We start from the raw sequence: 55,642 nt of genomic DNA, 5'->3' as shown, positions 1-55,642 counted from the left end.
CGAAGGCAAGATCATCGGCGACTGGGTGCGGAAGAACCTGCCGAACGCCAAGGTCGGTCTGTTCGTGCAGGACGACGACTTCGGCCGCGATGGCGAGAAGGGCGCACGCCGCTTCCTGGACAAGCAGATCGTCGAGGTCGCGAAATACTCGCCGGGCAACACGGACATCGCGCCGCAGATCGCGAAACTCAAGGCCGCGGGCGTGGATCTGGTGCTGGGCTTCAACGTCCCGTCCTACACCGCGCTGTCGCAGCTGGCGTCGCTCAAGATCGGTTTCAAGCCAAAGTGGTTCTACAGCAACGTCGGTTCCGACCCCGCGCTCGTCGGCTCACTGCTCGCCCGGTTCTCCGAAGGCAAGGTGACCAACGGCGCGTCGCTCATCGACGGCGTCCTCACCACCGAGTACCTGCCGGGTGTCGACGCCCAGGACAACGCGTGGACGAAGCTCTGGCAGAAGGTCTGGAAGGCACACGGCAAGGGCGGCGACCTGACGAACTACCGGATCTACGGGATGGCGCAGGCGTACACGTTCGTCCAGGCACTGCAAGCGGCCGGGCGGGACCTGACCCGGGAGCGCATTGTCGAGGTGATCCGGCAGTCCGGCAAGACGTTCGAGGGCCCCGGCTTGGCGCCGTTCCGCTACACCGGCGACAGCCACATGGGCATCTCCGGCATGTCGGTGGTGGAGCTGCACGGCGGTGTCGGCAAGGACCTGACGCCGGTACTGGTGACCGACATCGGCGACGCGCCCATCGAGGCGAACGACTCCGCCGCCAGCGACGCGCCGCCGCCGAACGGCATTCCGGGAGCGGGCAAGTGAGGGGGTTCCCGCAGGTTGTTCAGGTGATGATGTCGGCGAGCCGGTCGACCTCGTCGATATCGAGGTCGGCGTACTCCGCGATGGCCTGTTCGATCGTCCCCCGAGTGGTGCGGAGTACCGCGTTGGCCGCGATCTCCTCGAGGGCCAACCGATAGAAGTCCGAAGCACCACATGACAGCATTCTGTCATGTCCGGTAAGCCAGTGATACGACAGCATACTGTCAAAGTCGGTGATCAAGTCTGCGACGCCTACACCGCCCTGATCGACCAGGTCGGCAGGCTCACCAAGGTCGTCGAGGCGATCGGCAACGGCATCGCCCGGCCCACCGGCCAGAGCTTGGCGCGCTGGCAGGTCCTCGCCGAGATCGACCAGGAAGCCGCGCCTGTCGGGACCATCGCCCACCGGCTCGGCCATACCCGCCAGAGCGTTCAGCGCGTCGCGGATCTTCTCGTCGACGACGAACTCGCCCGCTATCGGCCCAATCCCGCGCACCAGCGGGCCAAGCTGCTCGAAGTCACCCCGGCCGGCCGCGCCGCCTCGCACCGGATGCGGGCGGCCTCCACCCAGCTCGCGTTGCGCACCACCGAAGGCCTCGACCCGGAGAGGCTCGACCTCGCGCGCGAAACCCTCAGCGAGCTACAACGTCGCCTCGAATCCGAACTGCCCTGACCCTTCGGCAGCTTCGGGTTTGAACCGGCCGGTTTCTGGACACCCAGTAACCCGTTGGCGTGAACCTCATTGCCGCGTCAAGCAGACGGCGTCCGATGACGGAGCACCGAGCGTGAGGTGGAGATCGAGCATGGAAGCGGATTTCGGCGAAGCGGCTTTGCACGGCCTTCGACGGTATGTGCGCCGCGTGAGCGAGGAACTCGGGCTCCAAGGGGAGGCGTTCAACGCGCAGACCGAGCCGACCGCGAGCGCGTATCTCGCGCTGGACCGGCGGCTTCCCGACCGGCCCGACCGCGATGTGGCGTTACTCTGGACCGAGCGGCATGGCTGGGCGTTGACGATCGAGACGAACGCCGGTGAGGACCTCGTCGTCGCCGGCTACCTCACCGCCGAATCGCTCCCACCGCCTCAGGTCGTCGCCGAATTCGCCAGAAGCCTGCTCTCGGGCGAACGCTCGCCGAGACCGGAACCGCCGCCCCAGTTCGACGGCGAGGCCGATTTGGCGCACAGACTGGCGGCGTACCCGACTCCCGACGCCGAACCCGCCTTCCCTCGGCACGGGTGATCACCTCGCTCCGTTCTGCGACCTCGTGCCCCGGTGGGTGATGATGGGGCCGGATTCCCGAAACGGAGGTGGCGACAGTGGACGGTCGGCGCCGAAAGCGGCTGTGGCGGCTCGTCACCGAACGGGTGGCGGACCGGGACCCTGGCACCGGGTGGGTGGGTGTCGTCTGCGCGGTCGCCGTCGGGGAACTCGACGTCGACGGTTCGGCGGTCTCCCTGCGCCTGCGGGACAACGACCAGGAACTGGTGGCCGCGGACGGCCCGTGGGCCACGTCGCTGGAAGAACTGCAGTACACGGTTGGCGAAGGCCCCGGCGTCGAAGCCTTCGCCGTCGGTGATCCCGTGCTGGTCGACGAACTCGTCAGCGGCGAACAACGCTGGCCGGGGTTCGCCGACGGGGCAGCGGCGAGCGGAGTCGGCGCGGCGTTCGCGTTCCCGCTGGGAGTCGGCGCTCTGCGGCTCGGCACCCTGGACCTCTACCGCCGCGAGCCCGGAACACTGGGCCAGGAGGGGCTGGGCGACGCGCTCGCACTGGCCACCATCGCCACGACGGCGCTGCTCACCGACAGCAACGGCGGCGACCCGAACGCGCGATGGGCTCGGCACGACGTCGCGGGCCACTACGACGACGTGAACGTGGCCACGGGGATGCTGGCCACCGACCTACGGATCAGTCTGGAAAACGCCATGCTGCGGTTGCGCGCCCACGCCTTCAGTCACCGGCTTCCGGTGACCGAAGTCGCGCGAGCGGTGCTCAACCGGCAATTGCGCTTCGACGCTCCGCGGGAATGAGCCGGATTCGGCCGAGACCGCAACCAGTCACCTACTCGCGGACGGCAGCACGCGGCCCCGGACCTCGCCGAACCCGATCCGCCCGCCGCCCGCGCCCGGCGCGGTCCCGGTGATCACGACCTCGTCCCCGTCCAGCAGGAAGGTGCGCTCCTCCCCCTTCACCGTGAGCGGTTCCTTGCCACCCCAAGACAATTCGAGGAACGCGCCGCGCTGGTGCTTCTCCGGTCCGGAAATCGTTCCGGAGCCGTACAGGTCTCCCGTACGCGACGACGCGCCGTTGACCGTCAGGTGCGCGAGCATCTGGGCGGGCGACCAGTACATCTCGCGGAAGGGCGGATGGCTGACCTCCTCGCCGTTCCATTCGACGACCAGGTCGATGTCGAGGCCCCACGGGTCGCTCTCACGCAGGTACGACAGCGGCACCGGATCCGTCTGGCCCGGCAGTGGGATCCGCGCGGCCTCCAGTGCCAGGATCGGTACCACCCAAGGAGAGATCGAAGTCGCGAAGCTCTTGCCGAGGTGCGGGCCCAGCGGAACGTATTCCCATGCCTGGATGTCGCGGGCCGACCAGTCGTTGAGCAGGACCGCGCCGAAAACGTGGCGGGGGAAGTCGTCCGGGGCGATCGGGGTGTGCAGCGGGGTTCCGGTGCCGACGACGAAACCCAGTTCCGCCTCGATGTCCAGCCGCGTGCTCGGCCCGAACACCGGCACCGTGTCGACGGGGGCCTTGCGCTGACCGCTCGGGCGCACGATGTCCGTGCCGGAGACCAGGACCGTGCCGGACCGTCCGTGGTAGCCGACCGGGAGGTGCTTCCAGTTGGGCAGCAACGGTTCCGCGTCGGGGCGGAACAACCGGCCGACGTTCGACGCGTGGTGCTCGGAGGCGTAGAAGTCGACGTAGTCCGCGACCTCGATCGGCAGGTGCAGGGTCACCCGCCCGACGGGATGCACCGCACCGTCGGGGACTTCACCGGAGACCAGCTCGCGGATCCGCTCCCGGACCGCCACCCAGCGGTCGTATCCCTGCGCCATGAACGGGTTCAGCGACGGCGCGGCGAAGACGTCGTCGTCGAGCGCCGCGGCCAGGTCGAGGACCGAGTCACCGACACGCACGCCGACGCGGGCGGGATCGCCGTCGACGGAGAACACACCGTAGGGCAGGTTTTCGATCCCGAACAACGAGCCGTCGGGGATGTCGATCGTGGTCATGCCTCTCCTCGGGGCGTCTCGAGCAGGCCGAGTCCGGCCAGCTCGATCAGGGGGTCGGTGATGCTGCAGGTGCCGAACGACGTGAAGCCCGCGCGGGCGGCGGCGACCCGGTCCGCGTCCAGTGCCAGCAGGCGCGCGGCGACGACAGCACCGTCCCGCTCGGCGAGCAGGGCTTCGGGGTCGCCGTCGGCGTGGAGGACGGCGTCGGTGGCGAGCAGCAGGTTCAGGAACCCGTGCTGTTCGAAGCCGGTCTCCGGATCGGTGTTGCGGAGCGCGTGGTGCAGCCCGGCGGTGGCCTTGAACGGAACGTCCGCGCCGACGGCCGCCCGGACCGCGGCGGCGAGTTCGGCCTCGTCGGGATACAGCTCGGCCCGGACGCCTCCGGTGCGGAACTTCGCGCGGTGACCGGTTCCGGAAAGGGCGGTCAGCAACGGGACGCGCCGGTCGTCACGCGGGATTTCGACGTGAACCGGTGCGGTGGCGGCGGAAATCGCGGCGAGCACCTCGTCCGGTCCCATGCCGTCCGGCACGGCGATTTCGAGCGCGTCGAGGTTCACCGGCAGCGCGGCGACGGCCTTGAGCACGCCGTCGAGTTGCGCGGGCCCACCCGGCAGCGTTACCGAGACCGGCAAGGGGACTTCCCGCCCCGCGAGGACACCGTCGAGGTCGTCGAGTGCCGTGGCGGCGACCACCAGCGGCCCGACGAGGCCGGCGTACCAGGCGGCGACGTGCTCGTCGTGCGCGACGACGGCGTCCGGCAGTGGAGCCAGACCCGGTGGGAACACCGCGGCGTCGTCGCACAGCCCGGCGAAGAGCGCGGGAATCCGCCCGCCGTCCACCATGGTCTCCTCCTCGCCGATTTAGTTCACACTTTGACTAACTGCTGGGCAGCGTAGTCCGGTCCTCCGGGGGCATGAAAGAGGCTGAAGGGGACTTTCCCCGCATGCGACGCGGCGAAGGGCGCTTTCCCCTCGTCGCATGCGGGGAAAGTCCCCTTCAGCCCCCCGACCGCAAGTAGAGGACTACTTGCGGCTGCGGGTGCCGAACTCGGCACGGCTCGTGATCAGCTTGCCCAGCAGCATCACCAGGATGCGCTGCTCGGTCTCGGTCAAGGCGTTCGTCCAGCCGAACTCGCGCTCGTTGTGCTCACGGAAGACCGAGACCATCTCCTCGTGCCCGGCCTCGGCCAGCGAGAGCTGTACGGACCGGCCGTCCCGTTCGTCCGGGACCCGGTGGAGCATCCCCTCCGCGACCAGCGACTTCACCAGATTCGACACCGCCGCCCTGCTCATCCCGGTCAGCCGCGCCGCGCTCGTCGGTTCGAGCGGACCGGCGAGCCAGACGACGAACAGCAGCCGGAACGCCGACCAAGACCGGCCGCGCGGCCGGTGCACGGCGGCTTCGAGGTCATAAGTGACCAGGTCGGAGGCCCGATTGAGGGTCAGCAGCACCTCGGTCGCCAGCTGGTGCCGGAAGCCGTACTCCTGCGCGAGCCGCTGGTTGGCCAGCGCCACGAACGACCAGAAGTCCAGCCGGGCCGCGTCCACGTCTTCCATCGCCGAACATTAACCTCTCCTCGTGAAACTGGTCAAAGTCGAAACTAGTTTCCGCAAATAGCGATACCTCCATCAGCAAGCCATGATCATAGAGATTCCTCCATGGCACGTAGCCCGCCCGAACCGGTTTGCTGAAGACATGACCAGAACGGAAGTACCGCCGGGGACCGCCCGGGCCGTGCGAGTGGCCGCGGGTGACCTCGTGCGAGTGATCGACGTCGAAGGAGGCCAGGTCGGTGACGTGTTCGCGTTCAAGGACAGCGGACGCGAACTGGCCGAGCATCACAGCGCGGCGCACACTCGCGCGGCGATCGACCGGCTGTTCCCCACCCTCGGCGAGTCCTTCGTGACCGACCGGCGCCGCCCGATCCTGACCCTGGTCGAGGACACCTCCCCCGGCGAGCACGACATGCTCATCCCGGCCTGCGACCCGGCAAGGTACGCCGCGCTGGGGGCTCAGAAACACCGGTCCTGCGCGGAGAACCTGCGCGAGGCGCTGGCCGGAGCCGGACTGAGCTTCACCGGTCCGACCCCACAGCCGATCAACGTCTTCATGCGAATCCCGGTCGGCGAGGACGGGCGGCTGAGCTGGCTCACCGCGTCTTCCCTGCCCGGCGACGCGGTGACCCTGTGGGCCGAACTGGACTGCGTGGTCGTGGTCTCCGCCTGCCCGCAGGATCTCGTGAGCATCAGCGACGCCGGACTCTCCCCGCTCGCCATCGAAACCGTCCACAATGGAGGAACCCTGTCATGACCACCACCGTCGAACACGCCCATCCCGCGCTCGCCCCGATCACACTCGGCGGCCTGGCGCTGCGCAATCGCTACGCCGTCGCCCCCATGACCCGCGTCTCGGCGCGGCCCGACGGCACCCCGACCGGCGAGATGGCCGACTACTACGCCGAATTCGCCCGCGGCGGCTTCGGCCTGGTGTTCAGCGAGGGCACCTACCCCGACACCGCGGCCAGCCAGGGCTATCTCAACCAGCCGGGCCTCGCGGGTGACGAGCACGTCGCGGGCTGGCGCGTCGTCACCGCCGGAGTGCGCGCGGCGGGCGGCCGGATGATCGCCCAGCTCATGCACGCCGGGGCGATCACCCAGGGAAATCCGCATCAGGACCACACCGTCGGCCCGTCGGCCGTCCAGCCACGCGGGGAGAAGATGAGCGCGTACGGCGGTTCCGGGCCGTGGCCCGTACCCCGGGAGTTGTCCCCCGCCGAGATCGACGACGTCGTCGCAGGCTTCGCGGCGGCGGCCGAACGCGCCCGTCAGGCCGGGTTCGACGGCGTCGAGGTGCACGCGGCCAACGGCTACCTGCTCGACCAGTTCCTCACCGACTACACCAATCAGCGCACCGACGAATACGGTGGCCCGGTCGCCAACCGGATCCGGCTGACCGCCCGCGTCGTGACCGCCGTCGCCGAAGCCGTGCCGGATCTGCTGACCGGGGTGCGGCTGTCGCAGACGAAGGTCAACGACTTCACCTACCGCTGGCCCGGCGGCCGCGACGACGCCGAGGTGATCTTCGCGGCGGTCGCCGAGGCGGGTGCCGGCTACCTGCACATCGCCAGCGAGGGCCGGAACTGGCTGGAGACGGCGAGGCTGGCCGGCGGTGGCACGCTCACCTCCCTCGCCCGGCGGGTCACCGGTCTGCCGGTGATCGCGAACGGCGGGATGCACGACCTCACCCAGGCGCACGAGGTGCTCGCCGGCGGGCACGCCGACCTGCTTTCACTCGGCCACGGCGCGCTGGCCAACCCCGATCTGCCCGCCCGCGTCGCCGCGGCGGAACCCCTGGAAGAATTCGACCGGGCGATGGTCTCCCCGACGGTCACGGTGGCGAACGCGCGCCGCTGGAGGGAGAGTCGGCAAGCGTGACGGAAACCAGCTGGCACGGCGGCGCGGCCGCGGTGGCGACCCTGACCTTCGACGTGGACGCGGAGTCCCCGATCCTCGCGCGAGGCCGGGGCTACGCCGAGCACCTGTCGACCATGTCGCATCAGGCGTACGGGCCACGGGTCGGGGTGCCGCGCATCCTCGACCTGCTCGACGAACTGGCCGTACCGGCGACGTTCTTCGTACCGGGCTGGGTCGCCGAACAGCGGCCCGGCCTTGCCGCCGCGATCGTGGAGCGCGGCCACGAGGTGGCCCACCACTCCTACAGCCACCGGCCGCCGACCGCGATGACCGCGGCTGAGCAGCGGGCCGATTTCGAGCGCGGCATGGCGGTCTTCGCGAGCCAGGGCATCGAGATCAGCGGGCATCGCGCGGCGGGCTGGGAGTCCACCTGGGACACTCCGGGGCTGGTGGCCGAGTACGGGCTGAGCTACGACTCGTCGCTGATGGCCGACGACCGGCCGTACCTCATCGAAACCGAGGCGGGCCGGATCGCCGAGCTGCCGGTGCACTGGTCGCTCGACGACTGGGAGCAGTACGCGTTCCTTCCCGCGCCGCAGATCGGCTCGGTGATCACCTCACCGGTGCGGGTACTGGAGATGTGGCGCGCGGAACTGGACGCGATGCGCCGCTACCGCTGCCTGTTCAACCTGTGCCTGCACCCGTTCCTGTCGGGCAGGCCGGGACGGCTGGCCGCCGTACGGGCGCTCATCGAGTTCGGGCTCGGTCTCGGCGACGTCCGGTTCGCCCGGTGCCGGGACGTGGCGGCCGCGGCGCTGGCCGACCCGGCTCTGCCCGCGGAACCCTTGCGACGCCTGGAGATCGACCCGGCGGTCTACCCGGACTAGCTTGAGTTCCAACCTGCGGGCGGGTTGCAATTCAAGCTAGTCAGTCGACATCGAAGCCGCTTCCAGCGCCAGGAACAGGTCGACCCGGTCCGCGGTGCGCCCGACGTCGCGGCCGGTCAGCTCGGTGACCTTGGCCAGCCGGTTACGCAAGGTGTTGACGTGCACGAAAAGGGCGGCGGCGGTGGCCGCCCACTGGCCGTCGTGGTCGAGAAACGCCCGCAGGGTCGTCTCCAGGTCGCCGTCGCGGGCGCGGTCGTGCTCGCGCAGCGGGCCGAGCAGGGCCTCGGCGAAAGTGTGCCACCACTGCTCGTCGTGCGACTCCAGCAGCAGCCGATAGCTGCCGAGTTCGGCGAAACTCGCCGCCACCGGCCCGCCGCGCCTGCCGCGGAGCACGCGGCAGGCTTCGCGGCTGCGCGACAGCGGCGTGCGCAGTTCGGCCGCGCCGGACACGGGGTCGGCCAACCCGACCACGACGCGCCCGCCGCCGAACCGATGCGACACCGCCGCCGCCAGCCGGGGCGCGAAGGCAGCGGGCGACTGCGTTCCCGAACGCCATGGCAGCACCGCCACGACGTCCCGGCTGCCCGCCGCCACGACCGCGGGCAACCCGTCCGCCAGCAGGAAATCCGTCACGGCCTCAGCCATCCCCGGCAGGGTCGCGGTGTCGTCGTCGCCCGCGAACGCCAGCGCGAGCACCGTCAGCGGCCCGTCCGGATCGACCCCGAAAGCACGCAGCCTGCCGGGCACCTCCGCGACGCGCTGCGCGCCCGAGAGGACCATGTCCAGCAACTCGACGGCGAACCGCATCTCGATGGCCTGCACCGCCTGATGCCGGGCCACCTCCAGGCTGAGGTAGCGGGCGGTCTGCTCCAGCGCGTCCCGCTCCCCCTGCGTCAGCTCGGCCGCTGGGCGCAGGCAGAGCAGCACGGCGTCCGCGTCGCCGATCGCGCCGACCAGGAACAGCGCCGCCCGCGTCCCCGCGCCCAGCTCCGCCTCCAACGGCGGCGGATGACCGGCCAAGGCCTCCGCCGCGACGCGCAGTTGTCCGGCGTCCAGCTCGGCACCGGCCGCCGCCAGCTCGCGACCCATCCGGTCCACGACCACCAGTGGAAGCTCGTGCTCCCGGCGAAGGACCGCGAGCACCCCGGAAGCGCCGTCGCCTCTCGACAAGGCCGAGGTCAGCTCGTCCCCTCGCCGTACCAGCGACATCAGCGCGTTCTGCCTGCCCCTGGCCTGGATCGCCGCCGCCGCGCGGGTGACCGCCGTGAACGGCACCGCTATCGAGATCTCCAGCAGGGGCAGCGCGGCTTTCCGGCACGCCTCGGCGAGCGCCGCCGGAGTGTCGCGTTGTTCCACGCGCAGGCCGAAGATGATCCCCGCCGCTCCCGCGCGGACCACCCGTTCGACGAAGTCCGCCGGGCCGGTGCGGTCCAGCCACAGGCCGTTGGTCAGCACGACTTCGCGCTCGCGCACGTACGGCGCGGGGTCGGGCAGCTCGGTGTTGTGCACCCACAGCACCTGCTCGGCCAGTGCCCCGTCACGGCCGGGGACGACCACCCGCAGTTCGAGATCCGGGTCCGCGACCAGCGCCGCCAAGCTCAGCATGGCTGTGAATATATCCAGCCGAATCCGTCCATTATGGATGATCGGCCATTTCATCGGTTTTTCATGATCGCCGGTTAGCGTGCGTCGAAGACACTGCGGGATCGAGGAGACGAACTGTGACGGCAGTTTCACGCACGATCGCCGGGCGCTACACCCTGCTCGAAGAGCTGGGTCGCGACGGGACGGCCGTGCTGTGGCGAGCTGAGGACGAGTCGAATGGTCGTCAGGTCGCGCTCAGGGCGTTGCCATCGGCCGCGGCCTTCGAACAGCTCCGCCGCGAAGCTCTCGTCGCCCTGAATCATCCTTCGGCGACAACCGTCCACGACGTGGCGGAGGCGGAGGACGGGGCGGCCTTCTTAGTGACGGAACTCCCGGAGGGTCGGCCTCTGCGGGACCTCGGCACGCTGTCCCCGAGTGCGCTGGCCGGTATCGGCGGTCAGGTGCTCGGCGCGCTGGAAGCCGCGCATACGGCGGGAATCGTGCACGGTGACGTGCGGCCCGCGAACATCCTGGTGCGCCAGGACGGCACGGTGAAACTGACCGGCTTCGGGCTCGACCCGACCGGTTCACCGGCTTTCCTCGCCCCCGAAAGGATCGCGGGGCACGAAGCCACTCCTCACTCCGACCTCTGGTCGCTCGGAGTGACGCTGCTCAGCGTGAGCGAGGGCGGGAATCCCTTCCACCGGGAGAACTTCGCGGCGACGCTGTATGCGGTGATCAACGATGAGCCACGGCCGGTCCGGACCCACGGACCGCTGGCCGCGCTCATCAAGGGCCTGCTGGCGAAATCACCGCGCGCGCGGATGCTCCCGGACCAGGCGCGGCCGCTACTGGCGCGGGTCACCGATCATCCGGTGCCCGTCCTGCCCGTGCCACCGCGGCCCGCACCCGGCCTGACCATGCCTTCCGTGTTCGCGATCCTGGCGGGGGTGGCTGGGATGCTGCTCGGTTTCTTCCTGCTGGGCGACGCGATGCTGATCCACCGGGTGTACTACCTGTTCGACCTGCTGTACCCGCCGCTCCTGATCGCCCGTGTCGGCATCGTCCTTGCCGGGGTGCTTTCGGTGGCCGGCGGTGCGCTCCTGCTCGCCAGGGTCCGCCCCGGGCAGGTCATGATCAGCGTTTCCGCCGGGTTGACGCTGCTCAGCGTGCTTCTGCTGAACGCGACCGACGACGAGCAGGAGTACTTCGCCCGCGCGCTGCAACCGGGTCTCACCCTCGATCTCGTCGCCCTCGCCTCCGTCGTCGTCCTGACGCTCGCCGTCTGGTTCGTCCCGGCCCGGCGTCCTGCTGTGGGCTGATCCGCTCACAGCAGAGAAACCGGCGGACGGCGGGTCCCCGGCGGCAGGGTCGGGGCATGAGCGACTACGAGAAGCAACCACTCTTCGACCAACGCCTCCGGGAACGGTTCTTCAGCCAGCGCGTGCTGGTCCTCGACGGCGCGCTCGACGACGACAACGGGACGGTGCTCACCACCCAGCTGCTGTCGCTGGCGAGCGAGGATCCCCGCAAAGACATCGCCTTGTGGATCCACTCGCCGGGTGGTTCGGTCCCCTCGATGCTCGCCATCCGCGACGTGATGCGGCTCGTGCCGTGCGACGTCGCCACCCTCGCGCTGGGACTGGCGTGCAGTGCCGGGCAGTTCCTGCTGTCGGCGGGGGCCAAGGGTAAACGGTTCGCCCTGCCGCACGCGCGGATCCTGATGCACCAGGGTTCGGCGGGCATCGGCGGCTCGGCCGTCGAGGTGGAGGTGCAGGCGGACGACCTGCGCTACACGCGGGACACGGTGCTCGGCCTGATTTCCGACGACACCGGGCAGCCCATCGAGCGGATCTTCGCCGACTCCCTGCACGATCGCTGGTTCACCACGGACCAGGCGCGCGAATACGGGTTCATCGACCACATCGTCGAAAGCCTCGACCAGGTCGTCCCCGTGCGCACCCACAAACTCGGCCTCGGCTCGGAAAGGACTGTCGGCGCATGAGCACCTACACCATCCCCAACGTCATCTCCCGCAGTCCCGCCGGCGAGCGGATCATGGACGTCTACTCGCATCTGCTGTCGGAGCGGATCATCTACCTCGGGACCGCGATCGACTCCGGTGTGGCGAACGCGTTGATCACCCAGCTGCTCTACCTGGAGGCGGACAACCCGGAGCAGGAGATCAACCTTTACATCAACAGCGAGGGCGGCGACCCGTCCGCGATGCTCGCGCTGTACGACACCATGCGCTTCATCAAGGCGCCGGTGGCGACGACCTGTGTCGGCCAGGCCGTCGCGGCGGGCGCGATCCTGCTGGCCGCGGGCGAGGCAGGGCGCCGGTTCGTGCTGCCCCACACCCGGGTGGTGCTGCACCAGCCGGCGGCTCAGGGCCGCGGCACCATCCCGGACCTCATCCTCCAGGCCGACGAGGTGGTGCGAGTGCGGACGCAGCTCGAGGAGATCCTGTCCTCGCACACCGGCCGCGCCGTCTCGGATCTCCGGCACGACACCGACCGGGACCGCGTGTTCGACGCGGCGGGCGCCGTCGCCTACGGGCTCGCGGACAGCGTGCTCGACAGTCGGGACTAGGCGGCCATGAGCACGGGTCCCGCCGGACGACGGCCGACCGCGAGACCCGTGCTGCCGCCCCGCCGGACCGTTCCCGCGATACCGAAGAGCAGATCCGCGAAATCGATCCCGAGCGCACCAGTGACCGCGGCGATCATCTCGCTGGACGGCTCTTTGCGGCCGCGCTCGATCTCCGAGAGGTACTGCGGCGAGATGCCGGCGCGTTCCGCGATGTCGATGAGGCGGCCGCCCTGTTCCTCCCTCGCCGCGCGCAGGCTCTGGCCCAGCACGTCACGCCACAGCGGTTCCGGCTCGGGATCCGCGCGCCTCTGCTGGAAAGGGAGAATGTCGGCCATACGGCCATCCTGACAGCGGGCCGGAGCCCGCGCGGGTCGTTCCGCTCAAGGCGAAACCCGGGTGGCCGCCGGGTCTCCGCACGCAGAAAAGGGCCCGCCCGAAGGCGGACCCTTTTTGACCACGAGGTCAGTCCCGAACGCCCTTCACGGCGTCCTTGAGCTTCTCACCGGCCTGCTTGACGTTGGCCTTGCCCTGCTCAGCCTTGCCTTCGGCCTGCCACTGCTCGTTGTCCGTGGCGTTTCCGACCGCTTCCTTGGCCTTGCCCTTGACTTCTTCGACCTTGTTCTCGGCTTTGTCGTTCATCAGGCCTCCATTCGTTGTCGTCCGCTACTTCTGGGTACCCGCCGGATCGATCTCGAAACGACCTGCTCGACGTGGCAACGGACACGTTTGAGTTCGTCAAGCCACGCGGAGCTCGGCCCACACGGTCTTGCCGTCGTCGCGCGGATCCTGACCCCACGTCGCCGCGCAGGCGTCGATGAGAGCCAAGCCGCGTCCACCGTTGTCCGAGGGCGGACGCGGGACGGCGGGTGTCCTGCCGGAGTCGTCGACCTCGATGCGCAGCCGGCCGGGTTGCCGCAGCAGGCGCACCCGCCGCGACCCCTTCCCGTGCCGCAAGGCGTTGGACACCAGTTCGTCCAGAACCAGGATGGTGTCCGCAAGGTCCTCTCCGGCGAGGTCCCGCAGTTCCGCACGCGCCCAGGCCCGTACCCGCGCCAGGTCGGTCAGGTCGTCGACGACGTCCAGGGACAGGACCTTGGCGACCACGGAAGAAGCCTGATCGGTGGGCACGGGGACCTCCCTGTTCTCTGCGGACCGTCGGGGATCTCGCGAACACCTAGTACCCCGAACGCCACGGAAATTAACGATCAAGCCCTTATCGCTCGCTACCGGTGTGGCCGCACGGGTAGACCGCGTTCGCGGCGAAGGCTTCACACGCTGGACAGTTGTTCACCGGCCGCTCGCGTCGGCCCCAGTAGGGACGGGTGGCCCCGCAGAGCGCGGTGACCAGGTCACCACGGCCGGGATCCGGAGTGCACACGGGACAGTAGGCGTGCGCGGCCCGCTCGATCTCGGCGGTCATCTGTCTCCTCCCGGAAGGTCGGTCGTCCAGGTCATGGTCACCGTGGTGCCGTCGCCCCGGTACCGGTAGTCGGAGTGATCCGCCAACCGAGCGATCAGCACCAGGCCTCGGCCGCGGATCGTGTCGGCGGGGTTCGCGGGCTTCCAGTTCCCGTAGTCGGTGACGACGATCTTGATCCCGTCCCGGTTCGAGGTGGCGTGGATGTCGATGACGCCGTCCAGGCCGTCCCGGTAGGCGTGTTCGGCGGAGTTGACCAGCGCCTCGTTGCTCGCCAGGACGATGTCCTCCCGCCGCTCCCCGTCCAGGCCGAGGCCGGTGAGCCACGCCGTCAGCTGTTTCCGGAGCCCGACGAGCCGTCCGGGTTCGGCCGGCACCTGATCGCGGAACTCCTCGTCGCTCCTGGCCCCAGATTCCGTCACCTGTCCATCTTGCCGGTGGACACGGGGTGCCGCCAGGCAGACGTCCGCCCGCATAGGGCGTTATACATACCTTCGACCCTGTTCATCGGGCGGCGGTCCCGAATCCGCGCGGTACACCTGACCGACTCCACGAATTCGCATCGGAGCCCATTTCGACCACCCGGCGAAAAGGAGTAATCGAATTTCTCATGGGCGTCGTGTTCATCGCACCGCTCGCCGTGCTGATCAACAAGCTGTTCGGCGTGCCCCATCCCTGGTGACGCTCCCCCGCTCCGGTCGGCGCACCTCCTCGTCCGCTCCGTCCCGAATCGTCCGCAAGGGGTTGACGAGGACGAACACCGCGCCGCAGCAGATGATTCCGGCCGACGCCACCAGTCCTGGCAAGATCCCGAAGACCGTGCCGACGAAGCCGGCGGCCAGGCCACCGAGTGTTCCGGTGCCGTAGACCACCGAGAGCGCGGTACCGTTGACGCGGCCCATCATCTCCGGCGGCGTAATGCGCTGGACCAGGCTGAGCACGTGGATATTGAAGACCGAGTCGGCGAAACCGATGAGGAACTGACTCACGATCAACATGGTCAGCGTGGCGCCTTGCCCGCCTACGGGTAACAGCAGGAAGCCCAGGCCGGTCAGCAGGATCGAAGTCGCCAACGTCCGGCCGAGGGTAAGCCTGCCGGCGATCGCGCCGGACGACACCGCGCCCAGGATGAGGCCCACCGTGCCGATCGCGAACGCGAGGCCGACGGCACCCGGGCTCAGCTTTCCCTGGTCGTAGGCGAAGACCAGCACGAGTGCGTTCGCCGTCGCAACGCCGAGATTCACCGTCGTGCTCGCGAACATCAGATTGCGCAGCCGGGTGTCGGACAGCGACACCGCCAGCCCCTCCCTGGCCTCCGCCAGCGCCGACCGCGGTTTCTCCGGCTTGACGACGGGCGACTCGCGGTGCCGCATCAGCAGCAGTGACACCAGCGAAGCGAGGAAGGACAGGGCGTCGGCCAGGATCGTGAGCGCGGCGCCGAGGATCTGCATCAGCCCGCCCGCGGCGGCCGCGCCACCGACCTCGGCGACCGCGCGAGAGGTCTGCAGCCGTTCGTTGCCCGCCACGATCCCGTCCGGTCCGGCGAGCACCGGCAGACAGGACTGGGCGGCGACTTCGAAGAAGACCGTCAGAACGCCGACCCCGGCGACCACGAACAACTGGCCGAGTGTGAGCACGCCGAACAGGGACACGACCGGGATCGACCCCATCGCCACCAGCCTGCCGACGTCGGCCCAGATCATCGTGCCGCGGTGTGAGAGCCGGTCGACCCACACCCCGGCCACCGAACCGATCAGCACGAACGGCACGAACCGCAGCGCGGCCAGCAGTCCGACATCCCAGGCTGTCCCGCCGAGACCGAGCAGGGCGACCGTCGGCAACGCTATCCGTGAAACCTTGTCGCCGAACGCGCTGATCGTCTGACCGATCCACAGGCGCCGGAAGTCGCCGGGGAAAGCGAAAGGTGAAGGCATCGAAATCCGATCATGAGAAGGGAAAATCAGCCTAAGATCCAATAGACGTCAGAGCGGGTCGGTTATTCGAATTCGAGGAGAGCGGGAATGAGCCAGCGGTTGGTCGGTTCCGGGGGAATCGCGGGGATGACCCAGTTGCACCAGGCGGCACCGCTGGTCGAACGGCAGCACGCGATCATTGAACTGCTGCGGGTGCGGGCGCCGCGCCGGGTGGCGGGCGCGGACCTCGCGACGGCGACCGGGGTGAGCCTGCGGACCGTCGAACGCGACATCACCCGCCTGCGCGAAGCGGGCGTTCCCATCACCATCCGCCGTGGCCCTCGCGGCGGCTACGGCATCGACGCGCAGCCCGTGCTGCCGCCGCTCTCGCTGACCCCGGGCGAAGCCTCGGCGCTCATCGCCTCGCTGGTCGCCGTCGGCCCGTACACCTCGGCGGTGGCGCAGTCCGCGCTGGGCAAGATCCTCAGGGCGCTCGCCGGGAGATGATCCCGGCCGTCCCCCGATCGTGGTCCGCCGTGGCCCTGAATGGCCGATGTGCGCTAGGGCATCCGGTCCTATCGTTCGGACGCATGGCAAGCGACTTGCAGCGGCGCAAGATCTCGGGTGTCTTCGCTGCGATGGACCTCGACGGCGACGGTTTCCTGCAGGAGCAAGACTTTCAAGCCTTGGCCGAACGCTGGGCGGGAGTGCGCGGGCCCGGTGACGAGCAGCGCCTGACCGGCATCATGCTGAGCTGGTGGACGACCTTGCTCACGACGTCGGACCTGAACCGTGACAACAAGGTCACCCTCGACGAAGTCCTGCTGGTGGTGGACAAGCTGCCGGACACGCCCGAGGCCGTGACCGCGACCGCCGACGCGATGTTCGACGCGATCGACGAGAACCGGGACGGCCTGATCTCCGCGGTGGAGTACCGCCAGCTGATCGAGGTCTGGAACGGCCGCCCCACCGACACCGACGCCACGTTCCCGGTGCTGGACTCCGACGGCGACGGAATGCTGTCCCGGAACGAGTTCGCCGCGCTGTGGCTGGAATTCTGGGCGGGTGACGACGCCGAGGCGCCGGGCACCCTCGTCTTCGGACCACTCGCGGCCTGACGCCCCCCCCGGTACGGGTTTCCTTCAGTGCCCTGCTCCGGGTGACCGATGACGATCGGTGCGTCCTGTTCGACTCGCCCGCCCGGCGAATCCTCGAATCCTGGGGATTCCAGCCCGATCGGCAGGGGCGAAGGCGCCACTCGGCTGAAGGGCGATCGCGAGGTGTGGGCGGTACCTGGCACGTCACCGGAATGTCTTCTCTTCGGTACCGCGATGCGGGAGCTTCCCTGACGCCCGCGCTGCCCTTTCGGTCAGTGCCGAGGACCTTGCGGTCCGAAATCCGCCGCACCGGCGCCGAACCACGCTAGCGTCGGTGATGCGGCCGGTGACGGACCAGGGGCTCATGCCCTGCCCGGTCGCGGCGCCGGCGCGTCCGCCACCCCATGCGGCCGTGCGGCGCCGGTGCAGTCCTGGATTCGGTGCCGTCCCATCACCCTCCTGGGGCGGCGCCGCACCGGATCGCGCCCGTCCCGCGCGGCGCACATCCGGTCGCGGCTTTCGGGCGGACCCACCGTCCCTACGGGCCAGAACCCGCCGGACGGCACATCGCGGACGCTCGGTCCGCCTCAAGATGTCAGACGTGGACGAGGTGACCGAGCAGATCCTGGCGTGCCTTTCCGCCGACGCCGTGCAGGAAGCCCAGTCGAGCGTCGTCCGCGCGCTGCACGACTCCGGCGACACGGCCGAACTGGCGAGGATCGCCACGAACCCGCCGGACTGGTCGGTGGCGTCGAGCGCGATCGCGCTGAGCCTGCTCGACAGGTGGGGCGAAGCGGCGGCACTGCTGGCGGGGAACGATTCGTGGCGCACCGAATCGACGGTTTCCGCGATGCTGGGCGAACTCTTCGGTGGTCTGGCCGAACTCTGGGCGGGCCGCTCCGCGCGGTTCGGTGCGAACCTGACCGAACGCGAGCGATGGCCGTTGAGGACGGCGAGGCGGCACCGGGACGACCAGACCACCTCGTACGTCACCGCGCTGCTGGTGCTCGGCGAACGGGCGCGCGCGGAAAGGCTGCTGTCCGACGAGGACTTCCCCGAAACCGGACTGCGGGACAGCGAACGTTCGATGCTCGCGGCCATGCGCGGCGATTCCTCCCGCGCGGTCTACTTCGCCCACCGCGGCGTGGCCGACCGTTCACGGCGCGGCTACGACATCGGATCGGCCGCGATGCACCTGTCGACCGTGACGGTCCTGCTGTCGCAGGGACGATTCACCGCGGCCAGGGACCTGCTGGCCGCCGGCCGCGCCACGGAACCGACGCTGGCGCACCTGCTCGACGTCGCGGCGGCCAGGATCGACATCGCCTCGGGTGAAACCGGCCGCGCCGCCGACCGCCTGCACGCGGCCACCCGCGGACTCGCCGTCGGCACGGACATCGCCTGGGCCGACCTCGCCGAACTGGCGTTGCGGGCGAACGACCGGGCCGGGGCGAAGAAGGCACTCGACGCGCTGGAGGACCTCGCTTCCGCGATGCCGACCGGACGGGTGCTGCTGCATCGCCACCTGATCCGGGCCTGCCTCGGCGAGGAGCCCGCCGTCGAATGCCTGTGGCTGGCCCGCGAACGCGCGCAGCCGCTCGAACTGGCCGTCGCCGCCGAACGCCTGGTGCGGCACGGCGCGACGGATCCCGCGGTGCTCACCGAGGTATACGAAGTGCTCGGCTCGACGGACGCGCCCCGGTACCGTGCACGGCTGCGGAACCTGATGCGGGAGAACGGGATCGAGCCCCCCGACGGCCGTCAGGAGACGGTCGCCGAGAACGAGCGATACGTCTCGTGAACGCGCGGCACGTCCGGGTGGCCGTCTACTCGGCCGACCCGGTCACCCTGGCGGGGCTGGTCGGCATGCTGTCGCCCGCCGCGATGCTCGAGGTGGTGCCGTCCGGCGTCCGGGGCGCGGACGTACTGGTGGTCGCCGAGGACCCGGTCGAACACGAACTCCCGGTGCTCCGGCGAGCAGTGGCCGAACAAGGCGCCCTGCCCGGCGTGCTGATCGCCGGGCCGCTGCCACCGGCGGGCCACCACGCGGCCGCGACAGCCGGGGTGCGCTGTCTGCTACCGCACCGGGAGGCCGGAGCGGCGCGGCTCATCGCGGAGGTGCTGGCCGCGCGGACGGCGGTCGCGACCTCCCCGGAGGGGCTGGCCGCCGGGTACGACGTCTCGGCGGACGGGATTTCACTGTTCCACGAACGCGAGCTCCGCGTGTTGCGGCTGATCGCGGAGGGCAGGGAGACCGCGGAGATCGGCGCGGCGATGGGCTATTCCCGGCGCACCATCAAGAACATCCTGTACCGGGTCCAGCGGCGGCTGGAGCTGCGGAACCGGGCACAGGCGGTGGCCGCCGCCATCCGCGCCGGCCTGATCTGAGGCCGAACTCACGTGCTTGAAGGCGGAACTCGCGGCTGTCCGTCCAAGCACGCGAGTCCGCGTTTGAGCACGTGAGTTCGGTGTTCGGCACAGGGGCGTCGCCATTCCGACGGGCTAGTGTCGCGTGATCCTGCTTGCTTGACGTTGGGTTTCGTTCGTCGGACGGCGATCTCGCGTGATCAGACGGCGATCTCGCGTGATCAGACGGCGGTTACGCGTGATTGGACGGCGATCTCCGGAGATCGCCGTCTGATCACGGGTAAGACCTGCAGGATCACGCGACTCTAGATGACCCCGGCCCGCACCGCGTAGGCGACGGCGTGCGGCCGGTTCCGCAGGTTCAGGCGTCCGGTGATGCCCTGGATGATGTGCTTGACGCTGCGCTCCGAGTAGCTGAGTTCACCGGCGATTTCGACGGTGTCCTTCCCGTCGGCCATCAGGCGCAGCACGTCGATCTCCCGGGTGGTGAGCCCGGCGGTGTTGACGCCCATCGGGTCGAGCACCTCACGTTGCAGCCGTTCGACGTGTTTGAGCAGTTCGCCGAGCAGGCTCGGCGGGAGCACACCGCCGCCGGAGGCCGCCGCGCGGACCGCGTGTGCCAGCCGCTCGCCGGTCGTCGCGGAGCGCGGCAGTACCGCCACCACCCGGCATTCGATGGCGGGCACCAGTTCCGCCTCGCCGATCTGGCTCACCACGAGCACCACCGGCTTGCCGTCCTCGGCGGCCAGCCGCCGCAGCCACAGCACGATCTCCGGTGTCAGCCACTCGGCGGCGAACACCAGCACCTCGGTCTCGGCGCGCTGCTCCCAGTCCCGGATCTCGATCCCCAGCTGCGTGCCCAGCTGACTGGCCAGGCCGGCAGTGGTGATCGGATCGGGCGCGTGCACCGCCACGGTGATCTGTCGGGTTTCCGTGTCCACGTTCGTCCCCTCCGCTTGATCCGCCGCCCCAGTCGGATGGGACACAGTCTGCGAAGAAGCTCTTCACGAACTCTCCACGAGTTCTCAACGAGGCGTGAAGGACTTCGTGGCCTGCTGAAACGCCTCCACGTACTTGGGAAGCTCGTCCAGGATTTCACGGAGCCTGTCCTCGGGCCCGGTGTAGTCCGGGTCGGCGAGCAGGGCGTACCCGTAGGCCAGCGTCCGCCGAAGCTCGGCGACGCGTGCTTCGGCCTCGTCGGCGTCGAGCACCAACCTGCCGTTAAGGGCGAGGCCGAGCAGGACATCCCCGGCGAATCGCTCCTGATCCTGGCTCACCGACCCAGCATGCACAGCCACGCATGGCATCTACCATGGCCGGACGGCACGCTGCCCCCGAGAACGCCGGGGTCTGCCCTGTCGCCCCTCACCTGTCCGCATCCTGAAACCCATATGAACGGGCAACCAACTCGACCCCGTTCGCGGCCGGAACCGCGGTGTCCTGGCGAAACGCGGCGTGTCTCAGGACCGGCAGACGAAACCCACACGTCGGCTGCCCGATTGATTGCGAACCCCACAACGGCGCCACTAGGGTTTTCGCCGGGCGGTACGCTCTTTCGAAGTCGGACGCACAGGCGGCAGGTCATGGACGAGGTTCCCTCGCTGACGGTGCGACTGCTGGGCGGATCCCCCGCCTGGCACAGCGCCGGCGAGATCCCCCTGGGCCCCGCTCAGCGGCAAGCGGTGTTCGCCACGCTCGCCCTTCACGCCGGCCGGTTCGTCTCACGCGAGGAGATCATCGACGCCGTCTGGGGCGAGCGGCCCCCGGACAGCGCCACCGGCATCGTCTACACCTACATCTCCGCGCTGCGCCGCGCGCTGGAGCCCGTGGGCGAGCCGCTCGTCGCCACCCGTGCGGGCTACCGCCTCGACCTGCCGAGGCAGCAGGTGGACGTTTACGTCTTCGAAGCCGAATTGGAACGGGCCCGCACACACCGGCTCGCCGGTGCGCACCAGCGGGAACTGGAGTCGCTGCGCTCCGCGCTCGAGCAATGGCGGGGTTCCGCGCTGAACGGGATGCCCGGCCCGTTCGCCGAAACCCAGCGCGCCCGGCTGAACGAACTGCGGATGAGCGCGCTCGAACGCCGGGCCGAGGTCGCGCTGCACCTGGGCGGCAACCGCGAACTCGTCGGCGAGCTCGCCATGCTGGTCGAGCGCCATCCGTTGCGCGAAGGGCCGCACCGGATGCTGGTCACCGCGTTGTTCCGGTCCGGCAGGCAAGCCGAGGCTCTGGCCGCGGTCGACCGCGCCCGCGAGACGATCATCGAGCAGTCCGGCCTCGAACCCGGCCAGGAACTGCTGGCTTTACGACAGCGGGTCCTGGACGGCGACCCCTCGCTGCACCACCAGGACCAGCCGGGACGCCACCGGCCGACGCCGGCCCTGCCCGAACGGCCGTCCGCCTTCGTCGGCCGCGAGTTCGAACTGGGCCGCCTGCGACGGCACCTGTCCACCCTGATGGACGAAGGCCGCGGCGGGACGGTGTGGCTGGACGGCGAGGCCGGCAGTGGCAAGAGCGCGCTGCTGGCGGAGGCTCTCGCCACGGCGAGAAACCGGACGAGCTGGGTTGAAGCCGACGAACTGACCAGTGCGGTCCCGCTCAGCCTCATCGCCGACTGCCTCGGCGGCGAAGCGCTCGAAAGTCTCGACAAGACGGTCACCGAGCTGTGCGAAGACGGGCCACGGGTACTCGTCTTCGAAGATCTGCACTGGGCCGACGAGGAGAGCCTGCTCGCCTGGCAGCGGCTTCACCGGCTCACCGCGCACCTGCCTCTGCTGCTGATCGGCTCCGCGCGCCCGCTCCCCCGGCGCCGCACGCTCGACGTCCTCCGTTCGCGACTCGATGGCGAGATCGTCTCGCTGCCGCCGTTCGACGGTGCGGGCGTCGCCGCGCTCGCCGCGGAGTCCCTGGCCAGGGACCCCGGCGAGGTGTTCCTGGGGTTCGCGGCCGAATACACCGCCGGCAACGCCGGATACCTGTGCGAACTGTTCGCCGAGTTCGCCGGAGGCCGTGACACGAGCACCGCGCCGCACAGCCGGATCGCCGCCGCGGTGGACGATCACCTCGCCACGCTTTCCTTGCCGTGCAAGCGAACGCTGAATTCGGCCGCACTGCTCGGCTCGTCGTTCACAGTCGCCGACCTGGCGGGCGTCACCGGCCGCGAACCGCGGGCGCTCATCGAGGTCGTCGAGGAGGCGCTCGCCGCCCGCGTGCTGGAAACCGAGGGAGACCACCTGCGGTTCCGAGTCCCCTTGGAACGGTCGGTGTTCGCCGCGAACACCCCGCCCGCCATCCGCGCCGTGCTGCACCAGGAGATCGCCGAGACCTTGGCGGGCTCCGGCGCACCCGCGGATCGCGTCGCCGAGCAGCTTCTCCAGGCGGGGGACGAACTGACCGCGGCATGGATCCCACAGTGGCTACTCGACAACGTCGGCACGCTGTCCGCCGAGCCCGCGGTCGAACTCCTTCATCTGCTTTCGCACCAACGGAATCTCACCGAGGACCAGCAGGAGAGCCTGACCGGGGAGCTCGCCACGCTCCTGTTGCCCGAGGCGGGCACGGAGGCTTCCTGGCAGGCCACCCGCACAGGGGGAGCCGCGCAGCCCTGGTGCGCGCCGCTGCACGCGCTCGCCCGTCCCGGGGTGCCTTTCCAGCGTGGCCCGCTGCGCTGAACCTTTCAGCCAAGGGGTTTGAGTGGCGTTGACCGCGCGAGCGGGTCGCCCTCTGGCCTGAAGTACATGAAGGTCCCCTTCCTTGCGCCGGGCGCGAGGACTCCGGCGAAGTCGCGCGACTGTCGTTCAACGCCGCTCTTGGCGATCCGGGCCTGGTCTCGTCAAGTGTCCGAAGAGGGGTGGGTCGGGGTGGTCTTGAGTGGCGATTCGAGCTGGAGTCAGGGGTTGCTTGGGTACCTACTGTCGGCCCCCTTGGTGTCGCGAAAGCCACTTTCGCGACATCAGTGGGCGGCCGCGCTCGACGGCTGAGCCAAGCTTCGGCCAGGGGTGGTCGTGAGTGGGTAAGTCGGGTCAGGGCGGACCGGTAGTTGCTCTCCCATGTGTGATCAGCCCGACGGCGCCGAGCCTCGGACCTTGGTCAACTCGGTCGAGGTGGGCAGGCGAATACAGGTCCGTCAGAATTCGAATCGCCACTCACGACCCGCTTGACCAGCTCTGCGTCTTCGCTGAGCCGACCGACCGGGTGCGCAACCGAGCCGACACTCGAACGTCCTAAACTGCGGGGACACAGAATGGAGCCGGCGTGACGAACGGCCTGCGCGTCGAGCTGCTCGGGCCGCCTCGTGCCTGGCTCGGAGACGTCGAGCTGAAGCTCGGGCCCGCCCGCCAGCGCGCGGTCTTCGCCACCCTGGCGGCACGCTGCGGCCAGGCGATCTCCCTCGGCGAACTGATCGCCGACGTCTGGGGTGGATCGGCGCCGGCCAGCGCCACCGGCAGTGTCCACACCTACGTCTCCGGTCTGCGCGGGGCGATCCGCAAGGCGGGTGGCGCCGCGCACGAGGTGCTGCGTTCGTCCGGATCGAGCTATGTGCTGCGGCTGGACCGTGAAGCGCTCGATGTCCGCCGGTTCGAACAGGACGCCGCCGACGCGAGGAAGCTGCTGGCCCACGCGGATCAGCGGGGTGCGGCCGCGCGGCTCACCACCGCGCTCGGGCGCTGGCGTGGCGAGGCTTTTTCCGGCGTTCCCGGCCCGTTCGCCGAGGCGGAGCGCGTCCGGCTCGCCGAACTCCAGCTGACCGCCACCGAACTGCGGGCCACCGCGCTACTCGGCCTCGGCGACCACCGTGAACTGGTGGCCGAGCTGACCGCGCTGATCCAGCGGCATCCGTTGCGCGAGTCGCTGCACGAGGCACTCATGCGTGCCCTGCACGCGAGCGGGCGGCAGACCGAAGCGCTGACCGCCTACCGCGAAGCCAGGCGAGTGCTCCGGGACGAGCTCGGCGTCGAGCCCGGCACCCCGCTGCGTGAACTGCACCAGCGCATCCTGGACGGCACCGAAAAACCTGTCACCGGATCGAAACCGGCACCGGTACGCGTCGTACCGCCGCTGGTGGCCAAGGCGATCGAACGCGGCCGCCCAGGGTTCCTGCCCGGCCGTTCCCGGCAGGTCGCACGGCTGGACGGCTTCGTCACCGACGTGCTCGCCGGCCGCGGCCGCCCGGTGTGGCTCGAAGGCGAACCGGGTATCGGCAAGTCGGAACTGCTGATCGCCGGGCTGTCGAGCGCAGCGGCGCGCGGCTGCCAGCTCGCCTGGACCGCGGCCGACGAACTCCAGCAACGGTTCCCGCTGCAGGTGATCATGGAATGCCTCGGGGTGCACCACGAAGCGGCGGATCCGGCCAAGGCCAAGCTGGCCGGTGAGCTGCACACCGAGCCCGCGCACGGGAACTGGGGCCCCGCCGACCCGATTCTGTCCACTGTGGACAAATTGCTGGCGCTGGTCGACGAGACCTGCGCGGCGGGCCCGCTGGTGCTGGTGATCGACGACCTCCACTGGGCCGACGAGGCCAGTGTGCTGCTGTGGCAGCGACTGGCCGCCGCCACCCGCCAGCTGCCGCTGTTGCTGGTCGCCGCCACCCGCGCCGGGCACGGCCGCCGGGACCTGGCCCAGCTGCGACGCGGCATCGAGGCGAGGGGCGGCGAGATCATGCCGGTCGAGGTGCTGACCGACGACGACATCGCCGCCGTGTTCGAAGTGATCCTCGCGGCCGAACTGGGCCCGAGCCTGCGCCCGCTGGTCCGGCGCGTGGCCGGAAACCCGCTCTACGCCAGGGAAATCGCGCACGACCTGGTCCGCACCGGTTCGCTGCGGATCAAGGCGGGCGTGGCCGAGGTGACGCTGGACGGCACCGAGAACGCGCCGCGGTCGCTGCTGGCGGCGGTGGGCCGCACGCTGGAATGCCTCGACCCGGCCACGACCGAGATCCTGCGCACCGCCTCGCTGCTGGGCGCGGAGTTCGCGGTCGAGGACCTCGCCGCGCTGGCGGGCAAGAGCCCGCTGGAGGTCCTGCGTGGCCTGGAACCGGCCACCGCCGCCGGCGTGATCGAGTACGCCGGCGACAAACTCGCCTTCCATCACCCGTTCCAGCGGCAGGCGCTCTACGGCGGCATCGCGAAACCGGTCCGCGCCGCACTGCACCGGCGCGCCGCCGAGTCGCTCGCACGCGGCGGCGCGCCGATCAAGCGGGTCGCCGAGCAGCTGGCGGCCGAGCCGGTGCCGGTCGACCCGTGGCTGGTCGGCTGGCTCACCGCCAACCACATCGCGGTGTCCAACCGGGCCCCGCATATCGCGGTCGACCTCCTCCGCGGCGCGCTCGGCAGCACGGTGCCCACCCGCGAGCAGCGGGAGACGCTGATCGCCGCGCTGGTGCGCGTGCTGTTCCGGCTCGAACAGACCCCGGAGGCCGAGGCGGAACAGGCGGTGAAGACGGTCCGTGACAAGGCGGATCTGGCGCAGATGCGGCATTTCCTCGCCGCCCTGCGGTATCGCCGGGGCGACACTCCCGGCGCGATCGAGGCACTCGGCGACACCGCGGACGACCCGTCGATACCGGAGCTGTGGCGCACCAGCACCCGGACACTGCTCGCCAACTTCCGGCGCGGCACCCTCGACGATCTCGACGACACCGAACGGATCGCGCGAGGCCTGCACGCCGAAGCCGTCGAGGCGGGCGAACGTTATCCCGCCGCGCACGCGCAGCAGACGCTGTGGCTCGTGCATTCGATCCGCCGCGAGCACGACCGGGCGCTGACCGCGATCGACGCCGCGATCGAGACCACCGGCGACGAAGCGGACCTGGCGACGCTGCGCTTCGACCTGCTCGACAACCGCCTCTTCACCCTGCAGAACCTCGACCGGCTCGACGAAGCGGACGCCACGCTGCACGCCGGGTACGAGACGGCGGCGCGCCACGGTCTGCCGACCGGGCCGCAGGTCTCGGCGGCCGTGCACTACTACTGGACCGGCCGCTGGGACGAAGCACTGGCCGAACTGGACTCGGTCACCGAGGACGGCCCGGCGATCACCTTCTACGGGGTGCGCGAGCCGGGCGCCGCCGCCTTGCTGCTGCACGGGGTCGCCGCCCTCATCGCGGGCCACCGGAACGAACGCCTCTCCGTCCGCGCGCATCTCGAAGCGGCCGAAGCGCACTCGCCGTCGAACTCGTCCGAGCGTGAGAGCTGCGATTTCCACCTCGCTGCCCAGGCGATGGCCGCCGAACAGCACGGCAGGCTCGACGACGCGCTGCGGCTGATCGCCCCGGTGCTGCGTCCCGACTACGCCCGGATGATGCTGCGCCACCAATGGCTGCCCGACGTCGTCCGCGTCGCGCTCGCGGCCGGGAACGACGACGTCGCACGGCAAGCGCTCGCCGTCTGCGCCGAAGAGGCGAGCCAGGAGACCGTGCCCGCCAGGGCCACCGCGGCCGCCGGCCGGTGCCGGGGGCTGGTCGACGGCGACCCCGAAGGCGTGCTGGCCGCGGCCGATCACTATCGCGAGGTCGGCCGTCCGATCGAACTCGCGGCCGCGCTGGAGGACGCCGCCGAACTGCTCGGCCGCGCCGGTCACCTCGAAGCGGCCACTCGGTCACTCACCGAGGCGTGCGAGGTCCTCGGGCCGGTCGGCGCCGCCTGGAGCATCCGCCGGGCGGAAAACAGGCTGCGCCGCCACGGCGTGCTGAGCCGAGCCGAGCGGGGGGCCCGGCACGCCGGTGCACTGTCCCCGCTGGAACTTCGGGTCGCCCGACTGGTGGCGGCCAAGATGTCCAATCCGGAGATCGCCGTGGAGCTGAGCCTGCCGCGGAGGACGGTGCAGTCGCTGGTGTCCCGGGTGCTGACCAAGCTGCACGCCGATTCCCGGCTGACCGTCGTCGACCAGTTGCCGAGGCGTCTCGCTTGACCGAGTCCACCGCACCACCGAGGAGAACCATGACCCGCCTGCTGGCCGGATTGGCGGCCTTCGCGCTGCTCCTCACCGGCTGTTCGGGAAAACCGGCCGAATCCGGCGGACCGATCAAGCTCACCGTCGCCACCTTCGGCGAATTCGGCTACGAGAAACTCTTCGACGAGTACGAGAAGACGCATCCGGGGATCACCGTCGAGGGCCGGGTCGCCGACTTCGAGACGCACCATCGGCAGCTCGCCACCGGCCTCGGCGCCGGTCGTGGCAGCGCGGACGTGGTGGCGATCGAGGAGCAGTACCTCCCCAAGTTCCGTCGATCTACGGACAAGTTCACCGATCTGTCCGACTTCGGCGCGCAGGGCCTCCGCGAGAACTGGCCGGACTGGAAATGGGACCAGGGCACCGCGAACGGCGGGAAGTTCGTGATGGGCCTCGGTACCGACATGGGCAGCCTCGCCCTCTGCTACCGCCGTGACCTGTTCGCGAAAGCCGGGCTGCCGACCGACCGCGATCAGGTGGCCGCGTTGTGGCCGACCTGGGAAAAGTTCGCCGAAACCGGTGAGAGGTTCAGCTCCAGGGCGCCGGACGACGTCAAATTCGCCGATTCGGCGGGCACCGTCTACACGGCGATGCTCAACCAGGCACAGGAGAACTACTTCGCCAAGGACGACACGTTCATCGCCGACACGAATCCCAACGTGCGCAAGGCCTTCGACCTGGCGGGCGGAATGGCGCTGAAGAAGGAGACGGCCGCCGTCACCACCTTCACCCAGCCGTGGACGGTGGCGATCAAGCAGAGCCGGTTCGCCGCCATCACCTGTCCCGCCTGGATGCTCACCCAGATCGAAGAGGCTGGCGGGCCGGAACTGGCGGGCAAATGGGACGTCACCTCGGTACCGGGCAAGGCGGGCAACTGGGGCGGGTCGTTCCTGACCGTCCCGAAACAGGGCGAGCACCGCAAGGAGGCCTACGACCTCGCCGTCTGGCTCACCGCGCCCGGACAGCAGAAACGGATCTTCCTGGACAGCGGCCTGCTGCCGAGCGCGCTGGGCGCTTACCAGGACGGCGCCGTACTTTCCCACACCAGCGAGTACTTCAGCGACGCGCCGGTCGGTGAGATCTTTGCCGCGTCCGCCGAAGCGCTGCGGCCGAACTATCGCGGGCTGCGCGACGGCGAGGTGCGGCCCGTGTACGGGCACGCGCTCGGCCGGGTCGAGGAAGGAAGGCAATCGATCGAGCAGGCCTGGACCCAGGCGGCGACCGAAGGCCGCGCCGCGGCCGCCAAGTGAGCGAGGACGGCGTGACGCGCGGCTTTCCGGCAGGGTTCCGGTGGGGCACGGCCACGGCGGCCTTCCAGATCGAGGGATCGACGACGGCGGACGGCCGAGGACCGTCCATTTGGGACATCTTCACCGCGCGCCCCGGCCGGGTACTCGACGGCGCCACCGGCGACCCGGCCTGCGACCACTATCGGCGCTACCGCGAGGACGTCGGCCTGCTGGGCGACCTGGGCGTGCCGTACTACCGCTTCTCCGTCGCGTGGTCGCGGGTCATGCCGGACGGCCGAACGATCGAACCACGCGGGCTCGCCTTCTACGATCGCCTTGTCGACACGGTGCTGGAGCACGGGATCACCCCGATGGTCACGCTCTACCACTGGGATCTGCCGCAGGCGCTGGAAGACGAAGGCGGTTGGCCCAACCGCGATCTCGCGAGCCTTTTCGCCGACTACACGCTGACCGTCCACCAAGCACTCGGCGATCGCGTCCGGCAGTGGACCACGATCAACGAGCCGTTCTGCGCCGCCTTCATCGGCTACGGCAACGGCGAGCACGCGCCGGGGGTCCAGGACGCGGGCGCGGCGCTGGTCGCCGGGCACAATCTCCTGCTCGCGCATGGGAAGGCCGCGCAGGCGTTGCGGGCGAGCGGTGGCGAGCAGGAAGTGTCCATCGTGCTCAACTTCGCCCCGGTGCTGACCGATGTGGACGATGCCGCGCACCGCGAGGCCGCGCGCAAATTCGACTTCCTGCACAACAGGTTTTTCCTCGACCCGCTGCTGGGCCGGGGCTATCCACCCGAGTTGCTGGCGGATCTCGCGCATCTCGGCACGCTCGAACCGGCGATCGCCGACGGTGACCTGGAACTCATCGCGCAGCCGTTGGACGTACTGGGCGTCAACTACTACGCGCCCGCCCGCGCTGTCCCGCTCGGCGACCCCGAGGCCGACAGCAACTGCCCGCTGCCGGGTCTGCGCGGTATGGACGTCATCCCGCCGCGCGGTGCGGTGACCTCGCTGGGCTGGGAGCAACGGCCGGAGTCGTTCACCGATCTGTTGCTGTGGTTGCGTGATCACTGCCCTGGACTGCCACTCGTGATCGCCGAGAACGGTGCCGCCTTCGAGGACGAGGTCGTGGACGGGCGCGTGCACGACGAGGAACGCGTGCGGTACTTCGCCGAGCACCTCGGCGCCGTGCACGACGCGATCGAACGCGGCGCCGACGTCCGCGGTTACATGGCCTGGTCGTTGCTGGACAATTTCGAGTGGGCCATGGGGTACACGCAGCGATTCGGCCTCGTGCACGTCGACTTCGGCACGCAGGAACGGGTGCTCAAGGACAGCGCCCGGTTCTACGCGGACGTGGTGGCGCGCAACGGGCTTGGCTGATCGGTCCGGTCACGAATCCCTGAAGTGCTTGAACGGACCGTTGGTTCAGGGGCACGCCTTCCCAAGGAACCCCGGCGCGAGCCAAGTGGGGAACAGCGGCGCTGACCCGCAAACCTCGACTTGTCGAGACCCTGGTCAGCGCTGAGCGCCACGGCCGTCTCAGCCCCGTAGCGCGCCACGCATGACGCCGTCGACCACCTTCCTGGCCAGCAGGATGAACGCCACGATGACGGGCAGCACCCCGATCGTGGCCGCGGTGAGCATCAGTGAGTAGTCGGTGAAGTAGCCGCTGGCCAGCCGCGACAGTGCCACCTGGACGGTCGGGTGCGCGTTGGGGTCGAGTACGACCAGCGGCCAGAAGAAGTCGTTCCACGCGGTCATGAACGTCAGCATGGCGAGCACCGCGGCCTGAGGGCGGATGGCGGGCATGGCGACGTTCCAGAACAGCCGCGCCGTCGAACAGCCGTCGACGCGCCCGGCGTCGAGCAGTTCACCCGGGATCGCCTCCTCGCACGCCTGCCGCATCCAGAACACGCTGAAGGCGCCGACCAGTCCCGGCACGATCACCGCCTCCAGCCGCCCGTACCAGCCGAGTTCGCCGACCACCAGGTACAGCGGGATGACCCCGAGCTGGGCGGGCACCATGGCGGTGCCGATGACGACCAGGAAAAGCGAGTCGCGGCCGGGAAATCGCAGGCGAGCGAAGGCGAATCCGGCCATGCTGGACAGCAGGACGTTCGACACGGTCACCGTGCCGGCGACGATCAGCGAGTTCTGCATCGCCAGCCAGAAATCGACCGTCTCGAAGACCCTGCCCACGTTCTCGATCAGGTTGCCGCCCGGCAGCAGCGGCGGGGTGGTCTCGCCGAGCGCGGAATTGTCCTTGGAGGACACCACGAACGACCAGTACAGCGGGAAGATCGAAGCGATGCCGACGGCGAGCAGCAGCCCGTAGACGACGAACCCGGTCCGTTCCCTCGCCGCCACGGTCACTCACCGCCCCGCATGCGGCGCACGAGCGAGAAGTTGACCAGCGCGAACCCCGCCGAGAACAGGAAGAGCAGCCACGCGATGGCCGCCGCGTATCCGGCGTCGAACTCGCCGAACCCCTTCTCGTACAGGTACATGGCGAGCGTCTGGAACTGCCGGTCGGCACCGCCGGTCCCGGCGATACCGGCGTCGTCGAACAACTGTGGCTCGGCGAACAGCTGCAACCCGCCGATGGTCGAGACGACGACGGTGAAGGCGATCGTCGGCCGGATCGCGGGTACGGTGATCGACCAGAAGGTCCGCCAGCGCGAAGCTCCGTCGAGCATGGCGGCGTCGTAACGCTCCTGCGGCACGGACTGCATGGCCGCGAGATAGAGCAGCGCGTTGTACCCGGTCCAGCGCCACATCACCATCACGCTCACCGCGACGTGCGAAGCGAGCCGATCCGACCGCCAGTCCACCGGATCGAGCCCCACCAGGCCCAGCGCCCAGTTGACGACGCCGTAGTCCTCGGCGAAAAGCTGGCTGAACACCAGCGCCACCGCGACCACCGAGACGACGTTGGGCAACAGCACACTGGCCCGCCACAGGGTCCGCGCGCGCAGCGGACGGTCGAGCAGGGCCGCGAGCCCGAGCGCGGCCAGCAACTGCGGGCCGGTCGACAAGACGAAGATGCTGACCGTGTTGAAGAGCGCGTTGTAGAAATGCGGGTCCTGGAGCAGGACGGTGAAGTTACCGAGCCCGGCGAACCCGGTGTCGCCGTTGACCAAATGCCAGTGGTGCAGCGCCACCCAGGCGGTGTAGAGCAAGGGGAAGAGACCGAAAACGCCGAACAGGACGTAGAACGGCGCGGTCATCAGGTATCCGGCGAGCCGTTCGCCCGTTCGCCTCAAACGGTGACCACCTTGACGCCGGTCCGGGTGATCTCGTCGGCCGCCTGAGGATCGACGCCGGTGTCGGTGATCAGGGTGTCGACATCGCCGAGGTCACCGAATCGGGCGAAGTGGTCGTTGCCGAACTTGGTGTGATCGGCCAGCAGCACCGTGCGCCGCGCGGACGCGATGGCCGCGCGCTTGACCATCGCTTCGGCGGTGTCCGGCGTGGTGAGCCCTCGCTCGACGGAAAGTCCGTCGGTGCCGATGAAGGCGACGTCGACGTAGGTGTCCTTGAGGGCGTCGAGCGTCCAGCTGTCGACAGCGGCCATCGCGCGCCCGCGAAGCCTTCCGCCCGCCAGCATCAGCGTGATGCCGGGCCGGTTGGCGAGAGCGAACGCGTTCGGCAGCGAATAGGTGACCACGGTCAGTTCGCGGTCGGCGGGGACGAGGTTCGCCAGCCGCGCCACGGTGGTGCCCGCGTCCAGCAGAATCGCGCCCTCGGCGGGGATCTGTTCCAACGCGGCGGCGGCGATGCGGTCCTTTTCCCCGCACATCGCCTTGTCACGGGCGTCGAGACCAGGCTCGATCCCCAGCCGCTCGACCGGAATCGCGCCGCCGTGCACCCGCTGCAGCACTCCGCTGCGCTCCAGCGCCGTCAGGTCACGGCGGACGGTCTCGCTGGTGATCTCGAAAGCGGCCGCGAGCGTCGCCACCTCGACACGGCCGTTCCGCCGGGCCTGCTTGAGGATGGCCCGTTGCCGCTCTTCGGCGTACAACTGTCACCTCCTGGCCTGGCGAATGAGCGGACAGGGCGACAATAGTTGGCTTCTCGCCGGTCCGACAACGGAAACCTCGGGAATCCTCCGCCGGAACGAGGTTCTGTCCATTGAGGACACGGCGCCGGACGACCCACCGGCTTGGGCGCCGATGCCGTGTTCGCCGTTCAATCACGCGAGTTACCCGCCGGATCACGCTGCCCGATCGAGCAGGATGTTTGCCCGTCCAGCCGCCATGAGCCCTCAAACCCGCGCTCACCGCAATTAGTCCTCTAAATGCCGTGTCCGGCCGGGTACCGGTGAGCGAGACGAGGCGAACGGCGGTTTTACAACATTGTATCAACGAGGTAGAGCTGGGCGCACCTGGTCATGCAAGGGGGACTTCATGTCAGTCCCCCGCCGTAGCTTCCTCAAGGCACCGTCGCGACGAGCCTCGTCGTCGGCGGCGGAGCCGGTATCGGCAGCCAAGCCGAAGCCCACTGCGCCTCGCCCTACGTGGCCAACCGCGCGCCACTGCTGCCCGCTCCCCTGCTGCGGCTTCCGCCCGGCTCGGCGAAGGCAGGCGACTGGCTGGCCACCCAGCTCCGCGAGCAGCTCGACGGCCGCTACCAGGAGGTCTCGCACTACCTCGCGTTCGACAAGACCGGCTGGGTCCGCCCCGAGCTGGGCGGCCGGGAGGAAGTGCCGTACTGGCTGCGTGATTACGGCGACCCAGGCCCCGGACGGCTTTTTCGGGCCGTCCGAGCTTCGCACCAAGCAAAATGGCCACGCGGACCTCTGGCCGCACATGCCGATGCGGCACCCGCTGCGTTCCCCCGAGGAGTACACAAAGGACGCTCGTGTCGTCCCGTTCCTCAGCCACTACTTCCGTTTCATGGCGGCACAACCGGCTTCGGTGTACACCGACGGCTGGGGCACTACCCGCTGGTCCGACACGATCGACGTGGTCTACTGGCTCTACAACCGCACCGGCGAGAAGTTCCCGCTGGAGCTGGTCCGCACCATCCACCTGTGGCGCACCATCGACAACGACGACGGCTGGTTCCGGCTCCAGAACCGCCACTCCGGCAAGCTTCTCGGTGTCGACCTGATGTCCACGGCGGACTCGGCGATCGTCGTGCGGTTCGATGACAACGGCACCGCCGACCACCTGTGGCGCCTGCTCGACTAGTCCTCACGTCCGTGAAGGCCTCCTTCCCTACCTTGCGGATCAGGGTCCCGGCAAAGTCGCAGAGCTGCTGGCAGGTAGTCCGGGCTTGACGTTTCTGGTGTCTGCAAGGGCCGAGTGGGGAAGATTCGGGACGGTGAACGTCCGAAATCTTCCCCGCTCGGGCGCGTGCCGGAGGGAGACATGTCCCGGAACCTCTGTTGATCAAGCTCCGCAACCGGTGTGAACCCGCGACGACGACTAACCGCCTGACCCGCAAAACGTCGACTTTGCCGGGACCCTAGGCCTTCACGGACCTCTGGCTGCGCTTAGGGTTTCGGCAGGCTTCGGCTCGCCGCGTCCGCGATCTTCTGCACGATGAGCGGCTGGCCGTCCGGCGACTTCACCGTGGGATTGACCGAGTACGCCACGATCCTGGACAGGTCGCAGGTGGCGAAGATCCCGCTCGAGTAGCCGTACCGGCTGCCGGTCTTCCCCCAGACGGTGATCCCGTTCAGGCTCAGTTTCATCAAACCCTGGCTGTAACTCGCCCTGCCGTTGCCGTCGGCCATGGGCACGTCCGGCACGGCGAACAGACGCGGCATCACCGCGGGGCCGAGCAGCCGTCCTCCGAACAGGCCGGTGATGAACTTGTCGAGGTCCTCGGCCGTGGAGATGATCGCGCCGGCGGCGCCGGGGATGGACTGGTTCATCTCGGTGACGTCGACCAGTTTCCCGTCCACGTCCAGATAACCGCGTGCGGCCGGGTTCGGCAGCCGCGGGTCGTGCTCCGGATAGTAAGTCCGCCAAAGGCCGAGTGGCATCGTGATGCGCTCACGCAGGTTGCGCGCGTAGGACTGTCCAGTCACCTTCTCGAGGAGCATCCCCGCCGTGACGTACGCGGTGTTCGTGTACTTCTGTGCCGTGCCGGGCTGGAAGTCGATCGGGTGGCGCAGCGCGGTGTCCACCACTTCGCGCGGGCTCCAGTGCTCGTAGCGATGCGCGAGGATCCACTCCGGATCGTAGAGACCTGGGATGTCCACCGACGGCAGCCCGGAGGTGTGGTCGAGCAGGGTGCGCACCGGTACCGGCGGATAGCCCGCCGGGAGCACACCGGGGAGATACCGCTGAACCGGCCGCTCGAGGTCGATCCGGCGTTCCTGTGCCAGCTGGAGCACCATGACCGCGGTGTAGACCTTGGTGGTGCTGCCGATCCGGAAGAACCCGTCCGGCCGGACGGGGGCGTGTGTGCGGACGTCGGACTCCCCGGAAGTGCCGGACCAGGCACCGGACAGGCCGGTGACCCGGACCAGCGCGCCCGTCGTGTCCTTGTCCGGCAGGCCCGCGATCGCCGCCGACAACGCGGCGGGATCGGGCTTTCCGAGGCCGGGTGTCGCGGCGGCGGGCACCGAGGTGAGGGCCGCCGCGACAGCGACCACTGCTGTGACAATCGGAAGTTTCATGTCACACATGATGTCCACGCGAGACGCCGGGGACATCAGGGAAATACCCCGTCTTCGAAGATCAGGGTCACTCCACGGTGACGGACTTCGCGAGGTTCCTTGGCTTGTCGATGTCGTGGCCGAGGATCAGCGCGGCATGGTAGGCCAGCAGCTGCAACGGGATCGTGAGCAGGATCGGGTCGAGTTCCGGCTCCGAACGCGGGACCACGAACCGCGGCACGTCGAGGTCGCCGAAGTCCACGTCGTCATGGGTGATCGCCAGGACCGGCCCCTTGCGCGCCCTGATCTGCTGGACCGCCGCGAGATTCCGGCCGGCGAGGTCGTCGAACGGGACGACGGCGACCGTCGGCACCGAGTCGTCGATCAGCGCGAGCGGGCCGTGCTTGAGTTCCGAGGTCTGGTAGGCCTCCGCGTGCCGGTACGAGATCTCCTTGAACTTCTGCGCGCCTTCCCGCGCCACCGGATAGCCCCGGACCCGGCCGACGAAGAACAGGCTTCGCGCGTCCGCGCAGGTCTTGGCGTGCTCGGCGATCTCCGCCTCCGCCGCCACGATCTCCGCGACCTGCTTCGGCAGGGCCCGGATCGCCGCGACGATCCGCTGTCCGTCCGCGTTGGACAGATCGCGGACCCGGCCGAGCGCCAGCGCGATCATCGCGAATCCGACGGCCATGTTGGTGAGCGCCTTGGTCGAGGCGACGGCGATCTCCGGACCCGCGTGCAGGTACAGGCCGCCCTCGCAGGCCCGCGCGATCGTCGAGCCGACGACGTTGACGAGACCGACCACCCGGCCGCCCTTGCGCTTGACCTCTTCGACGGCGAAGGCGGTGTCCGCGGTCTCGCCGGACTGGCTGACCGCGATGTAGAGGGTGTCCGCTTCGATGATCGGGTTGCGGTAACGGAACTCGGACGCGGCCTCCGCGTCGGCCGGGACCCGCGCCAGTTCCTCGATCATGGTCGCGCCGATCTGGCCGGCGTAGTAGGCCGAACCACAGCCGAGGATCTTGACCCTGGCGAATCCGCGCAGGTCTCGGGGCGTCAGGTTCAGACCGTCCAAACGGGACACTCCGAACCGGTCGTCGAGACGGCCCCGGATCATGCGCTCCAAGGATTCCGTTTGCTCCTGAATCTCCTTGTACATGTAGTGCTGGTGACCCGCGAGGTCGAGGTCGTCGGCCTTGATGTCGATCTCGGTCACGGCCTTGCCGGTATCGCTCTCGTCGACGGTGAAGGTGCGGTACCCCGTGGCCGAGACACTGGCGAACTCGCCGTCGTCGAGGTGCACCACCTGTGACGTGTGGCGGACCAGCGCGGACAGGTCACTGGCCACGAACATCTCCCGGTCGCCGACGCCGATGATCAGCGGCGAACCGTTGCGCGCGACCACGACGCGGTCGGGGTGCTCGGTGTCGGTCACCGCGATCGCGTAGGTACCGGTGACGCGGGAGACGGCCTCGACGACCGCGTCTTCGAGGGTCCTCGCGCCTGACCGCGCGATGAGGTGGGCGAGCACCTCGGTGTCGGTCTCCGAGGTCAACGTCACCCCGGCCTGGCCGAGTTGCTCGCGCAGGCTGTCGGCGTTGTCGATGATCCCGTTGTGCACCACGGAGATGCGGCCGTCCTCCGAGACGTGCGGATGGGCGTTCGCCTCGGTCGCCGGGCCGTGCGTCGCCCACCTCGTATGCCCGATGCCGATCTTGCCGGCGAGCCGCTTGGGCAGGGCCGCCGTCAGATTCCGCACGCGTCCCACGATCCGGTGCACCTGGGCGCCTTTGCCGCCGAGAACGGAGATCCCGGCCGAGTCGTAGCCGCGGTACTCCAGCCGCGTCAGCCCCTCGATCAGGATGGGGGCGGCGTTCTGGCCGCCGATGTAGCCGACGATTCCGCACATGACGAGTCAACCTCACAGAAAAGAGACGGGGTACGCGAAGACCGGCGTGCCCGTCAGCCGTAGACGATGCGGCGCAGTTGCCGCTCGGACAGATCGGGAGGCGCGACGAGCCGACGGCTCAGTTCCCCGGCGATGAGGGGGAAGATCTCAGGGTTTTTCCTGCCCTCGGCCTGCAACTGGACATGCCGCGACCGGACGTAGTGCTCGACCGGCTGCCGGTAAAACGCCAGGACGTCCTCTACGACCCGTGCGGCGATGGCCGTCGACAGACCCGTCGACAGGGCCACCTGCTCGACGATGTCCGCGTCCTCCACGTTCCCCATCATGCACAGTGAGGGTGCGAAACACCAGTTCTTGCCCGAAATCGGGCAAGAACTAGCAGATTCCACTCTCGTAGTGGCTCGCGTTTAGTCCTCTAGTTGCGAAGTGGTCAGCGCCGTCACGAGGCCGGTGACCAGCTTCGCCCGCTCCGCCATCGACTCGACCAGCAGGTACTCGTGGTCCGTGTGAGCGCCGCCCCCGACCGCACCCAGCCCGTCGAGGGTCGGCACGCCGATCGCCGCCGTGAGGTTGCCGTCGCTCCCGCCACCGACGGCCACCCCGGCGACTCCCGGCAGCAGCCGTTCCGCCACGGTGAAGAAGCTCGCGGCGGCCGACTCGGGCATGGGAGGCCGGTGGATCCCGCCCCGCACGGCGATCTCCGCCCCGTCGAGACGCGGGGTCAGCGCGGCGAACCCCGCCTCGACGCGGTCCTTTTCGGCGGCGGTCTCGACCCGGACGTCGACCACGACGGTCGCGGAGGCGGGAACGACGTTGCTCGCCGTACCAGCGGAAGCGACGGTCGGGGTGACGCTCGTCCCGGCCTCGGGCCTGCCGAGCGCCGTGATCTCCAGCACCTGGTGCGCCGCTTCGGTCAACGCGTTCACACCGGCCTCGGGTTCGAGGCCCGCGTGCGACGCCCTGCCGGTCACGAGAACCTCGAAGGTGCCGCATCCCTTGCGGCCGATCCGCACGGCACGGTTTCCGCTACCGGACAGTGACCCCGATCGCGGTCTCTTCCTCACTCAGCCGTTCGGTCTTGGTCCAGGTGTTGCGGCGGGCCAGCACGCGGAACAGGGCCCGCCAGGTGGCGATCACACCGAGCACCAGGAATCCCGGATAGAGCAGGCCCGCGAGCAGACAGCGGTGGAACGGTTCCTCGCCGAGACGCAGCCGGTGCACGACAGCCCACACCACACCGGGGACCAGCAGGACGACCAGACCGATCAGGGCCGCGCCCGGCAACGCGGACGGCGGCGCGATCAGCCCGCCCAAGGTCACGCCGGACCACGAGGCGACGAGCGTGCCCGCGAACAGCAACGAGACCACCAGCGACAACGGCACCGTCAACCAGGGCGTCACGAGATAGGCCAGAAAATCCAGAAGACCGATACTGCCCACGTGACGCGAGGCCAGCAATTCCCGCAAATGCCTTGCGCACTGCAAATTACCTTGAGCCCATCGGGTCCGTTGCCGCAGGAGCCTGCGCAGGTCGACGAGGCCCTGCTGAGTCACCCAGGCCGCTTTCACGTACCTCATCCGGATTCCGGCGACGTGCAGCCTCAGGCCCAGTTCCAGATCCTCGACAAGGCAGTCCGACCACGGCGCCGGATCGAAGCGGCGCAACACCGCGAGCCTGGTGAATTGACCGTTGCCGCCCATTCCGACACTGCCCGCGAGATCGCGCAGGCTTTGCGACGCGTCGGCGACCGCCCCGAATTCCAGATCCTGCAGTAAGGCCAGAATGCTGCGGCGATTGTGAATGCGCACGCGACATTGCACGGCACCGACTCCGCGGTCGCCGAACACGTCGGCGACCTCGCGCAGCATCCCTTGGCTGCCCCGGCCGTCGCCGTCGACGATGCCGATGATCGTCTTCGGCACACTTCCCTCGGCTTCACACAACCGGCGGATGTAGCGGTAGCCGGCGTTCAACGCCTCACCCTTGCCCCGGCGGGCATGGGGAAGATCACGACGCAGGACATGCAGGCGTGGGTCGGCGACCTCGCGGAGGACGATCGGCGTGCCGTCGTCCGAACCGTCGTCGATGACCAGAACCCGCACCGGGTTCCGTGTCGTACCAAGCGAAAGTGCGTTCCGGACGGTTTTTCCGACCACCCGTTCCTCATTGAGCGCCGGGATGACGATCCAGAACTCCAGCCCCTCCCCGCGCGCGGCCACCGACCGGCGCGGGGACCCGGTGCGCCACGCGAACGCCGCGAGCAGGATGTTGTGCGCCGGCCACCACAGGAGCAACAGCATCATGGTCGCGGCGAAGGCGGGATTCGTCATGAGCGGGTGGTTCAGTCCTTCAAGCGAAGGCGCAGCGAACGCGCCATGAGGAGCAAGGCGATCGCCCCGATCACTGACGCGAGCGCGGTGCTCACCGTCGCACCGGCCATCGTCGCGCCGATCCCGAGCGCGGAAACCTTGACCGGGCCCACCGGCACCATCGACATGTTCTTCCTCCGGATGACGGGCACCACAAACATCTACTCACAGTTTTCATACCGTGAGTCACGGTCACCCTAGTAAGCGATATTAAGTCTTTCGGGTGGGTACAGTACCCCGTTCGTGTTAACGTTTGCGGACAAGGATCCCCCACAAAGGTGACCATCACCGAGTGATCCTCGCCTCACCTACCACTCTTACGTGACTTCACCGACGAATTCACGCCGTACCACTGCGCGAGCCCGGAAGAAGGACCAGGTGCGTAACGCACAGAACGAGACCTCCGTCATGGCCGAAATCTGGCTGGTGGCGGGAACCCGCCCGGAAGCCGTGAAACTGGCTCCGGTGGCCGGGGCATTGGCTTCCGAGGGCCGGATGCGGCCCGTGCTCGTCTCCACGGGACAACACCCGGAAATGGTCGACCAGGCATTGGCGACGTTCGGATTAACGCCGGATGAACGGCTGACGTTGAATCGGCGCACCGGTTCCCAGCCGGAACTTCTTTCCGGAATCTTGACGGGGTTGGAAGAAGTCGCCGAGCGGCGGCCGCCCGCCGCCGTGGTCGTCCAGGGCGACACGACGACCACCTTGGCCGGAGCGCTGACCGCCTTCTGGCGCCGCGTCCCCGTCGTCCACCTCGAGGCGGGACTCCGCTCGTTCGACCTCGGCGCGCCATTCCCCGAGGAGTTCAACCGGAAACTGGTGACCCAGGCGGCCGCGCTCCACCTCGCCCCCACCCCCGACGCCGCCGCGAACCTCTTGGCTGAGGGGGTGCCCGAAGGCGCCGTGCTCGTCGCCGGGAACACCGTCGTCGACGCGATCCTCACGGCGACCGACAAGTCCACCGCGGTGCACGACCCCGAACTGGCGGCGCTGCTCGAAAACGCGACCCGCGGCACGGTCAAACTGATGCTGGTCACCCTCCACCGTCGCGAGTCCTGGGGCGAGCCGATGCGCCGGGTCCTGCGCGCGGTGGCCGAGCTGATGGCCGCGGATCCCGAAGTTCGAGTGGTGCTTCCCGCGCATCCGAACCCGGAGGTGCACGGCCTGGTCCGCGAGGAACTGGCCGGCGTCCCCGGCGTGCTGATCACCGGTCCGCTGCCCTATCCCGAACTGGCGGCGGTACTGGCCGCGAGCACCCTCGTGCTCTCCGATTCCGGCGGTATCCAGGAAGAGGCCCCGACCTTCGGTGTCCCGGTCCTGGTGCTCCGTGACGTCACCGAGCGCATGGAGGCCGTGAACGCCGGCTGCGCGGTGCTCGTCGGCACGGACCGCGACCGGATAGTGTCGGCCGCGACGCGTCTGCTGAACGACCCGGCGGCGCGCACGCGGATGATGAGCAGTGGCAATCCGTTCGGTGACGGCGCCGCCGCCGAGCGGACCGAGCAAGCACTCGCGTATCTGCTGGGACTGGCCCCAGACCTGCCCGCCCCGTTCCGGCCCGTCTCCGCGAACCTCTTGGCCGAGGTCTGACCGGTGACGGAGGACAAGGGCACGCGACGCTTTCGCCTGCCCGCTTGGCTCCGGCTCGCCGTCGTCGCGGTCGTGACGGTCACCGTCGCCGTGGTCGTCCTGGTGCGGGTGACCAAGACGAATCCGGTCACGGCGTCGCCGCCCGCCACGCCGGTGTCACTCGCCGATCGCCTTCCTGGATCGGGCAAGGCCGGACTGCCGGGCCCTGGCGGCGATCCGGACCGCCGGACACTCGTGCTCTACGACGACGGGCGGAAGAAGGACGGGACCGTTTCCCCGCCCGAAGAGGTCAGAACGGCCGAGGCGTACGCGATGTTCACCGCGAACCTCGTTTCCCGTGGCACCGCTTGGAAAATGCTGCCCGCCGCCGACTACCGGCCGCGTCAGGCGGACGGGTTCCAGGCCATCGTGTATCTCGGCTCGGTCTACGACGCGTTGCTACCGAAGGCTTTTCTCACCGACGTCGCGGCGGCCAGGGTCCCCGCGGTCTGGATCGGCGCCAACATCTGGCAGCTGCACGCCAGCGCCGGCAAGACGGCGGGCGGTCCCGGCTGGCGCGTGGAGGGCTACCGCGGGGACAACCCCACCACGGTCACCTACAAGGGCACTCCCCTGCGCCGCGATCCCCGTTCGGGCACCGGGGTCGTCGCGATCGACGTCCGTGATCGGACCAAGGTCCAGATCCTGGCGGAGGCCAGTGTTCCAGGCGGCACGACATCTCCCTGGGCCGTCCACTCAGGACAGCTGACCTACGTGGCCGAAGTTCCCTACGCCTACGCCGAAGCGCAGGATCGCTACCTCGCCGCGGCCGACATCCTGCTGGGTGTCCTGTCGCCTCAGGCGCCGAACCGGCACCGCGCGCTGATCCGGCTCGAAGACGTCGGCCCGCGCACGAAACCGGAAGAACTCCGGAAGGTCACGGAATTCCTCATCGGCCAGAAGATCCCGTTCACCCTCGCGGTCTACCCGTACTACTCGGACCCACAAGGCCGGGCGAACGACGGCAGCCCGACCTCGGCGCGGCTGGTGGACTCACCGGAACTCGTCGGCGCGCTCAAGGACGCCGTCCAGGCGGGCGCGACGCTGGTCATGCACGGCTACAGCCACCAGAGCGACAGCGGCCCGAACCCTTACGACGGCGTGAGCGCGAGCGACTTCGAGTTCTACAAGGCCAGTGTCGACGGCGAAGGCGTCGTACGGATGGACGGGCCGATGCCCGAGGACTCCGCGCTGTGGTTCGACCAGCGCATCGCGACCGGGCTCGGCGAGTTCCGGCGAGTTGGCCTCCCGGAGCCGACGATGTTCGAGTTCCCGCACTACGGTGGTTCCGCCGTGGACTACCAGCGGACCACCGGCTTGTTCCAGGCACGCTACGACCGCGGCAGCTACTACGCGGGCTTCTGCCCCGGCGGTCGATGCGGTTCGACGGCCACGGCGACGACGGAACAGGTGTACGGCCAGTTCTTCCCGTACCCGGTGCGCGACGTCTACGGCGCGAACGTCGTCCCCGAGAACATCGGCAACGTGGCCCCAGTCGCCTTTAACCAGCACGCCGCCCGCACCGCCGTCGACATGCTCGCCGACGCCCAGAGCGCGCTCGTCGTCCGAGACAACGTCGCCAGTTTCTTCTACCACCCGTTCCTCGGCGAAGGCGGGTTGCGGGATCTGGTGAACTCGTTGCGGGCACTGGGATACCGGTTCACCACACCGACGGAAGTCCTGGACGGCTAGGGCAAAAGTGTCGTATCGGGCGGTAGGTCCGTGAAGGTCTCCTCCATTACCTTCAGGGTCAGGGGCCCCGGCGAAGTCGCGGAGCTGCTGGTCTGCGCTGCTGGTGGTGATCCGAGCTTGACATCGCTAGTGCCCGCAGGGGCAGGGGTTCCTGAGGAAGGCATGTCCCTGAACCCTGTTGATCAGGCTTCGTGACCGGTGCGAGCCCGCGACAATACAGGAATTGGGACACTCAACGTCCCGATTCTCCATCGTCAGCCTTACACAGCGACGAAGAGCCGCTTGACCTGGGAGACCTCGACTTTGCCGGGATCCGGACCTTCCGGGTAGGCAGGGAGGCCCTCACGGACTTCAGGGCCGTCCGCCTGGTGTCACCCACGACCCGCCTGACCAGACACGCCACCGTCGCCCTATCCCGCAAAGACCAGTAAATCCCCGTCAGGTTCACAATCCGGCGTCGATCTGGCTGACGACCGAAGTGAAGCCGATGGGCCCGCCCGCGTTTTGTGCGGAGAAGCCGGTGCCGCGGACGATCTCGGGGATCTGGGCAGGCTGGTTCGGGCAGTACCCGGCCGACGTGCCCTTGCCCGCGGTGCAGAACTGGGCCTGGGTGGCGGTGCCGCCCCGCGACCGCTCGATGCTCGAACCGTCCGCAGCCCGGCACCACTGGTTGTACTGCTGCGCCTGCTGGGTGTAGTTCAGCTGTTTGGTGGCCGCCGTCGCGGCGATCGTGGTCGCGGTCTCCACAGATGTCTCCTTTGACAGGGGGATGGGGAGGGCACGCAGAGGTGCCGCCGACCGGACGGGGTGCTCCGGCCGAGATCACCGTGCGCTGACCCGTCTCCGGGGACAGCGTCCTCAAGGCGCGCGAAAGAAATGCTGTGATCGTTCACAGGGGCCGAGACGGGACACCCGCCAGGAGACAGCGGGTTCGCGGCGGGGCGGGCACGGTCTTCGCGCAGGATTCACGGCCCGTTCACCACGGATGTGAATCCACCACGGCCCGGGTTTTCAGGACCTCGGTGTCGCGAGTGTGGTCGGCCGGGTGCGGCCCCGCAAGGTGACGTCCTCCGTCGCCTTCCAATGCCCGGCCTCGCTCTCGTCCGCCGACTCGATCGCGGTCCACGAAGCGAGCAATCGAGCTTCGACGTTCTTCGCCAGTTCCGTCAGCCGGGCGGCTTCGTTGACCGGGTCACCGATCACCGTGTACTCGAACCGCCGCGGGTCACCGACGTTCCCGGCCACCACTTCGCCCGTCGCCACGCCGATCCCGGCCGGGCATTCCGGCACCTCCGCCGCCAGCCTGCGCCCGATCGCCCGGCCCGCGGACAGCGCGAGGGTCGCGTGATCCGCCAGCCGCACCGGTGCGCCGAAGATCGCGAGCGCGGCGTCACCGACGAACTTGTTGACCAGCCCGTGGTTGCGGTCGACCTCGTCGACCACCACCGCGAAGAACCGGTTGAGCAGGGCGACGACCTCCTCGGGCGGACGGCTCGCGGCCAGCGTGGTCGAGCCGATCAGATCGACGAACAACACCGACACCGTCCGCACGGTGCCGCCGAGTTCGGCGGACGTCCGCATCGCCTCGATCGCGACGTCCTCGCCGACGTGTCTGCCGAACAAGTCCCGCAAACGTTCGCGTTCGGCGAGACCGGCGGCCATCCCGTTGAAGCCCGCCTGCAGCAGACCGAGTTCGGTACCGTCGTAGACCGGGATCTCCACGGCGAAGTCACCGGCACGGACCCGGCCCAGCGCGTGCTGCACCGACCGGATCGGGTTCACCACGGCGCGGGCGGTGAACACGGTCACCAGCAGGCCGAAGCACAGCACCACCAAGCCGAGCACGATCACCGAGATGGCGAGTTTCGTGGTCGAGACGTCGCCGCGCACCCACGCCAGCACCCCCGTGACCACCAGACCGGCCACCGGCACCCCGGTGCCGAGGCACCAGAACAGCAGCATCCGCAGGTTGACCCCGCCGCTGAGCGGCCGGGCCGGCGCGGTGCCCGCCAAGGCCAAGGCCACGTACGGCCGCAGGATGAACTCCCCCGCCAGATAAGCGATCGCGCAGACGACCACGCCCGCGAACGCGACCACGAGCAGTTCGGTCAGCGCGACCCGCGGCTGCACCAGCGCGGCGAGTACGCCGAACACCACGGTGGCGATGCCCCACAGCACCGCCTGGACCTGTGTCAGGCGCAACGGGACCCGCAGGCTGGCGGCGCGCTCCGCGTCGGTCGGCGTCCGGCCGTCGGCCGCCCAGCGCAACGTCCGCAGCGCGCCGCGAGTGCCCCACAGCGCCCCCACGACAACGGCGGAGACCACGTAGACGGGAACCGCGATGGCGGTGACGCGGACGAGGTCGCCGGACATGCCGGGAGCGGGCATGAGCAGCACCGCCAGGCCGACCACGACCAGCGCGCCGATGACGTTGGTCGCGATCAGCGTCCCGGTGAGCAGTCCCTGGACGCGACGGCGCAACACGGCCGCGTCCTGATCGAGCGGACCGAGCAGCCAGGAGCCGAACGGCCCTTGCCCGCGGTCCCGCACAGAGGAGTCCTTGACTGGTCGCACCCGTACCCGCCGTTCACCCGGTTTGAGTGCACGACTGTACACCGAAACTCCTCACGTCCCGCAATTAGTCCTCTAGTTGCGGTAGTTGCGCGTGCAAGGACCGCAACTAGAGGACTAATTGCGGGGGTGGCCGGAGCCGACCAGGTGCGCGGCCGGGATCGCCGACGCACCGGTGACGCACCAGGCGTCGAGAACGCGTTCTCCCGCATGGATTCCGGCGGCCGCCGCGGTGGCCTCGCCGATCGGCTCCTCAAAGATGGCGCGAAGATATCCGTTTCACCCCCAGCCGGGGTCGCACATCGTGGGAACCCGCCTGCGACGGACGGCCGCAGCGGCAGCGCCCATCCGGCGGGCGAACCCCGCGGCATTCCGGTTCTAGCGTGGTAGCCATGAGAAAAACATCGCTCGCCCTGCTCGGCGCGGCCGCCATCACCGGCACGATCGCCAACCCCGCTCCCGCGAGCGCGCTGGAAACGAGGGAGTTCGTGGGCCACGGGTCGAGCGACTTCGGCCTCGAACTCAGCTACGCCCGGCATCACGCCAGGAGCCAGGCGACTTGGGCCGGTTTCACGGACTGCGAAGAGTACGACAAGATCCTTTCCCCGTACAACGCGAGGGTCTTCTGGCGCTGCACGCGCTGAGCCACGGGGGCCAATCCGGCGCGCCCCCGGCTCCGAATGCCCGGCATGGACCAAGGAGACCTCGCCCCGGACTTCACCCTGCCCGACGACAAGGGCCAGGACCGCACGCTGTCGGACTTCCTGTCCTCCGGCCCGGTCGTGCTGTTCTTCTACCCGGCCGCGATGACGGGCGGCTGCACTTCGGAGAGCTGCCACTTCCGCGACCTGGCCGCGGAATTCGGCGAAGTCGGCGCACACCGCGTCGGGATCAGCCCCGACGGCATCACCAAACAACGCCAGTTCTCCACCCTGCACGGCTTCGACTACCCACTGTTGTCCGATGTGGACGGTACCGTCGCCAAACAGTTCGGAGTCTGGCGCAGATTCAGCCCGTTGCACACCAAGCGGCGCACCTTCGTCATCGACACCGACCGCAAGATCCTCAAGGCCGTCAGGAGCGAGCTGAAGTTCGACGTCCACGCCGACAAGGCGCTCGCCGCTCTGCGCGAACGCACGCCCAAGGACGCTTGAGGCGTGGCTCCCCAACTGGGGTTGGCAGGTTGGGTGAGGGATCAGCTGATGTCGCGGCCCGGCCGCGGAAGTCCCGAAGCGAGCTTTGAGAAACACAGTCTAGGCGATCAGCGAAAGCGCGGCGGTACCGTCGAAAAGCGCCCGCGAGCGGGCCGTGATGCCGGCGTCCCGGTCGGCGAGCGCGGAGGCGACGTCCTCCAGCCGCCGGGAGCGCCGCAGCTCCGGCATCAGCGCGCGCAGGGGCGCGACGCGATACCCGGCCAACCGCAGTTGGTGCACGATCCGCACGTCGCGTACCTGGGATGGCGTGTACCGCCGCGTCCCACGCTGATCGCGGCCGGGGACGACGAGCCGTTCCGCGTCCCAGTGCCGCAACGTCGACGGACGCAGGCCGAGCGCCGACGCGAGTTCGGAGACGCTCATCGAGTCCGAGCCGCGCACGTCTTCGATCGATTCGCGGGAGATCACCCGGACGGCTTCCTTGGCCTCCCGCAGGTCCGCGCGCTCCGTGTCGAGCCCGGCGTGGGCCGCGTCGAGGAGTGCGAGCACCTCGGCGAACGGGTCCCGGTGAAAGGCCAGGACGACCTTCTTGGCCTCGACCGGCCCCATCCCGGCGGCAAGCGCGCGGTAGGCCAGCGCGGATCGGAGATGGATCTCCTCGTAGCTCCGGTAACCCGAGGCCGTCCGCGTCGCCGCCGGGAGAACGCCGTCACGTTCGAGGTTGCGCACCTGCTGGACGGAATACCCCGCCCGCCGCGCGATCTCCGCGGTGCGCATTCCGGTCGATTTGAGACTTGGCACCTTCACTCCATCGAAAACAGGCTCGAACTCTCCACATCCACTTTAATGTGACGCTTGAGCACATGACCATCGATGAGATCATCGGCTTCGTGTCCGGCCTCGACGGCGTCCTGGCCCTCACCCCGGCACCCGGCGACGACTGGCCCGAGCTCAGCTGGGGCGACGCGTTCTTCTACTACTCCCCCGATGGCGTCGTCCCGGCGAACGTCCAGCCCTTCGCGACGGTCGTGACCAAGAACTACCCCGATGACGAGGCCTCGCGCCTGGACCGCGCGGACACCTTCCGCGTGAACATCCACGCCGGGAAGGACGAGTTCACCCGGCGACTCGGTCGCACACCTCGGGAAGCGGCCGAGACCGACGTCGATCCCGGTGTGGCCGACACCGTGATCGCCCATCCCGTCTACGGGACCGCGGGCTGGCTGGCGGTGGTGAACCCGGCGTCGCGAACCGAGGCGGTCACCCGCGAGCTGCTCGGTACGGCCTATCAGCGAGCCCGTGCGCGCTACGAACGCCGGGCTCGCGATCAGGGCCGCAACAGCACGTCCAGCATCCGCAGCAATTCCCCCGCCCGGCGGCCACCGTCCGGGGCGTCCGGATAGCGCTTCAGGACGTCCACCACGACGGGACCGGCGAGCCCGGCCATCTTCTCGATGTATCCGGCGCCGACGGCGGGATCGTCGCCGGCGTCGAGTTCGAAGGCGCGGGCCGCGTTGGCGGCGGCCCCGAGGATGTGCGGGACCTGGGTCGCTTTCGCCAGCGGGTGCAGATACGCGGACGCTCCCGCGTGACCGGCGGCGCGGGCCGCGTCGAACGCGGCTTCACGACCGCTTTCCCTGGCGGCCCGCGCCGCCCGGTGCGCGTCCAGCGCGGTCACCCGCAAGGACTTCGTCCGCTTATCCCCGGACGCGAACCGGCGTGCCTCGTCGAGTACGGCCCTCGGGCGCGGGTCATCCGGGCACTCACGCTCGAAGATCGCCAGAGCGGGCTCCGCGCAAGCCACGGCGAAGTCCGTCACCTCACGCAGTTCCGCCAGGTCGAGGTCGATCATGAGGTTCGCAGTCATTCTCTTGACTGTATCGTTGAACCGCCAGTTGGTACTTCGCAGCGACAGTGGCAGGACAGTGGGCCGGAACCTTCAAACCCGTGAGCGGCTCAGGCCGGTCGATCTCGCGCGTGAGCACGGCCTGTCCACCCAAGCCGTCCGCAACTACGAGGCGGACGGGATCCTCCCCGCCGCCGAACGCGGCCCGCACGGATATCGCACCTACACGCCGCTGCACGCGCAAGCCCTGCGCGCGTTTCTCGCCCTCGTGCCGGGGCACGGTCACGCGACGGCGTCGTCGATCATGGTGGCGGTCAACCAGGACGCGATCGAAGAGGCGCTCCGGCTCGTCGACGAGAGCCACGCCCAGCTGCTTGACGACCGCCGCACCCTCCAAGCCGTCGCGGCCGCGCTCCGCGACCTCGAGTCCGTGTCACAGGAACGGGGCGACCTGTTCGTCGGTCCGCTGGCCCGGAAACTCGGCGTCCGGCCGGCCACCCTGCGAAAATGGGAACGCGCAGGCCTTCTCCGGCCCGAACGTGACCCGCGGACCGGCTACCGCGTCTACAGCGCGGCCGACGTGCGCGACGCCAAGCTGACCCATCAGCTCAGACGGGGCGGCTATCTCCTGGAGCGGATCGCGCCGCTGATCGAGCAGGTCCGCTCGGCCGGAGGCGTCGTGCCGCTCGAGTCGACGCTGCACGACTGGCACACCCGGCTCTCGGCAAGGGGACGCGCCCTGCTCTCCGGTGCCGCCGCTCTGGACGCCTACCTCGGCTCACGGAATTCCTGACACTTTTGTGACAATGACACTTCCGCGCAATACGCGGGCAATTCACGTTTTTCGCCTACGAAAGTAGGACCGCTCAGCCGGAACCTACTTTCGGCGCTACGGCGCGCTAGTCGGCCGCTCGTAATGTTCGTCGCGTCGAGATGAACCGCCCGGTCCCTGCTATTTCCGAACATATTCCGGCGGTTCGTCATTCCCTCCTTATCGAAGGAAATTCGCATGCGAATTCGCGGACCCGTCATGCTCACTCTGCTGAGCGCCTGCGCCGGAATAGGCGCACTCGCCGTCCCGGCGACCGCCGCTCCGGCCGCCGCCTACGACCAGACGATGCTCGAGACCCTCGCGTCCCAGCTCGGGGTCAGCCCCCTTCAGGCCGCGCAGAAGCTGGACCACGAGAAGGTCCTGATCTCGTCGCTGGAGAGCATCAGAACCCGCGGCCTCCACACCGACGGCGCGTACTTCGACGACGCGGGCGCCCTCGTGGTGAACGCCACCGACGCCGGATCCGCCCAGGCCCTCCGTTCGGCCGGGCTGACGCCGCGCACCGGCGCCCGCGGTGAGAAGGCGCTGAACACCCTGGCCACCACCGTCGGCACCGTGATCGGCGCCGATGTCACCCAGGTGCAGTCCTGGGGTCCGGAACTCGCGGCCGACCAGGTCGTCGTCACCGTGCAGCCGGGCGCCGACCGCGCCCTCGTCCGGCGGCTTTCGGCGCTGTCCGGCGTGACCGTGCGGACCGGGGTCGCCAACGGCAACACCACGCAGGCCGACGTCATCCCCGGCCAGATCATGGACCTCGACCCCGGCACCAACTGCTCCCTCGGCTTCCCCGGCACCACCAGCGACGGCGACAACGTCCTGCTCACCGCCGGGCACTGCGTCGAAGGCAACCCGGACATCCTCAACCGCAACGGTCAGCACATCGGCCGGGGCGTCGCCACCGAATTCCCGTCGGTCGACATGGGCTTGATGGACATCGACGACGAGGACACCGGCCGCGGCTACGTGGACACCCGCAAGGGCACCACGGTGCGGATCACCGGCAGCTCGAAGGCGCCGGTCGGCACCACGCTGTGCAAGGCGGGCAACACCACCGGCTGGACCTGCGGCAAGATCACCGCCTACAACCAGACGGTCCGCTACAGCGGGGAAAGTGTCGCCACCAGCGGCCTGGCCAAGTCCACCGTCTGCACCGAAGGCGGCGACAGCGGCGGTGCCTACATCGCGGGCAACACCGCACAGGGCTTGACCTCCGGCGGCCCCAACGACGGGCACGACTGTGGCTACAACCAGGGCTCCAACGCCACCGGCTCGTACTCCTACTACCAGCCCGTCGTGGACGCGGCGAACAACTACGGGGTCACGCTGACGCGGTCCTGACCCGTTCTGACGCGCGTTGGCGGGGAGCGGCGGTCGCTCCCCGCCAACGTGGTTTTCGATGGACTGCCAAACCGTCTGAGTGAGGCAGTTCGCCTTCGGGCTTCCCTTTGCCGACCTATGGGAAACCGGGGCGTGACCGTGTGGATTATCGGACGTTAGAATCCACGCAGTCCAGCTCGTCCACCCAGCGATCAGGGTTTACGGGCGACGCCCGCCAAACCACGGGACCCCACCAAACCGTCCGGGTCAGGCAATTCGCCATCGGGCCGCCATTGCGGCAACCACACCAGGCCGGGGTCGACCGGCCGCAGTCCGGTGAAGAACGCGGCGATCTCCTCCCGCCCGCGAAGCGTGACGGCGCTGTTGGTCCGGCGGCGATAGGAATCGACGACGCCCGCCGACCGTTCTTGCAACGCCGTGTCCTCGGCCGGGACGTGGATGTGGGAGAGCGCCACGAGGCTGCCGGACGGCAACCGCTCCAAGTAGCCGCCGAGAGTGGTGTGCGGGGAGGTGTCGTCGGGCATGAAATGCAGCAATGCCACCGCGAGCAGGCCGATCGGCCGGTCGGAATCGATCAGCCCGGTGCCGATCACCTGGTTCCACAATCGTGGGCCGTCGTGGAAATCGCCGTCCAGCGCGGTGTGCCGGGCCGGGTCGGCGGTCTGCTCCAGCAGGATCTCGGCGTGGGCCTGCGCGATCGGCTCGTTGTCGATGTAGACGACCCGGCATTCACCCGGTGCGACCTCCTCGGCGACTTCGTGCACGTTGCCTTGGGTCGGCAGACCGGAACCGATGTCCACGAACTGCCGGATGCCTTGACCGACCATGTAGCGAACGGCGCGCCCGAGGAACGCCCGGTTGGCACGCGCGAAATCCCGCATCGACGGGATCAGCCGTAGCTGTTCCTCGGCGAATTGCTGATCCACCGCGTAGTTGTGCACCCCGCCGAGCAGATAGTCGTACACCCGGCCGACCGACACCTTGTTCACCGAATCCGCCAGCCGCTGTGCCGCGTCCTGGGCGCTCGCTTTCTCCCCCATGGTACGAAGATAGCGGATCCGCCAAGGTCGTGAGTGAAGGGCAAACGTGTCGTGTCGAGTGTCAGGTCCACGAGTCCGAGGCCGGCGTCACGGTTGTCCCAGTGTCACCAGGGATCACGTCGCGGGTAGCAAAGGGCTCTCAGGTCAGGGTCCCGGCAAAGTCGCAGAGCTGCTGGTCAGCGCTCCTGGTGGTAGTCCGGACTTGGCATCGCTAGTGCCTGCCAGGCCCTGGGGCATGTCCCCCTGAATCCTTGTTGATCAAGCTCCTCAACCGGTGTGACCCCGCGACGATGGACCTGCCGCGGGCGACCCCTAAACCACCTTTGCCTTACCCCTCAGTCACGACTTCAGGAACCTGATCAACTCAGCGCTCACGAACTCCGGGTTCTCCTCGGCGAGCCAGTGCCCTGCCCGGGGTACCTCGACCGCGCGGGCGAGGTCGGCGCTCCTCGGACCGGCGACCCGCGGATCCATCTGGCGCCGATCCACCGGCACGGCATGACCTTCCTGCCGCTCACCCGCCGCGCCGGCGGGGTGCAGGCGTTCAAGATGCTCATTCCCGTCCGCCCGGAACCCGCGGAATCCACTGGCGCAGACCCACGGCGGCTACGAACGGGTATATGTCCTCAATGGACGGACCCGGCTGGTGGTCGGCGACCGGGACATGGTCCTGCCACCCGTCGAGGCCGCCGAATTCGACACCTCGCTGCCGCACTGGCTCGGCTCGGCCGACGGGTCGCGCCGTCGAGCCCCTTGTCCTTTCGGACCGCGAGGCGAACGCGCCCACACCATGCGCTAGAGCCAGTCGTGCTCGCGGGCGTACCTTGCCGCCTCGTGCCGGGTCTGGGTCTGGGTCTTCTGCATGGCGTTGGACAGGTAGTTGCGCACCGTGCCCTGCGCGAGGTGGAGCTGGGCGGCGATCTCGGCGACGGAATACCCCTCGCCCGTCACCCGCAGGACCTCGAGTTCGCGTTCGGTGAGGGGACAGTCGTCGACGACGGCGAGTGCGGAGACGTCCGGGTCGATCCAGCGTTTGCCCTGGTGCAGGGCGGCGATGACGAACGTGATGTGCGAAGGTTCGGCCGCCTTGCTGACGAACCCCTGGACGCCGAGCTTGAGGGCTCTGCGGAGCACCCCGGGTTTCGCGTGCCGGGTCAGCATGAGGATGACCTGGTTCGGCCGCGTACGACGGATTTCGGCGACGGCGCCGAGCCCGTCCACCCCGGGCATTTCGAGGTCGATGACGAGGACGTCGGGCTCGTGCCGCAGCGTGGCCTCGATGGCCTCTTCACCGTTCTCCGCTTCGGCGAGGACGATGATCTCGCCCTCGAGTGGAAGCAGCGCGGCCATTGCCTTGCGGAGCAGGGCCTCGTCGTCGGCGAGCACCACCGTGGTCATCGTTTCTCCAGTGCTTCGGAACGTCCGTGCGGAAAGGCCGCGGCCGTCAAGAACTGCCCGTCCTCCTGTTCGACCGTCAGTTCGCCGCCGTCCGCGACAACGCGTTGTTCGAGCGCGGCCAGCCCCCGGAGTTCGGGCAGCGGTGCTCGCTGGGCGCCGTCGTTGACGATGGTGATACTCCACTCCGACAGCGTGATCCGCACCCGGGTCGCCTGCGCGTGGCGCAGGATGTTGGTCGTGGTCTCGCGGAGGACCTGGCCGAGCACCCTGCCCGCGTCCGGATCGACGTCACCCTCCCGGTTGATGCGCACGCGGATGCCCGCGGCTTCGAAGAGGTTCCTCGCGTTCTCCAGTTCGGCGGCGAGGTTGAGCCGCCGCTGGGCGTAGGCGAGTTCCTTCGTCTGGGTGATCGTCTCACTGACGAGCGCGTGGATCTCCCCCAGTTCCTGCTTCGCCCGCTCGGCGTCGATGTCCACCAGCTTCCTGGCCAGCGCGGTCTTCAACTTCACCACGTGCAGGGTGTGGCCCTGGATGTCGTGCAGGTCGCTCGCGAACCGGACGCGCTCCCGGATGACGGCCAGTTCCGCTTCCCGCTCCCGCGACTCCTCGAGCTCCTTGACGACGTCGTAGAACCTCTTGTTGGGGAACATGAGCCCGAGCACGATGGCGGTGATCGCGGCCGGGACGAAGACGAACTTGACCAGTTCTTCGGACATGTCCTCGTGGGAGACCAGCAGCCGCGCCGCGCCCACCGCCGCGATGTACGCGACGAGCGTGATCGCGGCCGCGACCCGGTGACGGGGAAGTTGGGGAACGACGAAAGAGCCCACGAGAAGGATTCCGAAGAACGCCGAGCTGCCGCCGACCAGCAGCACGGAAAACGGCCACACGAGGGCCGTGACGACCAGGCACGGGATCGCGACCCGCATGAGCTCGCCCGACGTCCACCGCACGAAGGCGACCATGGCCGCCAGCACGCTCGCGCTCAGGACGACCACGTGCCACCAGGTCCGCGCGTCCGACGCCACCACGATCACCCCACCGACGATGAACAGCGGGAGGAACATGGTGAGGTTGAGCTTGCGCAGCTTTCCCCGCGCCGGCTCGGTGTCCACATCAGACATGGTCCCAGTATCGGCCCTCCAGGGCGGCGGGCAACAGTGACACCGCGTCATGGGTTCATCCCGACGAATGTCATGGGCCGATCATGACGTGACCGCACTGGCCGGGAACCACCCGAGACGTTGTGATTCAAGGCATGACTTCGACACCAGTGATCGACGTTGACCGCCTGAACCTGAAGTACGGCGACTTCCACGCCGTGAAGGACCTGTCCTTTCAGGTCGGGCGAGGCGAATTCTACGCCCTGCTCGGCACGAACGGGGCTGGCAAGACTTCGACCTTGGAAACCCTTGAAGGACACCGGACGCCGACGTCGGGCACGGTCAGCGTCCTGGGGAAGAGCCCGCGAGACCGCGCCGCCGTGCGGCCCAAGATGGGCATCATGTTGCAGGAGAGCGGTTTCGCACCGGATCTGACGATGAAGGAATCGATCCGCCTGATCGGAGCGCTGACCCAGCGCACGGACCGGCTCGAACGCGTGCTCGGCGTCGTGGACCTGACACGTAAGGCGACCACGAAGGTGTCACAGCTTTCCGGCGGTGAGAAGCGGCGGCTGGACTTCGCGACCGCGGTGTACGGCTCGCCCGAGCTGGTGTTCCTGGACGAGCCGACGACCGGTCTGGACATCCAGTCGCGGGACGCGCTGTGGGACGCGGTCGACAAGTTGCGCGAGGACGGTTCGACGATCGTGCTCACCACGCATTACCTCGAAGAGGCCCAGCAACGCGCCGACCGCATCGGCCTGATGCACCAGGGCACCTTCCACCAGGAGGGCACGGTCGCCGAGCTGACGCGGACGCTGCCTGCCGTGATCCGGTTCGGCCTCCCGCCGTCGGCTCCGGCACTGCCGCTGCAGGGCAGGCGGGAGCATGACGGGAAGTTCGTCATCGAGACCTTCGGCCTGCAAAAGGACCTGCACACCCTGCTGCGGTGGGCACAGGACAACGCGATCGAGCTGCGCGAACTGGAAGCGGGCCCGACCCGCCTCGACGACGTGTTCCGCGCCATCGACAACGACTAGCCCACCCTCCCTTTTCGCAAAGGATTCCAGTCATGCTTTCCATAGCCCGCAGCGAACTGATCCAGATCTTCCGGAACCGCTCGGTCCTGATCACCAGTTTCGTGATGCCCATCGCGATCTGCGCGTTCTTCGTCTACCAGCACGAACTCTTCGCGAAGGTGGGCAGTCTCGGCTACATCGCGGCGATCGTGATGTTCACCGTGTGCGCCTTCGGCCTCTACACCAGCTCGGTGACCACGCTGGCGTCGCGCCGCCAGAACCTGTTCCTCAAGCGGCTGCGCTCCACGGCCGCCGGTGACGCGTCCATTCTGACCGGGCTGGTGCTGCCGGTCACCGCCATCGCGCTCGTCCAGGTGGCCGTGATCATGACCGTGCTGGGCATCGTCACCGGTACGCCCGCCAACATCGGCTTGCTGGTGCTGGCCGTCCTCGCCACCGTCGCCATGATGATCGGCCTCGGCCTCGCCACCGCCGGCCTGACCAACTCGCCCGAGCACGCCCAGGTCACCACGCTGCCGGTGACCCTCGGCGTCATCGCGGTCGCCTCCTGGGTCGGCATCTCGGGCACCGACGACCTCACCTTGCT

57 protein-coding genes and 2 pseudogenes (2 of these 59 cut by a window edge) are annotated in these 55,642 nt (G+C 69.0%); 29 read left to right on the top strand and 30 right to left on the bottom strand.

Annotation, left to right across the window (positions count from 1 at the left end; translation table 11 throughout):
• Positions 1 to 820: the 3' portion of an ABC transporter substrate-binding protein gene (locus ACM6LR_RS26150; protein ID WP_414938440.1), read on the top strand. 494 nt of this gene lie to the left of the window's left edge; only the last 820 of its 1,314 coding nucleotides appear in the window; the start codon falls outside the window, past its left edge; its stop codon occupies positions 818 to 820.
• A 19-nt stretch (positions 821 to 839) separates the two neighbouring features.
• Here the strand turns inward: ACM6LR_RS26150 and ACM6LR_RS26145 are convergent, their stop codons facing one another.
• Positions 840 to 1,001 carry a hypothetical protein gene (locus ACM6LR_RS26145; RefSeq protein WP_414938439.1) on the bottom strand — a complete coding sequence of 54 codons (162 nt, stop codon included), beginning with the start codon at positions 999 to 1,001 and terminating at the stop codon, positions 840 to 842.
• Between the two features lie 6 nt (positions 1,002 to 1,007).
• On the opposite strand from ACM6LR_RS26145, the gene ACM6LR_RS26140 reads away from it, so the two are divergent.
• From ACM6LR_RS26140 to ACM6LR_RS26130, 3 genes are all read left to right on the top strand, one after another.
• Positions 1,008 to 1,490, top strand: a complete 483-nt coding sequence (locus tag ACM6LR_RS26140) for a MarR family winged helix-turn-helix transcriptional regulator (protein WP_414938438.1) — start codon at positions 1,008 to 1,010, stop codon at positions 1,488 to 1,490.
• 130 nt (positions 1,491 to 1,620) lie between these two features.
• Positions 1,621 to 2,055 carry a DUF6292 family protein gene (locus ACM6LR_RS26135; protein ID WP_414938437.1) on the top strand — a complete coding sequence of 145 codons (435 nt, stop codon included), beginning with the start codon at positions 1,621 to 1,623 and terminating at the stop codon, positions 2,053 to 2,055.
• 77 nt (positions 2,056 to 2,132) lie between these two features.
• Positions 2,133 to 2,846, top strand: coding sequence for an ANTAR domain-containing protein (locus ACM6LR_RS26130; RefSeq protein WP_414938436.1), 714 nt, complete (start codon positions 2,133 to 2,135; stop codon positions 2,844 to 2,846).
• A gap of 27 nt (positions 2,847 to 2,873) precedes the next feature.
• On the opposite strand, the gene fahA is transcribed toward ACM6LR_RS26130, so the two are convergent.
• From fahA to ACM6LR_RS26115, 3 genes are all read right to left on the bottom strand, one after another.
• Positions 2,874 to 4,055 carry a fumarylacetoacetase gene (gene fahA / locus ACM6LR_RS26125; RefSeq protein ID WP_414944696.1) on the bottom strand — a complete coding sequence of 394 codons (1,182 nt, stop codon included), beginning with the start codon at positions 4,053 to 4,055 and terminating at the stop codon, positions 2,874 to 2,876.
• Positions 4,052 to 4,897 carry a hypothetical protein gene (locus tag ACM6LR_RS26120; protein ID WP_414944695.1) on the bottom strand — a complete coding sequence of 282 codons (846 nt, stop codon included), beginning with the start codon at positions 4,895 to 4,897 and terminating at the stop codon, positions 4,052 to 4,054. The genes fahA and ACM6LR_RS26120 overlap by 4 nt, the downstream gene beginning before the upstream one ends.
• A gap of 180 nt (positions 4,898 to 5,077) precedes the next feature.
• Positions 5,078 to 5,611, bottom strand: a complete 534-nt coding sequence (locus ACM6LR_RS26115) for a MarR family winged helix-turn-helix transcriptional regulator (RefSeq protein ID WP_414944694.1) — start codon at positions 5,609 to 5,611, stop codon at positions 5,078 to 5,080.
• A gap of 139 nt (positions 5,612 to 5,750) precedes the next feature.
• Between ACM6LR_RS26115 and ACM6LR_RS26110 the strand changes: the two genes are divergently transcribed.
• Genes ACM6LR_RS26110 through ACM6LR_RS26100 form a run of 3 tightly spaced genes read left to right on the top strand, consistent with a single transcriptional unit; the run spans position 5,751 to position 8,355 of the window.
• Positions 5,751 to 6,365 carry a DUF1989 domain-containing protein gene (locus tag ACM6LR_RS26110; RefSeq protein ID WP_414938432.1) on the top strand — a complete coding sequence of 205 codons (615 nt, stop codon included), beginning with the start codon at positions 5,751 to 5,753 and terminating at the stop codon, positions 6,363 to 6,365.
• Positions 6,362 to 7,489 carry a tRNA-dihydrouridine synthase gene (locus ACM6LR_RS26105; RefSeq protein WP_414944693.1) on the top strand — a complete coding sequence of 376 codons (1,128 nt, stop codon included), beginning with the start codon at positions 6,362 to 6,364 and terminating at the stop codon, positions 7,487 to 7,489. Before ACM6LR_RS26110 ends, ACM6LR_RS26105 begins: the two co-directional genes overlap by 4 nt.
• Positions 7,486 to 8,355, top strand: a complete 870-nt coding sequence (locus ACM6LR_RS26100; RefSeq protein WP_414944692.1) for a polysaccharide deacetylase family protein — start codon at positions 7,486 to 7,488, stop codon at positions 8,353 to 8,355. Before ACM6LR_RS26105 ends, ACM6LR_RS26100 begins: the two co-directional genes overlap by 4 nt.
• A 36-nt stretch (positions 8,356 to 8,391) precedes the next feature.
• Here ACM6LR_RS26100 and ACM6LR_RS26095 read toward each other — a convergent pair whose 3' ends face one another.
• A complete protein-coding gene (locus ACM6LR_RS26095) occupies positions 8,392 to 9,960 on the bottom strand; it encodes a PucR family transcriptional regulator (RefSeq protein WP_414944691.1) in 1,569 nt (522 codons plus the stop codon).
• 116 nt (positions 9,961 to 10,076) lie between these two features.
• On the opposite strand from ACM6LR_RS26095, the gene ACM6LR_RS26090 reads away from it, so the two are divergent.
• Genes ACM6LR_RS26090 through ACM6LR_RS26080 form a run of 3 tightly spaced genes read left to right on the top strand, consistent with a single transcriptional unit; the run spans position 10,077 to position 12,531 of the window.
• Positions 10,077 to 11,261 (top strand): serine/threonine-protein kinase, encoded by a 1,185-nt coding sequence (locus ACM6LR_RS26090; RefSeq protein ID WP_414944690.1) that lies wholly within the window; start codon positions 10,077 to 10,079, stop codon positions 11,259 to 11,261.
• A 56-nt stretch (positions 11,262 to 11,317) separates the two neighbouring features.
• Positions 11,318 to 11,944, top strand: coding sequence for a ClpP family protease (locus ACM6LR_RS26085; RefSeq protein ID WP_414938427.1), 627 nt, complete (start codon positions 11,318 to 11,320; stop codon positions 11,942 to 11,944).
• Positions 11,941 to 12,531 (top strand): ClpP family protease, encoded by a 591-nt coding sequence (locus ACM6LR_RS26080; RefSeq protein WP_414938426.1) that lies wholly within the window; start codon positions 11,941 to 11,943, stop codon positions 12,529 to 12,531. Before ACM6LR_RS26085 ends, ACM6LR_RS26080 begins: the two co-directional genes overlap by 4 nt.
• On the opposite strand, the gene ACM6LR_RS26075 is transcribed toward ACM6LR_RS26080, so the two are convergent.
• The 6 genes from ACM6LR_RS26075 to ACM6LR_RS26050 all read right to left on the bottom strand — a co-directional run bounded on the left by ACM6LR_RS26075 (position 12,528) and on the right by ACM6LR_RS26050 (position 15,882).
• Entirely contained in the window at positions 12,528 to 12,866 is a 339-nt protein-coding gene (locus ACM6LR_RS26075) for a helix-turn-helix domain-containing protein (RefSeq protein WP_414938425.1), read from the bottom strand. The genes ACM6LR_RS26080 and ACM6LR_RS26075 overlap by 4 nt on opposite strands.
• A 127-nt stretch (positions 12,867 to 12,993) precedes the next feature.
• Positions 12,994 to 13,170, bottom strand: coding sequence for a CsbD family protein (locus ACM6LR_RS26070; RefSeq protein WP_414938424.1), 177 nt, complete (start codon positions 13,168 to 13,170; stop codon positions 12,994 to 12,996).
• 96 nt (positions 13,171 to 13,266) lie between these two features.
• Positions 13,267 to 13,659 carry an ATP-binding protein gene (locus ACM6LR_RS26065; protein ID WP_414938423.1) on the bottom strand — a complete coding sequence of 131 codons (393 nt, stop codon included), beginning with the start codon at positions 13,657 to 13,659 and terminating at the stop codon, positions 13,267 to 13,269.
• An 85-nt stretch (positions 13,660 to 13,744) separates the two neighbouring features.
• Positions 13,745 to 13,951, bottom strand: coding sequence for a hypothetical protein (locus tag ACM6LR_RS26060; protein ID WP_414938422.1), 207 nt, complete (start codon positions 13,949 to 13,951; stop codon positions 13,745 to 13,747).
• Complete coding sequence (locus ACM6LR_RS26055) at positions 13,948 to 14,370, bottom strand: ATP-binding protein (protein ID WP_414944689.1); 423 nt, start codon at positions 14,368 to 14,370, stop codon at positions 13,948 to 13,950. The genes ACM6LR_RS26060 and ACM6LR_RS26055 overlap by 4 nt, the downstream gene beginning before the upstream one ends.
• Positions 14,371 to 14,595: 225 nt before the next feature.
• Positions 14,596 to 15,882: an MFS transporter gene (locus tag ACM6LR_RS26050; protein WP_414944688.1), complete on the bottom strand. Its 1,287-nt coding sequence runs from the start codon at positions 15,880 to 15,882 to the stop codon at positions 14,596 to 14,598.
• A gap of 87 nt (positions 15,883 to 15,969) precedes the next feature.
• On the opposite strand from ACM6LR_RS26050, the gene ACM6LR_RS26045 reads away from it, so the two are divergent.
• From ACM6LR_RS26045 to ACM6LR_RS26030, 4 genes are all read left to right on the top strand, one after another.
• The gene (locus tag ACM6LR_RS26045; protein ID WP_414944687.1) at positions 15,970 to 16,368 is read left to right on the top strand and encodes a helix-turn-helix transcriptional regulator; all 399 of its coding nucleotides are present in this window, start codon (positions 15,970 to 15,972) and stop codon (positions 16,366 to 16,368) included.
• Between the two features lie 83 nt (positions 16,369 to 16,451).
• Positions 16,452 to 16,979 (top strand): EF-hand domain-containing protein, encoded by a 528-nt coding sequence (locus ACM6LR_RS26040; RefSeq protein WP_414938419.1) that lies wholly within the window; start codon positions 16,452 to 16,454, stop codon positions 16,977 to 16,979.
• Positions 16,980 to 17,559: 580 nt separating this feature from the next.
• Positions 17,560 to 18,759, top strand: a complete 1,200-nt coding sequence (locus tag ACM6LR_RS26035) for a hypothetical protein (protein ID WP_414944686.1) — start codon at positions 17,560 to 17,562, stop codon at positions 18,757 to 18,759.
• Positions 18,756 to 19,346, top strand: coding sequence for a helix-turn-helix transcriptional regulator (locus ACM6LR_RS26030; protein ID WP_414944685.1), 591 nt, complete (start codon positions 18,756 to 18,758; stop codon positions 19,344 to 19,346). The genes ACM6LR_RS26035 and ACM6LR_RS26030 overlap by 4 nt, the downstream gene beginning before the upstream one ends.
• 284 nt (positions 19,347 to 19,630) lie before the next feature.
• Here the strand turns inward: ACM6LR_RS26030 and ACM6LR_RS26025 are convergent, their stop codons facing one another.
• Complete coding sequence (locus ACM6LR_RS26025; RefSeq protein WP_414938416.1) at positions 19,631 to 20,266, bottom strand: helix-turn-helix transcriptional regulator; 636 nt, start codon at positions 20,264 to 20,266, stop codon at positions 19,631 to 19,633.
• Between the two features lie 84 nt (positions 20,267 to 20,350).
• Complete coding sequence (locus tag ACM6LR_RS26020; RefSeq protein WP_414944684.1) at positions 20,351 to 20,602, bottom strand: hypothetical protein; 252 nt, start codon at positions 20,600 to 20,602, stop codon at positions 20,351 to 20,353.
• A gap of 306 nt (positions 20,603 to 20,908) precedes the next feature.
• Between ACM6LR_RS26020 and ACM6LR_RS26015 the strand changes: the two genes are divergently transcribed.
• From ACM6LR_RS26015 to ACM6LR_RS26000, 4 genes are all read left to right on the top strand, one after another.
• Positions 20,909 to 22,996, top strand: coding sequence for a BTAD domain-containing putative transcriptional regulator (locus tag ACM6LR_RS26015; protein ID WP_414944683.1), 2,088 nt, complete (start codon positions 20,909 to 20,911; stop codon positions 22,994 to 22,996).
• Between the two features lie 583 nt (positions 22,997 to 23,579).
• Positions 23,580 to 27,233 carry a BTAD domain-containing putative transcriptional regulator gene (locus tag ACM6LR_RS26010; protein ID WP_414944682.1) on the top strand — a complete coding sequence of 1,218 codons (3,654 nt, stop codon included), beginning with the start codon at positions 23,580 to 23,582 and terminating at the stop codon, positions 27,231 to 27,233.
• A 29-nt stretch (positions 27,234 to 27,262) separates the two neighbouring features.
• Entirely contained in the window at positions 27,263 to 28,525 is a 1,263-nt protein-coding gene (locus ACM6LR_RS26005; RefSeq protein WP_414944681.1) for an ABC transporter substrate-binding protein, read from the top strand.
• 11 nt (positions 28,526 to 28,536) lie between these two features.
• A complete protein-coding gene (locus tag ACM6LR_RS26000; RefSeq protein ID WP_414944680.1) occupies positions 28,537 to 29,901 on the top strand; it encodes a GH1 family beta-glucosidase in 1,365 nt (454 codons plus the stop codon).
• A 159-nt stretch (positions 29,902 to 30,060) separates the two neighbouring features.
• Here ACM6LR_RS26000 and ACM6LR_RS25995 read toward each other — a convergent pair whose 3' ends face one another.
• The 3 genes from ACM6LR_RS25995 to ACM6LR_RS25985 are packed head-to-tail and all read right to left on the bottom strand — an operon-like array spanning position 30,061 to position 32,542.
• A complete protein-coding gene (locus ACM6LR_RS25995) occupies positions 30,061 to 30,888 on the bottom strand; it encodes a carbohydrate ABC transporter permease (RefSeq protein ID WP_414938410.1) in 828 nt (275 codons plus the stop codon).
• 2 nt (positions 30,889 to 30,890) lie between these two features.
• The gene (locus tag ACM6LR_RS25990) at positions 30,891 to 31,784 is read right to left on the bottom strand and encodes a carbohydrate ABC transporter permease (protein WP_414938409.1); all 894 of its coding nucleotides are present in this window, start codon (positions 31,782 to 31,784) and stop codon (positions 30,891 to 30,893) included.
• On the bottom strand, positions 31,781 to 32,542 hold the full coding sequence (locus ACM6LR_RS25985; RefSeq protein WP_414938408.1) for a DeoR/GlpR family DNA-binding transcription regulator: 762 nt from the start codon (positions 32,540 to 32,542) through the stop codon (positions 31,781 to 31,783). Before ACM6LR_RS25985 ends, ACM6LR_RS25990 begins: the two co-directional genes overlap by 4 nt.
• A gap of 697 nt (positions 32,543 to 33,239) precedes the next feature.
• Here ACM6LR_RS25985 and ACM6LR_RS25980 point away from each other — a divergent pair.
• Entirely contained in the window at positions 33,240 to 33,713 is a 474-nt protein-coding gene (locus ACM6LR_RS25980) for an RICIN domain-containing protein (protein WP_414938407.1), read from the top strand.
• Positions 33,714 to 34,018: 305 nt separating this feature from the next.
• Here the strand turns inward: ACM6LR_RS25980 and ACM6LR_RS25975 are convergent, their stop codons facing one another.
• The 6 genes from ACM6LR_RS25975 to ACM6LR_RS25950 all read right to left on the bottom strand — a co-directional run bounded on the left by ACM6LR_RS25975 (position 34,019) and on the right by ACM6LR_RS25950 (position 39,538).
• A complete protein-coding gene (locus ACM6LR_RS25975) occupies positions 34,019 to 35,152 on the bottom strand; it encodes a serine hydrolase domain-containing protein (protein WP_414938406.1) in 1,134 nt (377 codons plus the stop codon).
• 67 nt (positions 35,153 to 35,219) lie between these two features.
• Complete coding sequence (gene glmS / locus ACM6LR_RS25970) at positions 35,220 to 37,040, bottom strand: glutamine--fructose-6-phosphate transaminase (isomerizing) (protein WP_414938405.1); 1,821 nt, start codon at positions 37,038 to 37,040, stop codon at positions 35,220 to 35,222.
• 53 nt (positions 37,041 to 37,093) lie between these two features.
• Positions 37,094 to 37,366, bottom strand: coding sequence for a hypothetical protein (locus tag ACM6LR_RS25965; protein WP_414938582.1), 273 nt, complete (start codon positions 37,364 to 37,366; stop codon positions 37,094 to 37,096).
• Between the two features lie 81 nt (positions 37,367 to 37,447).
• Entirely contained in the window at positions 37,448 to 38,053 is a 606-nt protein-coding gene (locus ACM6LR_RS25960) for a M20/M25/M40 family metallo-hydrolase (RefSeq protein WP_414944679.1), read from the bottom strand.
• A 13-nt stretch (positions 38,054 to 38,066) separates the two neighbouring features.
• Positions 38,067 to 39,371, bottom strand: coding sequence for a glycosyltransferase family 2 protein (locus ACM6LR_RS25955; protein WP_414944678.1), 1,305 nt, complete (start codon positions 39,369 to 39,371; stop codon positions 38,067 to 38,069).
• An 11-nt stretch (positions 39,372 to 39,382) separates the two neighbouring features.
• Positions 39,383 to 39,538, bottom strand: coding sequence for a hypothetical protein (locus tag ACM6LR_RS25950; RefSeq protein WP_414944677.1), 156 nt, complete (start codon positions 39,536 to 39,538; stop codon positions 39,383 to 39,385).
• A 250-nt stretch (positions 39,539 to 39,788) separates the two neighbouring features.
• On the opposite strand from ACM6LR_RS25950, the gene wecB reads away from it, so the two are divergent.
• Together wecB and ACM6LR_RS25940 are read left to right on the top strand one after the other, a co-directional pair.
• Positions 39,789 to 41,003: a non-hydrolyzing UDP-N-acetylglucosamine 2-epimerase gene (gene wecB / locus ACM6LR_RS25945; protein WP_414944676.1), complete on the top strand. Its 1,215-nt coding sequence runs from the start codon at positions 39,789 to 39,791 to the stop codon at positions 41,001 to 41,003.
• Positions 41,004 to 41,006: 3 nt separating this feature from the next.
• Positions 41,007 to 42,734, top strand: a complete 1,728-nt coding sequence (locus ACM6LR_RS25940; RefSeq protein WP_414944675.1) for a DUF2334 domain-containing protein — start codon at positions 41,007 to 41,009, stop codon at positions 42,732 to 42,734.
• Positions 42,735 to 43,178: 444 nt separating this feature from the next.
• On the opposite strand, the gene ACM6LR_RS25935 is transcribed toward ACM6LR_RS25940, so the two are convergent.
• Entirely contained in the window at positions 43,179 to 43,481 is a 303-nt protein-coding gene (locus ACM6LR_RS25935; RefSeq protein ID WP_414944674.1) for a hypothetical protein, read from the bottom strand.
• A 264-nt stretch (positions 43,482 to 43,745) separates the two neighbouring features.
• A complete protein-coding gene (locus ACM6LR_RS25930; protein WP_414938581.1) occupies positions 43,746 to 45,308 on the bottom strand; it encodes an adenylate/guanylate cyclase domain-containing protein in 1,563 nt (520 codons plus the stop codon).
• A gap of 389 nt (positions 45,309 to 45,697) precedes the next feature.
• Here ACM6LR_RS25930 and ACM6LR_RS25925 point away from each other — a divergent pair, with 389 nt between their 5' ends.
• Both ACM6LR_RS25925 and ACM6LR_RS25920 read left to right on the top strand, forming a co-directional pair.
• Entirely contained in the window at positions 45,698 to 45,949 is a 252-nt protein-coding gene (locus ACM6LR_RS25925; protein WP_414938399.1) for a hypothetical protein, read from the top strand.
• Positions 45,950 to 45,994: 45 nt separating this feature from the next.
• Positions 45,995 to 46,459, top strand: a complete 465-nt coding sequence (locus tag ACM6LR_RS25920; protein ID WP_414944673.1) for a peroxiredoxin — start codon at positions 45,995 to 45,997, stop codon at positions 46,457 to 46,459.
• Positions 46,460 to 46,558: 99 nt separating this feature from the next.
• Here the strand turns inward: ACM6LR_RS25920 and ACM6LR_RS25915 are convergent, their stop codons facing one another.
• Complete coding sequence (locus tag ACM6LR_RS25915; protein ID WP_414944672.1) at positions 46,559 to 47,260, bottom strand: MerR family transcriptional regulator; 702 nt, start codon at positions 47,258 to 47,260, stop codon at positions 46,559 to 46,561.
• A gap of 62 nt (positions 47,261 to 47,322) precedes the next feature.
• On the opposite strand from ACM6LR_RS25915, the gene ACM6LR_RS25910 reads away from it, so the two are divergent.
• Entirely contained in the window at positions 47,323 to 47,862 is a 540-nt protein-coding gene (locus tag ACM6LR_RS25910; RefSeq protein WP_414938396.1) for a DUF6194 family protein, read from the top strand.
• Here the strand turns inward: ACM6LR_RS25910 and ACM6LR_RS25905 are convergent.
• Entirely contained in the window at positions 47,787 to 48,326 is a 540-nt protein-coding gene (locus ACM6LR_RS25905) for a putative immunity protein (RefSeq protein WP_414938395.1), read from the bottom strand. The genes ACM6LR_RS25910 and ACM6LR_RS25905 overlap by 76 nt on opposite strands.
• A 16-nt stretch (positions 48,327 to 48,342) precedes the next feature.
• On the opposite strand from ACM6LR_RS25905, the gene ACM6LR_RS25900 reads away from it, so the two are divergent.
• A complete protein-coding gene (locus ACM6LR_RS25900; protein WP_414938394.1) occupies positions 48,343 to 49,098 on the top strand; it encodes a TioE family transcriptional regulator in 756 nt (251 codons plus the stop codon).
• A gap of 216 nt (positions 49,099 to 49,314) precedes the next feature.
• Positions 49,315 to 50,475 carry a S1 family peptidase gene (locus tag ACM6LR_RS25895; RefSeq protein ID WP_414938393.1) on the top strand — a complete coding sequence of 387 codons (1,161 nt, stop codon included), beginning with the start codon at positions 49,315 to 49,317 and terminating at the stop codon, positions 50,473 to 50,475.
• Positions 50,476 to 50,666: 191 nt separating this feature from the next.
• On the opposite strand, the gene ACM6LR_RS25890 is transcribed toward ACM6LR_RS25895, so the two are convergent.
• Both ACM6LR_RS25890 and ACM6LR_RS25885 read right to left on the bottom strand, forming a co-directional pair.
• Positions 50,667 to 51,515, bottom strand: a complete 849-nt coding sequence (locus ACM6LR_RS25890; RefSeq protein ID WP_414938392.1) for an SAM-dependent methyltransferase — start codon at positions 51,513 to 51,515, stop codon at positions 50,667 to 50,669.
• 339 nt (positions 51,516 to 51,854) lie between these two features.
• Positions 51,855 to 51,971: pseudogene (locus ACM6LR_RS25885) on the bottom strand (alpha/beta fold hydrolase); the annotation flags it as partial.
• Between ACM6LR_RS25885 and ACM6LR_RS25880 the strand changes: the two are divergent.
• Positions 51,954 to 52,314 (top strand): annotated as a pseudogene (locus ACM6LR_RS25880) (cupin domain-containing protein); the annotation flags it as partial. The pseudogenes ACM6LR_RS25885 and ACM6LR_RS25880 overlap by 18 nt on opposite strands.
• On the opposite strand, the gene ACM6LR_RS25875 reads toward ACM6LR_RS25880, so the two are convergent.
• Both ACM6LR_RS25875 and ACM6LR_RS25870 read right to left on the bottom strand, forming a co-directional pair.
• Positions 52,311 to 52,913 carry a response regulator gene (locus ACM6LR_RS25875; protein ID WP_414944671.1) on the bottom strand — a complete coding sequence of 201 codons (603 nt, stop codon included), beginning with the start codon at positions 52,911 to 52,913 and terminating at the stop codon, positions 52,311 to 52,313. The pseudogene ACM6LR_RS25880 and the gene ACM6LR_RS25875 overlap by 4 nt on opposite strands.
• The gene (locus ACM6LR_RS25870; RefSeq protein ID WP_414938580.1) at positions 52,910 to 54,028 is read right to left on the bottom strand and encodes a histidine kinase; all 1,119 of its coding nucleotides are present in this window, start codon (positions 54,026 to 54,028) and stop codon (positions 52,910 to 52,912) included. Before ACM6LR_RS25870 ends, ACM6LR_RS25875 begins: the two co-directional genes overlap by 4 nt.
• Before the next feature lie 143 nt (positions 54,029 to 54,171).
• On the opposite strand from ACM6LR_RS25870, the gene ACM6LR_RS25865 reads away from it, so the two are divergent.
• Positions 54,172 to 55,056 carry an ABC transporter ATP-binding protein gene (locus ACM6LR_RS25865; RefSeq protein WP_414944670.1) on the top strand — a complete coding sequence of 295 codons (885 nt, stop codon included), beginning with the start codon at positions 54,172 to 54,174 and terminating at the stop codon, positions 55,054 to 55,056.
• Between the two features lie 32 nt (positions 55,057 to 55,088).
• A protein-coding gene (locus ACM6LR_RS25860; RefSeq protein WP_414938389.1) for an ABC transporter permease crosses the window boundary here: on the top strand, positions 55,089 to 55,642 show its 5' portion. 166 nt of this gene lie beyond the right edge of the window; 554 of the gene's 720 nt are visible here — the first part of the coding sequence; it begins with the start codon at positions 55,089 to 55,091; its stop codon lies beyond the right edge, outside the window.

The sequence above is a fragment of the Amycolatopsis sp. cmx-11-32 genome (genome assembly GCF_047608695.1).
GTDB lineage: Bacteria > Actinomycetota > Actinomycetes > Mycobacteriales > Pseudonocardiaceae > Amycolatopsis.
This window is presented reverse-complemented; position numbering and strand designations above follow the sequence as displayed.

Coding starts and splice junctions, on each gene's coding strand:
- ACM6LR_RS25975 (WP_414938406.1), bottom strand. CDS start 35,152: ATGAAACTTCCGATTGTCACAGCAGTGGTCGCTGTCGCGGCGGCCCTC.
- glmS (WP_414938405.1), bottom strand. CDS start 37,040: ATGTGCGGAATCGTCGGCTACATCGGCGGCCAGAACGCCGCCCCCATC.
- ACM6LR_RS25875 (WP_414944671.1), bottom strand. CDS start 52,913: ATGACCACGGTGGTGCTCGCCGACGACGAGGCCCTGCTCCGCAAGGCA.
- ACM6LR_RS25965 (WP_414938582.1), bottom strand. CDS start 37,366: ATGATGGGGAACGTGGAGGACGCGGACATCGTCGAGCAGGTGGCCCTG.
- ACM6LR_RS26135 (WP_414938437.1), top strand. CDS start 1,621: ATGGAAGCGGATTTCGGCGAAGCGGCTTTGCACGGCCTTCGACGGTAT.
- ACM6LR_RS26075 (WP_414938425.1), bottom strand. CDS start 12,866: ATGGCCGACATTCTCCCTTTCCAGCAGAGGCGCGCGGATCCCGAGCCG.
- ACM6LR_RS26145 (WP_414938439.1), bottom strand. CDS start 1,001: ATGCTGTCATGTGGTGCTTCGGACTTCTATCGGTTGGCCCTCGAGGAG.
- ACM6LR_RS26105 (WP_414944693.1), top strand. CDS start 6,362: ATGACCACCACCGTCGAACACGCCCATCCCGCGCTCGCCCCGATCACA.
- ACM6LR_RS26070 (WP_414938424.1), bottom strand. CDS start 13,170: ATGAACGACAAAGCCGAGAACAAGGTCGAAGAAGTCAAGGGCAAGGCC.
- ACM6LR_RS26080 (WP_414938426.1), top strand. CDS start 11,941: ATGAGCACCTACACCATCCCCAACGTCATCTCCCGCAGTCCCGCCGGC.
- ACM6LR_RS26095 (WP_414944691.1), bottom strand. CDS start 9,960: ATGCTGAGCTTGGCGGCGCTGGTCGCGGACCCGGATCTCGAACTGCGG.
- ACM6LR_RS26110 (WP_414938432.1), top strand. CDS start 5,751: ATGACCAGAACGGAAGTACCGCCGGGGACCGCCCGGGCCGTGCGAGTG.
- ACM6LR_RS25920 (WP_414944673.1), top strand. CDS start 45,995: ATGGACCAAGGAGACCTCGCCCCGGACTTCACCCTGCCCGACGACAAG.
- ACM6LR_RS25890 (WP_414938392.1), bottom strand. CDS start 51,515: ATGGGGGAGAAAGCGAGCGCCCAGGACGCGGCACAGCGGCTGGCGGAT.
- ACM6LR_RS25950 (WP_414944677.1), bottom strand. CDS start 39,538: ATGTCGATGGTGCCGGTGGGCCCGGTCAAGGTTTCCGCGCTCGGGATC.
- ACM6LR_RS26115 (WP_414944694.1), bottom strand. CDS start 5,611: ATGGAAGACGTGGACGCGGCCCGGCTGGACTTCTGGTCGTTCGTGGCG.
- ACM6LR_RS26050 (WP_414944688.1), bottom strand. CDS start 15,882: ATGCCTTCACCTTTCGCTTTCCCCGGCGACTTCCGGCGCCTGTGGATC.
- ACM6LR_RS26060 (WP_414938422.1), bottom strand. CDS start 13,951: ATGACCGCCGAGATCGAGCGGGCCGCGCACGCCTACTGTCCCGTGTGC.
- ACM6LR_RS25925 (WP_414938399.1), top strand. CDS start 45,698: ATGAGAAAAACATCGCTCGCCCTGCTCGGCGCGGCCGCCATCACCGGC.
- ACM6LR_RS25895 (WP_414938393.1), top strand. CDS start 49,315: ATGCGAATTCGCGGACCCGTCATGCTCACTCTGCTGAGCGCCTGCGCC.
- ACM6LR_RS26085 (WP_414938427.1), top strand. CDS start 11,318: ATGAGCGACTACGAGAAGCAACCACTCTTCGACCAACGCCTCCGGGAA.
- ACM6LR_RS25910 (WP_414938396.1), top strand. CDS start 47,323: ATGACCATCGATGAGATCATCGGCTTCGTGTCCGGCCTCGACGGCGTC.
- ACM6LR_RS26015 (WP_414944683.1), top strand. CDS start 20,909: ATGGACGAGGTTCCCTCGCTGACGGTGCGACTGCTGGGCGGATCCCCC.
- ACM6LR_RS25865 (WP_414944670.1), top strand. CDS start 54,172: ATGACTTCGACACCAGTGATCGACGTTGACCGCCTGAACCTGAAGTAC.
- fahA (WP_414944696.1), bottom strand. CDS start 4,055: ATGACCACGATCGACATCCCCGACGGCTCGTTGTTCGGGATCGAAAAC.
- ACM6LR_RS26045 (WP_414944687.1), top strand. CDS start 15,970: ATGAGCCAGCGGTTGGTCGGTTCCGGGGGAATCGCGGGGATGACCCAG.
- ACM6LR_RS26005 (WP_414944681.1), top strand. CDS start 27,263: ATGACCCGCCTGCTGGCCGGATTGGCGGCCTTCGCGCTGCTCCTCACC.
- ACM6LR_RS26040 (WP_414938419.1), top strand. CDS start 16,452: ATGGCAAGCGACTTGCAGCGGCGCAAGATCTCGGGTGTCTTCGCTGCG.
- ACM6LR_RS26140 (WP_414938438.1), top strand. CDS start 1,008: ATGTCCGGTAAGCCAGTGATACGACAGCATACTGTCAAAGTCGGTGAT.
- ACM6LR_RS25905 (WP_414938395.1), bottom strand. CDS start 48,326: ATGACTGCGAACCTCATGATCGACCTCGACCTGGCGGAACTGCGTGAG.
- ACM6LR_RS25955 (WP_414944678.1), bottom strand. CDS start 39,371: ATGACGAATCCCGCCTTCGCCGCGACCATGATGCTGTTGCTCCTGTGG.
- ACM6LR_RS26120 (WP_414944695.1), bottom strand. CDS start 4,897: ATGGTGGACGGCGGGCGGATTCCCGCGCTCTTCGCCGGGCTGTGCGAC.